This is a genomic window from Streptococcus moroccensis (assembly GCF_030812835.1).
GTDB classification, from domain to species: domain Bacteria; phylum Bacillota; class Bacilli; order Lactobacillales; family Streptococcaceae; genus Streptococcus; species Streptococcus moroccensis.
This window is the reverse complement of record NZ_JAUSTM010000001.1, coordinates 112,438-170,108: the sequence shown is the minus strand read 5'-3', so window position 1 is coordinate 170,108 and position 57,671 is coordinate 112,438. Positions and strand designations below refer to the sequence as shown.

General features: G+C 43.5%; 53 protein-coding genes, 1 pseudogene and 1 riboswitch (2 of these 55 only partly in view). Of the genes and pseudogenes, 44 read left to right on the top strand and 10 right to left on the bottom strand.

The features are described from left to right. From J2S23_RS00885 to J2S23_RS00825, 13 genes are all read left to right on the top strand, one after another. Positions 1-65, top strand: the 3' portion of a protein-coding gene (locus J2S23_RS00885; protein WP_307120881.1) for a class I SAM-dependent DNA methyltransferase. It extends 673 nt beyond the left edge of the window; only the last 65 of its 738 coding nucleotides appear in the window; the start codon falls outside the window, past its left edge; it ends in the stop codon at positions 63-65. A gap of 218 nt (positions 66-283) precedes the next feature. Continuing rightward, the gene (locus tag J2S23_RS00880; RefSeq protein ID WP_307120905.1) at positions 284-538 is read left to right on the top strand and encodes a type II toxin-antitoxin system Phd/YefM family antitoxin; all 255 of its coding nucleotides are present in this window, start codon (positions 284-286) and stop codon (positions 536-538) included. Between the two features lie 3 nt (positions 539-541). Next, positions 542-796, top strand: coding sequence for a Txe/YoeB family addiction module toxin (locus tag J2S23_RS00875; protein ID WP_307120880.1), 255 nt, complete (start codon positions 542-544; stop codon positions 794-796). A 330-nt stretch (positions 797-1,126) separates the two neighbouring features. Then, positions 1,127-3,067: a YeeR family protein gene (locus J2S23_RS00870; RefSeq protein WP_307120879.1), complete on the top strand. Its 1,941-nt coding sequence runs from the start codon at positions 1,127-1,129 to the stop codon at positions 3,065-3,067. Between the two features lie 38 nt (positions 3,068-3,105). Beyond that, complete coding sequence (locus tag J2S23_RS00865; protein WP_307120878.1) at positions 3,106-4,200, top strand: nucleotidyltransferase; 1,095 nt, start codon at positions 3,106-3,108, stop codon at positions 4,198-4,200. Positions 4,201-4,363: 163 nt separating this feature from the next. Beyond that, positions 4,364-5,293, top strand: coding sequence for an aldo/keto reductase (locus tag J2S23_RS00860; RefSeq protein WP_307120877.1), 930 nt, complete (start codon positions 4,364-4,366; stop codon positions 5,291-5,293). Between the two features lie 218 nt (positions 5,294-5,511). After that, positions 5,512-6,774 carry an NRAMP family divalent metal transporter gene (locus J2S23_RS00855; protein ID WP_307120876.1) on the top strand — a complete coding sequence of 421 codons (1,263 nt, stop codon included), beginning with the start codon at positions 5,512-5,514 and terminating at the stop codon, positions 6,772-6,774. A 241-nt stretch (positions 6,775-7,015) separates the two neighbouring features. Further along, positions 7,016-7,390 (top strand): hypothetical protein, encoded by a 375-nt coding sequence (locus J2S23_RS00850; RefSeq protein WP_307120875.1) that lies wholly within the window; start codon positions 7,016-7,018, stop codon positions 7,388-7,390. Between the two features lie 404 nt (positions 7,391-7,794). Further along, complete coding sequence (locus J2S23_RS00845) at positions 7,795-9,894, top strand: AAA family ATPase (RefSeq protein ID WP_307120874.1); 2,100 nt, start codon at positions 7,795-7,797, stop codon at positions 9,892-9,894. A gap of 237 nt (positions 9,895-10,131) precedes the next feature. After that, complete coding sequence (locus J2S23_RS00840; protein ID WP_307120873.1) at positions 10,132-10,908, top strand: dihydroorotate dehydrogenase electron transfer subunit; 777 nt, start codon at positions 10,132-10,134, stop codon at positions 10,906-10,908. Positions 10,909-10,917: 9 nt separating this feature from the next. Beyond that, on the top strand, positions 10,918-11,859 hold the full coding sequence (locus J2S23_RS00835; protein WP_307120872.1) for a dihydroorotate dehydrogenase: 942 nt from the start codon (positions 10,918-10,920) through the stop codon (positions 11,857-11,859). Positions 11,860-11,957: 98 nt separating this feature from the next. Then, a complete protein-coding gene (locus J2S23_RS00830; protein WP_307120871.1) occupies positions 11,958-12,497 on the top strand; it encodes a hypothetical protein in 540 nt (179 codons plus the stop codon). Between the two features lie 210 nt (positions 12,498-12,707). Then, complete coding sequence (locus tag J2S23_RS00825; protein ID WP_307120870.1) at positions 12,708-13,424, top strand: YebC/PmpR family DNA-binding transcriptional regulator; 717 nt, start codon at positions 12,708-12,710, stop codon at positions 13,422-13,424. Between the two features lie 209 nt (positions 13,425-13,633). Here J2S23_RS00825 and J2S23_RS00820 read toward each other — a convergent pair whose 3' ends face one another. The 3 genes from J2S23_RS00820 to J2S23_RS00810 form a co-directional block, all read right to left on the bottom strand. Then, complete coding sequence (locus J2S23_RS00820; protein ID WP_307120869.1) at positions 13,634-14,470, bottom strand: sugar ABC transporter permease; 837 nt, start codon at positions 14,468-14,470, stop codon at positions 13,634-13,636. Next, on the bottom strand, positions 14,470-15,834 hold the full coding sequence (locus tag J2S23_RS00815; RefSeq protein ID WP_307120868.1) for a carbohydrate ABC transporter permease: 1,365 nt from the start codon (positions 15,832-15,834) through the stop codon (positions 14,470-14,472). Before J2S23_RS00815 ends, J2S23_RS00820 begins: the two co-directional genes overlap by 1 nt. Positions 15,835-16,002: 168 nt before the next feature. Beyond that, positions 16,003-17,262 (bottom strand): extracellular solute-binding protein, encoded by a 1,260-nt coding sequence (locus J2S23_RS00810; RefSeq protein ID WP_307120867.1) that lies wholly within the window; start codon positions 17,260-17,262, stop codon positions 16,003-16,005. A 303-nt stretch (positions 17,263-17,565) separates the two neighbouring features. Here J2S23_RS00810 and J2S23_RS00805 point away from each other — a divergent pair, with 303 nt between their 5' ends. The 7 genes from J2S23_RS00805 (at position 17,566) to J2S23_RS00775 (ending at position 25,612) form a co-directional block, all read left to right on the top strand. Beyond that, a complete protein-coding gene (locus J2S23_RS00805; protein WP_307120866.1) occupies positions 17,566-18,588 on the top strand; it encodes a LacI family DNA-binding transcriptional regulator in 1,023 nt (340 codons plus the stop codon). A gap of 170 nt (positions 18,589-18,758) precedes the next feature. After that, on the top strand, positions 18,759-20,303 hold the full coding sequence (gene malQ, locus J2S23_RS00800; protein WP_307120865.1) for a 4-alpha-glucanotransferase: 1,545 nt from the start codon (positions 18,759-18,761) through the stop codon (positions 20,301-20,303). Between the two features lie 225 nt (positions 20,304-20,528). Further along, on the top strand, positions 20,529-21,383 hold the full coding sequence (locus tag J2S23_RS00795) for an amino acid ABC transporter substrate-binding protein (RefSeq protein ID WP_307120864.1): 855 nt from the start codon (positions 20,529-20,531) through the stop codon (positions 21,381-21,383). 137 nt (positions 21,384-21,520) lie between these two features. Further along, complete coding sequence (locus J2S23_RS00790) at positions 21,521-22,408, top strand: MetQ/NlpA family ABC transporter substrate-binding protein (RefSeq protein WP_307120863.1); 888 nt, start codon at positions 21,521-21,523, stop codon at positions 22,406-22,408. An 84-nt stretch (positions 22,409-22,492) separates the two neighbouring features. Continuing rightward, positions 22,493-23,863, top strand: a complete 1,371-nt coding sequence (locus J2S23_RS00785; RefSeq protein ID WP_307120862.1) for a M20/M25/M40 family metallo-hydrolase — start codon at positions 22,493-22,495, stop codon at positions 23,861-23,863. Continuing rightward, a complete protein-coding gene (locus J2S23_RS00780) occupies positions 23,856-24,923 on the top strand; it encodes a methionine ABC transporter ATP-binding protein (protein WP_307120861.1) in 1,068 nt (355 codons plus the stop codon). The genes J2S23_RS00785 and J2S23_RS00780 overlap by 8 nt, the downstream gene beginning before the upstream one ends. Next, positions 24,920-25,612: a methionine ABC transporter permease gene (locus J2S23_RS00775; RefSeq protein ID WP_307120860.1), complete on the top strand. Its 693-nt coding sequence runs from the start codon at positions 24,920-24,922 to the stop codon at positions 25,610-25,612. The genes J2S23_RS00780 and J2S23_RS00775 overlap by 4 nt, the downstream gene beginning before the upstream one ends. Positions 25,613-25,794: 182 nt before the next feature. Here the strand turns inward: J2S23_RS00775 and J2S23_RS00770 are convergent, their stop codons facing one another. The 3 genes from J2S23_RS00770 to J2S23_RS00760 all read right to left on the bottom strand — a co-directional run bounded on the left by J2S23_RS00770 (position 25,795) and on the right by J2S23_RS00760 (position 28,062). Further along, on the bottom strand, positions 25,795-26,235 hold the full coding sequence (locus J2S23_RS00770) for a hypothetical protein (RefSeq protein ID WP_307120859.1): 441 nt from the start codon (positions 26,233-26,235) through the stop codon (positions 25,795-25,797). Continuing rightward, positions 26,210-27,145, bottom strand: a complete 936-nt coding sequence (locus J2S23_RS00765) for a phosphodiester glycosidase family protein (protein WP_307120858.1) — start codon at positions 27,143-27,145, stop codon at positions 26,210-26,212. Before J2S23_RS00765 ends, J2S23_RS00770 begins: the two co-directional genes overlap by 26 nt. 248 nt (positions 27,146-27,393) lie before the next feature. Then, positions 27,394-28,062: a trimeric intracellular cation channel family protein gene (locus tag J2S23_RS00760; protein WP_307120857.1), complete on the bottom strand. Its 669-nt coding sequence runs from the start codon at positions 28,060-28,062 to the stop codon at positions 27,394-27,396. 393 nt (positions 28,063-28,455) lie between these two features. On the opposite strand from J2S23_RS00760, the gene J2S23_RS00755 reads away from it, so the two are divergent. From J2S23_RS00755 to mnmM, 11 genes and pseudogenes are all read left to right on the top strand, one after another. Continuing rightward, positions 28,456-29,424, top strand: coding sequence for a thiamine pyrophosphate-dependent dehydrogenase E1 component subunit alpha (locus J2S23_RS00755; protein WP_307120856.1), 969 nt, complete (start codon positions 28,456-28,458; stop codon positions 29,422-29,424). A 204-nt stretch (positions 29,425-29,628) separates the two neighbouring features. After that, positions 29,629-30,624, top strand: coding sequence for an alpha-ketoacid dehydrogenase subunit beta (locus tag J2S23_RS00750; RefSeq protein WP_307120855.1), 996 nt, complete (start codon positions 29,629-29,631; stop codon positions 30,622-30,624). 93 nt (positions 30,625-30,717) lie between these two features. Then, the gene (locus tag J2S23_RS00745; protein WP_307120854.1) at positions 30,718-32,118 is read left to right on the top strand and encodes a dihydrolipoamide acetyltransferase; all 1,401 of its coding nucleotides are present in this window, start codon (positions 30,718-30,720) and stop codon (positions 32,116-32,118) included. Positions 32,119-32,205: 87 nt separating this feature from the next. Then, positions 32,206-32,538, top strand: a pseudogene (locus tag J2S23_RS11350) (biotin/lipoyl-containing protein); the annotation flags it as partial. 57 nt (positions 32,539-32,595) lie between these two features. Further along, positions 32,596-33,969, top strand: coding sequence for a dihydrolipoyl dehydrogenase (gene lpdA / locus J2S23_RS00740; RefSeq protein ID WP_442477955.1), 1,374 nt, complete (start codon positions 32,596-32,598; stop codon positions 33,967-33,969). Positions 33,970-34,194: 225 nt separating this feature from the next. Then, the gene (gene lplA / locus J2S23_RS00735) at positions 34,195-35,184 is read left to right on the top strand and encodes a lipoate--protein ligase (protein ID WP_307120852.1); all 990 of its coding nucleotides are present in this window, start codon (positions 34,195-34,197) and stop codon (positions 35,182-35,184) included. A gap of 76 nt (positions 35,185-35,260) precedes the next feature. After that, positions 35,261-35,394, top strand: a riboswitch (FMN riboswitch). Between the two features lie 145 nt (positions 35,395-35,539). Beyond that, positions 35,540-36,103, top strand: a complete 564-nt coding sequence (locus tag J2S23_RS00730) for an ECF transporter S component (RefSeq protein WP_307120851.1) — start codon at positions 35,540-35,542, stop codon at positions 36,101-36,103. Beyond that, positions 36,093-36,752, top strand: a complete 660-nt coding sequence (locus J2S23_RS00725; RefSeq protein ID WP_307120850.1) for a phosphatase PAP2 family protein — start codon at positions 36,093-36,095, stop codon at positions 36,750-36,752. Before J2S23_RS00730 ends, J2S23_RS00725 begins: the two co-directional genes overlap by 11 nt. Before the next feature lie 11 nt (positions 36,753-36,763). Further along, positions 36,764-37,195 (top strand): GNAT family N-acetyltransferase, encoded by a 432-nt coding sequence (locus J2S23_RS00720; RefSeq protein ID WP_307120849.1) that lies wholly within the window; start codon positions 36,764-36,766, stop codon positions 37,193-37,195. A gap of 173 nt (positions 37,196-37,368) precedes the next feature. Continuing rightward, positions 37,369-37,818, top strand: coding sequence for a deoxycytidylate deaminase (locus J2S23_RS00715; protein WP_307120848.1), 450 nt, complete (start codon positions 37,369-37,371; stop codon positions 37,816-37,818). Between the two features lie 2 nt (positions 37,819-37,820). Then, positions 37,821-38,366, top strand: coding sequence for a tRNA 5-(aminomethyl)-2-thiouridylate-methyltransferase MnmM (gene mnmM, locus J2S23_RS00710; RefSeq protein ID WP_307120847.1), 546 nt, complete (start codon positions 37,821-37,823; stop codon positions 38,364-38,366). 520 nt (positions 38,367-38,886) lie between these two features. On the opposite strand, the gene J2S23_RS00705 is transcribed toward mnmM, so the two are convergent. Then, complete coding sequence (locus J2S23_RS00705) at positions 38,887-40,101, bottom strand: L-lactate MFS transporter (protein ID WP_307120846.1); 1,215 nt, start codon at positions 40,099-40,101, stop codon at positions 38,887-38,889. 280 nt (positions 40,102-40,381) lie between these two features. On the opposite strand from J2S23_RS00705, the gene J2S23_RS00700 reads away from it, so the two are divergent. Then, positions 40,382-40,993 (top strand): NADPH-dependent FMN reductase, encoded by a 612-nt coding sequence (locus J2S23_RS00700; protein ID WP_307120845.1) that lies wholly within the window; start codon positions 40,382-40,384, stop codon positions 40,991-40,993. Positions 40,994-41,005: 12 nt separating this feature from the next. Continuing rightward, entirely contained in the window at positions 41,006-43,420 is a 2,415-nt protein-coding gene (locus J2S23_RS00695; protein ID WP_307120844.1) for an FAD-dependent oxidoreductase, read from the top strand. A gap of 58 nt (positions 43,421-43,478) precedes the next feature. Here the strand turns inward: J2S23_RS00695 and J2S23_RS00690 are convergent, their stop codons facing one another. After that, complete coding sequence (locus J2S23_RS00690; RefSeq protein WP_307120843.1) at positions 43,479-44,267, bottom strand: ABC transporter ATP-binding protein; 789 nt, start codon at positions 44,265-44,267, stop codon at positions 43,479-43,481. A 140-nt stretch (positions 44,268-44,407) separates the two neighbouring features. On the opposite strand from J2S23_RS00690, the gene J2S23_RS00685 reads away from it, so the two are divergent. The 3 genes from J2S23_RS00685 to pflA all read left to right on the top strand — a co-directional run bounded on the left by J2S23_RS00685 (position 44,408) and on the right by pflA (position 47,161). Continuing rightward, positions 44,408-45,739 carry a hemolysin family protein gene (locus J2S23_RS00685; protein WP_307120842.1) on the top strand — a complete coding sequence of 444 codons (1,332 nt, stop codon included), beginning with the start codon at positions 44,408-44,410 and terminating at the stop codon, positions 45,737-45,739. A gap of 199 nt (positions 45,740-45,938) precedes the next feature. Further along, positions 45,939-46,139, top strand: a complete 201-nt coding sequence (locus tag J2S23_RS00680; protein WP_307120841.1) for a cold-shock protein — start codon at positions 45,939-45,941, stop codon at positions 46,137-46,139. Positions 46,140-46,366: 227 nt separating this feature from the next. Then, positions 46,367-47,161 carry a pyruvate formate-lyase-activating protein gene (pflA, locus tag J2S23_RS00675; protein WP_307120840.1) on the top strand — a complete coding sequence of 265 codons (795 nt, stop codon included), beginning with the start codon at positions 46,367-46,369 and terminating at the stop codon, positions 47,159-47,161. 391 nt (positions 47,162-47,552) lie between these two features. Here pflA and J2S23_RS00670 read toward each other — a convergent pair whose 3' ends face one another. After that, entirely contained in the window at positions 47,553-49,250 is a 1,698-nt protein-coding gene (locus J2S23_RS00670; protein WP_307120839.1) for a M3 family oligoendopeptidase, read from the bottom strand. Positions 49,251-49,425: 175 nt separating this feature from the next. Here J2S23_RS00670 and J2S23_RS00665 point away from each other — a divergent pair, with 175 nt between their 5' ends. Beyond that, entirely contained in the window at positions 49,426-50,361 is a 936-nt protein-coding gene (locus J2S23_RS00665) for a manganese-dependent inorganic pyrophosphatase (RefSeq protein WP_307120838.1), read from the top strand. Between the two features lie 70 nt (positions 50,362-50,431). Here J2S23_RS00665 and J2S23_RS00660 read toward each other — a convergent pair whose 3' ends face one another. Then, positions 50,432-51,616, bottom strand: a complete 1,185-nt coding sequence (locus J2S23_RS00660; protein ID WP_307120837.1) for a DUF2974 domain-containing protein — start codon at positions 51,614-51,616, stop codon at positions 50,432-50,434. Between the two features lie 92 nt (positions 51,617-51,708). Between J2S23_RS00660 and J2S23_RS00655 the strand changes: the two genes are divergently transcribed. The 7 genes from J2S23_RS00655 to J2S23_RS00625 form a co-directional block, all read left to right on the top strand. Then, a complete protein-coding gene (locus tag J2S23_RS00655; protein ID WP_307120836.1) occupies positions 51,709-52,398 on the top strand; it encodes a response regulator transcription factor in 690 nt (229 codons plus the stop codon). Between the two features lies 1 nt (position 52,399). Then, on the top strand, positions 52,400-53,371 hold the full coding sequence (locus J2S23_RS00650; RefSeq protein WP_307120835.1) for a sensor histidine kinase: 972 nt from the start codon (positions 52,400-52,402) through the stop codon (positions 53,369-53,371). Positions 53,372-53,501: 130 nt separating this feature from the next. Next, positions 53,502-54,257: an ABC transporter ATP-binding protein gene (locus J2S23_RS00645; protein ID WP_307120834.1), complete on the top strand. Its 756-nt coding sequence runs from the start codon at positions 53,502-53,504 to the stop codon at positions 54,255-54,257. A gap of 1 nt (position 54,258) precedes the next feature. Continuing rightward, entirely contained in the window at positions 54,259-56,274 is a 2,016-nt protein-coding gene (locus J2S23_RS00640) for an ABC transporter permease (protein WP_307120833.1), read from the top strand. 308 nt (positions 56,275-56,582) lie between these two features. Continuing rightward, on the top strand, positions 56,583-57,095 hold the full coding sequence (locus tag J2S23_RS00635; RefSeq protein WP_307120832.1) for a DUF2798 domain-containing protein: 513 nt from the start codon (positions 56,583-56,585) through the stop codon (positions 57,093-57,095). A 310-nt stretch (positions 57,096-57,405) separates the two neighbouring features. Further along, the gene (locus J2S23_RS00630) at positions 57,406-57,576 is read left to right on the top strand and encodes a hypothetical protein (protein ID WP_307120831.1); all 171 of its coding nucleotides are present in this window, start codon (positions 57,406-57,408) and stop codon (positions 57,574-57,576) included. Then, positions 57,566-57,671: the start of a DUF2829 domain-containing protein gene (locus J2S23_RS00625; RefSeq protein ID WP_307120830.1), read on the top strand. The gene runs 131 nt beyond the window's last position; only the first 106 of its 237 coding nucleotides appear in the window; it begins with the start codon at positions 57,566-57,568; its stop codon lies off the right edge, out of view. Before J2S23_RS00630 ends, J2S23_RS00625 begins: the two co-directional genes overlap by 11 nt.

Sequence of the window (57,671 nt, the reverse complement as noted above, 5' to 3'; positions counted from 1 at the left end):
CCGACTTTGAAGACAAAGCGCCGACTGACAAGAGTGCCAGATGGTTCTTTGTGGCGAGGAAGTAAAAAAAAGTGATAAATCAGACCTTAGCCCCACTCAAGCGAGTGGGCTTTTTTGTAAACGCGAATACTAATTCTTAAAAATATAGAATCGTTTCGAGGATTTAACCATTGTGGAGATCATTTTACGAATAAGGAGTTGAAGGATAAGTAGTTGTACAAGTTCTTGACAATTTCTTGTCTTTTGCTATACTTAAGGAAATGAGGTAAAGTGAGGTATGGTGATGGAAGCAGTCGGTTATTCAACTTTTCGCAATCATCTCAAGGATTATATGAAAAAGGTCAATGATGAGTTTGAACCTTTGGTTGTCGTCAATAAAAATCCTGATGAAGATATTGTGGTGGTTTCAAAAAGTGAGTGGGATAGTTTGCAAGAAACCCTTAGAATCGCACAAAATAAGGAGCTATCTGATAAGGTTTTACGCGGTATGCAAGACGTCAAACAAGGGCTGACGCAAGTACGCACCATTGAGGACTAACCCATGCTACTGACCTTTACAAATGCTGCTTGGCAGGATTACACCTACTGGCAAAGTCAGGATAAAAAGACTTTGAAACGGATCAACAACATTATTAAAGATATCCAGCGTGATCCCTTTAAGGGAATTGGCAAACCGGAACCGCTCAAATACCAGTTTCAGGGGGCTTGGTCACGACGCATTGATGCGGAAAACCGTATCATATACATGGTGGATGAAGATCGCATTGCTTTTCTCTCCTTTAAGGACCACTATTAAAGTGAGTAAACTCTCCAGGAACTAATCAGTTATCAGAGCTCAGTACGATAAAACGTGCTGAGTTTTTTTGCTAGGCCTCCTATCCTTCCGTTAATGGCAAAGTATTGTTCCGATAATCGGTGTATCGTTCCGATGGTTTTTTTTGGAGCTCGTGGAAAAGAGGCTGGGCAAAAACTCAGAATTTACTCTTTTTGGTAAAAATTGAAGAACACAAAATGGCTTAGAATCAACGTTTTTTATGACGTTATTCTAAGCCATTTACTATTTCTGAGACTTTTTGCCCAGCCCCTTTTTGTGGTATAATTAAAAATAATATATCAGGAGAAAAAGATGTTTAAATTGATAATTGCTATTTTAATTATAGTAAGTGTTTTGTATTTTGGTAATATAATCCATAGAATCAGATTTTTTAAGTGGTATATGAATAATAAAGAATTACATGATTATAATCAGGATAAAATACGTGATATTTTGAATCAATTAGCCAATTCATTTGATTATTCAGGTTCAAAAATACCTTATGGTAGAGCTAAATGGTTTGTGGAGGGAGAGAAAGATTTTATTAAGACTTATGGTGATGATGAACTAGAGTTTTTTGGATATAGTCCTGTGAGAAGTAAAATTGAAGAAGAGTTTTTAGAATATGGTCTACTTTTAACTCAAAATGGAATTTATTATAAAGAACAAATTGATACCCAGAATAAAGATAAAAACAATAGACATATATCTATTTCCAAATATTTTCCTTTTGATGGTTTATGGCGAATTGATATTAGCCAATCTGAGATTAATTTTTATTATCCACATCGTATAGAAAAGATTCCGTTTCAGTTTAAAAATAGTCAGCAAATAAATTTAATGGTAAATTTAAATGATCTAATAAATACTGGCTATACAGCGGATTTGTATGGACATTATATTGAAAAAAAGGTTAATCAAACTTTCCATAAACAATTTAAAATTACGCCTTTTGAAGATGGGGTTAATTTCGGTAGTATTGTAGGAATGAACTTGAACTTGGGACAACATTTAAGGGATATTCAATTTAATCCTATTGCAAATGCAAGAATGGCGCATGGATATGCAGCAGAATATAGTAATGATATCAATGATAAGATTAAATATCCTTTTAAGGACGTTCAACAAATTGGTCAAAATAATCAGAAAAATGGTGCTGATAGGATAGTTGGAATTCAAAAAATTCAAACGAAATATCATTCTAAAGCTCGAAGTACAGTTAATTCTGCATTTGAGCCTAAAGAAAAGGGAGGAACATATCGATACCCGAATATGCAATTAGAGGTTCCTAAAGAACAATACAATGAATCCATTCAGATTATGAAGGAAAAAATTAGAGATGGTAAGGTTCCGGGACACCATAATCCAGAAGATGCATATAAAATAATTAGAAAAGGTAATGTTACATACAATGAAGCTAAATTAATTGCAAAGGGCGGTAATGTTACTTCATTAAAGTATGATGCGCTTGATGGAGCTATACAATCTCTACCCGCTGCAGGAATTAGTTTTGTAATAGTTTTTGCAGGAGCGAAATGGTCGGGTAGTACAACGAAGGAAGCTGCTACTTTAGCAATCAGGGCAGGTTTGAAGACAATGACAGTTGGCACAATTATTTATGCTACATCACAACAAATAGGAAAAATTGCGACTGTCTATATTGCGAATATTACTGGTAAAAAAGTAGCAGCAAATTTAGTAGCTCAAAGATTTGCTGGAATCATCTCGTTTGGAATTGTAATTGGCCCTGATTTATTTGATGCACTGCGTGGAAGGATTTCAAGTCAACAGTTATTAAAAAACACTTTAATTGCGGGTGGTGGCATAGCAGGTGGGATAGCAGGTGGTGCTATTGCAGGAGCAACATTTGGTCCTGTCGGAACAATAGTTGGTGCAGTTGCTGGCGGAACATTAGCCACCATTGGATCGAAATCAATTTTAGACAACTTTTTTGAGGATGACAGGGTTGAAATGTTCGCTATTTTAAAAGAAGAATTCATAGATGTTGTGATGTCTATGAGTATCACTGATGAAGAATTTGAATTGATTCAAGACAGTGTTTTTGATAAAAAACTTAACGAAAAATTAAAAGATATGTTCCAGAAGAATCAATCAAAAAATAATAGAACTTATACAAGAGAAAAAGTAATCGAAAAAGAAATTGAAAGAATTATTGCTGAACGAACTAAAGTGACTGAGTATGATATTCTTGAAGCTGTAGAAATTGCAGAAAAAGAATTTGCTGTTTTATAATGTATAGTCACTTAATTAATCACAGAAAGGAACCACACATGACCATCACGGGTATTATTGCGGAGTTTAATCCCTTTCACCATGGGCACAAGCACTTGCTGGCTCAGACTGATGGGCTCAAGATTGTGGCCATGAGTGGCAACTTTGTCCAGCGGGGGGAGCCTGCCATCATCGACAAGTGGACCCGGGCCCAGATGGCCTTGGCGCACGGAGCTGACCTGGTGGTGGAGCTTCCCTTTCTGGTCTCGGTGCAGGCGGCGGACTATTTCGCGAACGGTGCGGTGGCCATTTTGGAGAGGCTGGGCATCGACACCCTCAGCTTCGGAACGGAGGAGATGCTGGATTACCAGCAGTTAGCGGACGTTTATGGGGAAAAAGCAGAGCAGATGAGCCAGTTTCTACTGACGCTCCCAGATTCCCTGTCCTATCCTCAGAAGACCCAGCGCATGTGGGAGGAGTTTACGGGGATTGCCTTTTCAGGAGAGACCCCCAACCACATTCTGGGGTTAGCCTACGCCAAGGCTTGCGCGGGGGAAGAGATTCGACTCCAGCCCATCCCGCGCATTGGCGCAGGCTTTCATTCTGAGGAGAAGGTAGCTATTGCGTCAGCGACAGCCATTCGCAAGCACGCTGCGGATGAGGCTTTCCTTCAGTCGGCTATGCCTGATGCGGAGCTCTTTTTGTCAGAGAGTCCGGTCAGCTGGGACAACTACTTTGACCTGCTTCGCTACCAGATTCTGACTAACCTCGACTTGACAACGATCTATCAGGTCAATGAGGAGCTGGCTGTTCGGATCCGCTCTGCTATTGCTAAGAGCAACACGGTGGACGAGCTGGTGGACATGGTGGCGACCAAGCGCTATACCAAGGCCCGTGTGCGGAGAGTCCTGACCTACATCCTGGTCAATGCCAGAGAGACAAGTCTGCCTGAGGGAATCCATGTGCTGGGCTTTACGGAGAGAGGGCAGGCCCACCTGGCCCGTATCAAGGGGCAAGCCCAGCTCATCTCCAAGATTGGCAAGGAACCCTGGGACAGCCTGACCCAGCAGGCCGATCAGGTCTACCAACTGGGCCACCCCGCTATCAAGGAGCAGACCTTTGGGCGCGTGCCGGTGAGGCAACTAGAGAGTTAGTGAGTAAGGTACCGCCGAGAGGTGGTGCTTTTTTGTAGTGGGTTCAATTGCTTTCCGCAGCGCTGTGGAAAAAACATAGTTGTATCCGCTATCAAAAATCAGCATCCTATGAGGACATGTGCTATAATGGCAGTGTGATATCAAAGAATAAAGGAGAACAATCATGAAAACCTTGTCGATTGTCAACGGTCCTGAAAAGGTATCGGCCTTGGTGCAGGGCTGTATGCGGATGACCGATCTCTCTAATGAGGCGGCGGCTGAGGTGATTAAGGCGGCCTTTGACGCTGGCATTACCTTCTTTGACCATGCGACCTGTTACGGGGAAGATGGGGCGGCAGAGCGTCGTTTCGGAGAAGCCTTTAAGCTGACTGGTCTGAAACGTGAGGATATCTTCTTACAGTCTAAATGTGGTCTACGCTTTGAACGCAATGAGTTTGACTGGACCAAGGAAAATATCTTGACTAGTGTCGAGGAAAGCTTAGAACGCCTCCAAACGGATTACCTTGATTCCCTTTTGCTTCATCGTCCTGACTTGATTTTTGAACCAGAAGAAGTAGCAGCTGCTTTTGACGAGTTGGAGCAATCTGGAAAAGTTCGTCATTTCGGTGTCAGCAATGTGATGCCGTACCAGCTAGAACTCTTGAAGAAACATGTCAAGCAACCGTTGATCTTTAACCAATTGCAACTGTCTATCGAGCAATCTCAGTTGATTGACCAAGGGCTTTATATGAACAACCTACAAACAGAGCGTTCTATTAATCGTGATGGCTCTACCCTAGACTATTGCCGCTTGCACGATATTACGATTCAGGCTTGGTCGCCATTGCAACATGGCTTCTTCCAAGGGACTTTTGTGGATAACCCTGATTTTCCTGAACTGAATGAAGCCTTGGACAAATTTGCCAAGCGCGAGGGTGTGACCAAGGCAGCTATAGCCCTAGCCTGGATTTTACGCCACCCTGCTAAAATGCAAGTCATCATCGGTAGTATGAATCCTAAACACATCAAGGAAGCTGCGGACGCTAGTAAGGTGACCCTGTCTCACCATGATTGGTATGAGCTTTACCTCGCTTCTGGGAAATTCCTTCCATAATCATCAAACGATTAATCAACAACTGCAATCGCTTAGCGATAGCGGTTGTTTTTTCTTGCAAACGGGCCTATTTAGGCATGGAAAGTATCGGCAATTTCATGAAAAAACAATGAAAATACAAAAAATAAAGTAAAATCTATTGCATTCTTCTTCAGGGAGTTGTATAATATTCTTCGAATTCAGAAAAATCTGAAAATTTAAGGAGTTTAAATTATTTCATGGAAGCACAATCACAACCCTCAACCTCCAATTGGAAAAGTAAGTTTCAGGCTTTAGGCCCTGGTATTCTCATGGCCTCAGCAGCAGTCGGTGGGTCTCATATCGTCTCCTCAACTCAGGCAGGAGCTATCTACGGTTGGCAGTTAGCCATTCTCATCCTGCTGATCAATGTCTTCAAGTACCCTTTTTTCCGTTTTGGGTCTCAGTACACGGCTGAAAATGGGAAGAACTTGATAGAAGGCTATGCCGAAAAAGGCAAGATTTATTTGTTGGTCTATTTCGCCCTCAATGTTTTCTCTGCTGTAGTCAATACTGCTGGGGTCGGCATGATCTGTGCAGCCATTGTATCTAATATTTTTCCAAACGCCTTTGGCTTAAATGCTGCGCAGTGGACCGCCATTTTGATTGTTATCATTTGGGGTATGTTGCTGATTGGTGGCTACCGCTTTTTGGACCGCTTGTCCAAGTGGATCATGACAGCCTTGACCATCACAACGGTGGCGGCGGTTGTCTTTGCCCTCTTTCAACACCGCGAATATGCACCTGATTTTGTAGCCACATCGCCGTGGCAGTTAACTGCCTTGCCTTTTCTGGTGTCCCTGATGGGCTGGATGCCAGCACCGATTGAGATTTCAACCATCAACTCACTCTGGTCAGTCGAGAAACGCAAAACAGTGAATTTTAATGAAGAAGATGCCCTTTTTGACTTTAACGTCGGCTACATCGGTACGGCTGTTCTGGCCTTTATTTTCCTAGCTCTAGGAGCCTTGATTCAGTATGGAAATGGCGAAGCCGTTGAGGGAGCTTCTGCTGCCTACATCGCGCAGTTTGTCCAAATGTATGCGACAGCACTGGGAGCTTGGGCGAAACCTTTGATTACGTTTATCGCCTTTCTCTGTATGTTTGGAACGGTCATCACGGTTATCGATGGATATTCGCGGGCCAACAATGAAGTCCTCCGTATCCTCATGGGAAGACCGTATGCTTCTCCAAGGTCCCTTGCTATTTGGATGACATTGACCTCTGGCCTTGGAATCTTTATTGCCTTTGCCTTTGCTGGAAACGTCGCAACCATGTTGCGTTTTGCCATGATCGGGTCTTTTATCACGACACCGTTCTTTGCCTACCTTAACTATAGCTTGGTTAACAATGAAAACCACCAAGTCAAAGGCTGGCTCAAGTACCTGTCCTGGGCAGGTCTCGTTTATCTTTTTGGCTTTGCCATCTTCTTTGTCTTCGTTTGGTTGACAGGTAAGATTTAGGATAAGCCCTGAGCGAGACAGCATAGCTTTTACAATTGTTAAAAACCGCAGAATTCTTGCGGTTTTTCTAGTGTCAGAATAGGAAGCGCATTGTCTTATCTCTGTCAAAGGAGTATAATAAAACTATAAAACTGATGAGGCCAGTGTGCTGACCGTTCAACTGTTTTAAAAGCATCTGAGAACTGTTGCAGTTGCTACAACACATGTCCAAAGCCCCCAATATCTGAAAAAGGAGTTTACCATGAAACAGATTGAAAACTACCAAGCAGAGAAATACCAAACCAGCCATTACCAAGAAGTAGAAGCTGGCATCTATCAGACCAGCGATCAGGACGGGGACCAGATTTATGTAACGTCCCTATCCTTTGTTCAGGAACCTGAGCTGGGTGAGGGAAGTGGTGAATTGATATCCCAATACCCTCTGGAAGACCTTTTGGATGAATTTTACTGCCATATCAACGATTTTTATGAGGAAGAAAACAAGTCAGACCCTGAGAAAAATGTTCTGGAATTTGCCAGTCCTGATTTAGAAGACGTCCAAAAACTGCGGTCCATTATTGGCAAGCACGTCTACAATGTCGAAGAAGATGACATGGTCAGGTTAGTGATTGAGTAACTATCAAGAGGCAAGAGGGCCTCTTTTTTCTTAAGCAGAAAGGTCAAAAAAAGTCAGACAAAGGTATTGACCTTTACTGACCAATGGTGTATAATAGAGTCATGAAGTTGAGCAGCAGTGGTCTGGTTGGCTTCACAATTGCAAGAACCATGCGGTTCTTAGGCACTTTCTTTTCCAAGGAGGTTAAGGAAATGGACAGACACGCTTGCTACTGACGGCTTTTATTTTTAGAACAAAGGTCAAAGTTGGTCAAATCAATCCCAAAAGGATATATTTTGAGACAGCACACTTCTATCTGGTCAAAGTGGCCCTTTCTTTTTGAAATAAAGGTCAGTTTTGGTCAAAAACACACGTAACAAACAATACACACGAATAACAAAAGACTATTTAAACGAGGTAAAGACATGAATAACAACTATTTTAACAACAATATGGACGATTTGTTCAATCAATTGATGGGCAATATGGGTGGCTTTAACAGCGAGACCCGTCGCTATCGCATCAATGGCCGCGAGGTGACACCTGAGGAATTCCAACACTTCCGTCAGACAGGTCAGTTACCAGGCGTGCAAACGACTGAGGACGGCAGAACGCCTGTTCAAGAGACTGGCGCTAACCTCAAGCAAGATGGCATCTTAGCCAAACTTGGCCGTAACCTGACCGAAGAAGCCCGTCAAGGCAAGCTCGACCCTGTCATTGGCCGCAACAAGGAGATCCAAGATACGGCTGAAATTTTGGCCCGTCGGATCAAGAACAATCCGGTCTTAGTCGGAGATGCCGGTGTCGGCAAGACAGCTGTCGTGGAAGGCTTGGCTCAGGCTATCATCCATGGTGATGTTCCTGCTGCCATCAAGAACAAGGAGCTTATCTCTATTGATATCTCTGGACTTGAAGCTGGCACACAGTACCGTGGCTCCTTTGAGGAAAACATTCAAAACCTGGTGCAGGAAGTTAAGGATGCTGGCAATATTATTCTCTTCTTTGATGAGATTCACCAAATCTTAGGCGCTGGCTCTACAGGAGGCGATTCTGGCTCTAAGGGCTTGGCGGATATCTTAAAACCAGCCCTCTCCCGTGGCGAGTTGACTGTGGTTGGAGCGACTACTCAAGACGAGTACCGCAACACCATTTTGAAAAACGCAGCTCTGGCTCGTCGCTTCAATGAAGTCAAGGTCAATGCCCCATCCGCTGAGGACACTTATGAAATCCTTAAAGGTATCAAACCCCTCTATGAAGCCCACCACAATGTGAGCTTGCCGGATGATGTCTTAAAGGCAGCTGTGGACTACTCGATCCAGTACATTCCTCAGCGGTCCTTGCCAGATAAGGCTATCGACCTGATCGATGTGACCGCAGCTCATTTGGCAGCCCAGCACCCTGTGACCGATGTCAAGGCATTAGAAGCTGAGATGACCGCAGCTCGTGACCGTCAGCAAGCCGCAGCTGACAAGGAAGACTTTGAAACAGCCCTCAAGGAAAAGATGACCATTGATGAGCTTCAGTCTAAGATTGGTAACCACACCGAGAGCCAAAAGGTAGTGGCAAGCGTGAATGACATCGCAGAATCGGTGGAACGTTTGACCGGTATCCCAGTCTCTCAGATGGGCTCGTCTGATATTGAACGCCTCAAGGGCATGGCCCATCGCTTGGAAAGCAAGGTCATTGGCCAGGATCAAGCCGTTGAAGCGGTAGCTAAGGCCATTCGCCGGAACCGAGCTGGCTTTGACGATGGGCGTCGCCCAATCGGCTCCTTCCTCTTTGTCGGTCCAACCGGTGTCGGCAAGACCGAGCTGGCTAAGCAACTAGCCCTTGACATGTTCGGGTCCAAGGATGCCATTATCCGCCTAGATATGTCTGAGTATAGCGACCGTACTGCAGTGTCTAAGCTGATCGGGACAACCGCTGGCTATGTGGGCTACGATGACAACTCCAACACCTTGACTGAGCGTGTTCGCCGCAACCCTTACGCCATCGTGCTCTTAGACGAGATCGAAAAGGCTGACCCACAAGTCATCACCTTGCTCTTGCAAGTTTTGGATGATGGGCGCTTGACCGATGGTCAGGGCAATACCGTCAACTTCAAAAACACGGTGATTATCGCGACATCAAACGCCGGCTTTGGCTACGATAGCCCAGCTGACAATGACCAACCGATCATGGACCGTATCGCACCATACTTCCGTCCAGAGTTCCTCAACCGTTTCAACGGGGTGATTGCCTTCAACGCTCTTGCTAAGGAAGACCTTGGGGCCATCGTGGATCTCATGATTGCTGAGGTCAACCAAACCTTGGCCAAAAAAGATATCGACCTAACCTTGACCGATGACGCTAAAGCGCATTTGATTGAGCAAGGCTATGATGAAGTCATGGGTGTGCGCCCGCTCCGACGCGTCGTCGAGGGCGAAATCCGTGACAAGGTAACTGACTACTACCTAGACCATATCGATGCCAAACACCTCGAAGCCAAGATGGTGGATGGCGAGCTGGTCATTAGTGAGCGCTAAACCATTGTTCCTAATCTCCTAACCCTGTTGCCAAGAGCAGCAGGGTTTTCCTTTGGCAAACTTTTGACAAGCTAGGTTTTTTGAGCTATAATAATACAAATTTAAACCCTTTAACTGAGTCCAGAGAGGCTTGCAAGGTCACAAGAGAGAAAGTGGTAGCATGAGCTACCTGATTTTTGTGCACTCTTGCCCTACTGGCGAGAGTGTTTTTTGCGCAGTTGCTAGAAAGAGGCGAACATGATTTTAAAAGAAGACATGGCCATTGTCAGTCAGGTGGAGATTGCACCACGGATTTTTAGATTGGTCCTAGAGGGTCAGATGGTTGAGGAGATGGCGATTGGCCAGTTTCTCCATATTCGTGTGCCTGATCCCAGCAAGCTCTTGCGTCGGCCGATCTCCATTTGTGAAATCGACAAGGATAGGCGTCAAGTGACCTTGGTCTACCGGATCGAGGGAGCTGGGACAGACATCATCTCCCAGCTTGAGCCAGGCAGTCAGCTAGACTGTATGGGCCCACAGGGCAATGGCTTTGACATCTCAGGTCTTGAGCCAGGCCAGACCGCCCTCCTGATCGGTGGCGGGATTGGGGTGCCACCGCTGATTGAGACAGCCAAGCAGCTGGCCCAAAAAGGCGTTAAAGTGACGGCTGTGCTTGGTTTTGCGACCCAAGATGCGGTTATCTTAGAAGATGAGATGGCTCGCTACGCAGAAGCGGTCTATGTCACGACAGACGATGGTTCCTACGGGACCAAGGGGTATGTGTCGACCATCGTGGACCAGCTCGAGGTCTACCCGGATGCGGTTTATTCCTGTGGTGCACCAGGCATGATTCGCTATGTGGACCAGACCTTTGAAAATCATCCCCAGGCCTTCTTGTCCTTAGAATCACGGATGGCCTGTGGCATGGGGGCTTGCTATGCCTGCGTGGTCCATCCCAAAGGGGAGGACCAGACCAAGAGCCAGCGGGTCTGTGAAGAAGGGCCAGTCTTTGCGACTGGTAGCCTTGTCTTATAGGAGGTGATTATGTCTGATCAACGTTTACGGGTCTCCCTACCAGGGCTTGACTTGAAAAATCCGATTATCCCAGCTTCTGGCTGTTTTGGCTTTGGCCAGGAGTACGCCAAGTATTATGACCTCAACCAGCTTGGTTCTATCATGATTAAGGCGACGACCTTGGCCCCGCGCTTTGGCAACCCGACCCCCAGGGTGGCAGAGACCCCTTCTGGCATGCTCAATGCCATTGGCCTTCAAAACCCTGGACTAGATGCCGTCCTGGCTGAGAAACTCCCTTGGCTAGCCCAGCACTTTCCTGACTTGCCCATCATTGCCAATGTCGCTGGCTTTTCTAACGACGAGTATGCCAAGGTCTCGGCTGGCATTTCCAAGGCCCCGAACGTCAAGGCCATCGAACTCAACATCTCCTGTCCCAATGTCGACCACGGGAATGCAGGTCTTCTGATCGGCCAGGTGCCAGAGCTTGCTTATGAGGCCGTGAAGGCCAGTGTCAGCCACTCAGAGGTTCCTGTCTATGTCAAGCTGACACCGAGTGTAGCTGACATCACCACAGTAGCCAAGGCCGTCGAAGACGCCGGTGCCACAGGGTTGACCATGATCAATACCTTGGTTGGGATGCGGTTTGACCTGGCTACTCATAAGCCCATCATCGCTAATGGCACAGGTGGGATGAGCGGGCCTGCTGTCTTTCCAGTCGCTCTCAAGCTGATTCACCAAGTGGCTCAGACCACCAAGTTGCCCATCATTGGCATGGGTGGCGTGGATTCGGCTCAGGCTGCTCTGGAGATGATGATTGCGGGTGCATCAGCTATTGGCGTCGGAACGGCGAACTTCACGGATCCCTTTGCCTGCCCAACGATCATCAAGGACCTGCCAGAGGTCATGGACAAGTACGGGATTAGCAGTTTAGAGGAGTTGCGCGCAGATGTCCGCTTGCGCCTCCAAGGCTAATCTTAGGCTAGTCATAGATTGCGTCTGCTCATGGAAAGCGGTATAATAAAGATAGGTCTAAACTGACTTTTACGACTAGCCCAATTGAGGAGGATAGGATGACTTTTGAATATTATTACCGCAAGTCTGCTTTAGGCTTTCAACTCTTTTTTGGCTTTTTCTTTATAGGAGCGGTCTTCTTTGGATTTTTTAGGATGGCTTCTCTGAGTGGGTTTACCAGAATGGGACCCATGGCCAGAACGCCACATATAAGTCCTTTTGGCCTGTTGTTTTTCATTGTTCCTTTGATGTTAATGCTTGCGGGATTAAAGATTTTTGTTCCCTCACTCTTGAAATTAGTAGTGAGAAAACCGGTGATCAGTGGAGACGGTCATGGCATGCAAGTTCTTGGGAAATGGTCTAAGTCCTATTATTTTCAGTGGCAAGAAATTGACTATGTCAGGTATGAACAACGCATTCGAAGGACCAATTTTCATGAGGGTAATGGGCCGACCTACAATCAGAGCCAGTGGCTAATTGTCAAACCCAAAGATGGACAGGCTGTAGAAGTTGAAATCGGCCAATTAACTGGTACGATTGATGATATCACTAGCGACATTAGGAAATTAGCCCCTCAGATCCCTATTATGGGGCTGTAAGGTAAAGTGAAGAAATCCTTCTCGACCCTCTCAGGCGAGATGTCTTTTAGGTCATAAAAGGTTATGGTGTGATTGTTTATTGGTGACAGGAGTTGTTGCAAAAGTAGTCATTTCGCCATTTACGAATGGGCCTCAAAGTGGTATAATGAGTAGGTTAAAAGGCTAGTTTTAAAAGAACGACGCCAATAGGAAAGAAATAAGGAGAATCCCATGGGACGTAAGTGGGCAAACATTGTTGCCAAGAAAACCGCTAAAGACGGTGCTAACTCGAAAGTTTACGCCAAGTTTGGTGTTGAGATTTATGTAGCTGCTAAAAAGGGTGATCCAGACCCAGAAACCAACGGTGCCCTTCGCTTTGTTATCGATCGGGCTAAGCAGGCGCAAGTGCCTAAGCACATCATCGATAAGGCGATCGATAAGGCCAAGGGGAATACGGATGAAACCTTTACAGAGGGACGTTACGAAGGTTTTGGACCAAATGGCTCTATGATTATCGTCGATACCTTGACCAACAATGTCAACCGTACAGCGGCTAATGTCCGTGCTGCTTTTGGGAAAAACGGTGGGAACATGGGTGCGTCAGGTTCGGTATCTTACTTGTTTGACAACAAAGGTGTGATCGTCTTTGCTGGCGATGATGCCGACAGCATCTTTGAGCTCTTGCTTGAAGCGGATGTGGAAGTGGACGATGTGGAAGCAGAAGAGGGTAACATCCATGTCTACACAGCTCCAACTGACCTCCACAAAGCTGTTGAGGCCCTCCGTGAGAGTGGTGTGGAAGAGTTCCAAGTAACTGAGCTTGAGATGATTTCCCAATCTGAGGTTGAACTTGATGGTGATGACCTTGCGACGTTTGAAAAACTCTACGATGCCTTAGATGACGACGAGGACGTTCAAAAAATCTACACCAATGTAGACGGGTTCTAATTAAAAAAAATAAACCAGTTAGGAGCAACTTTCCTAGCTGGTTTTGTGCTTTATTGGAAAATGACTTTAAGTTGTTTTCTGGATTATTATGAATCGTTGGGCGTGCGGTTCTTAGCCATTGTCTAATATCACAAGGATGGTCCTCTCTTTCCTTCTCAAATCTCTAAGAGATTCAAAAAACCAGGCCAAGGGACTGGTTTTTAAAGGGACTATTTAACAGATCCACCGGTAATGCCTTCCACATAGTATTTTTGCATATACATAAAGAGAAGGGTGATAGGAATAGCGATAAGAACAGAACCAGCCGCGAAAGACTTGAACCATTCATTGATGGTATCCCGTTCAATCATATTGAACAGACCTATGGCTACGGTGTACTTGCTAGTGGCGTCTCCTAAGATGACTCGTGCAAAGATAAAGTCAATCCATGGGCCAATGAAGGCTGTTAAAGCAGTATATACAATAATTGGTTTGGATAGAGGTAAGGTAATTTTAAAGAAAATATCCTTGCGGGTAGCGCCATCTATCATTGCTGATTCATCTAAGGAGTATGGGATAGTATCGAAAAATCCTTTAACAATATAAAAACCTAAAGCAGCACCTGCTGAATAAACAAGAACAAGGGCAAACAGGGTTTGTGTCAAGTTCAAGGCCTTTAAGATAAAGTAAATGGCAATCATAGACATAAAACCTGGAAACATATTAAGGACTAAGGCCAGTTTGAGGTAACCATTGCGGTATTTGAAATTAATACGACTAAGGACATAAGCGACTGCTACAGTAATAAAGGTTGAAATAATTGTCGTTGCAATAGCAACAATCGTTGTGTTCATAAACCATTGGGCGAAGGGGAAGGAACTATTGGTAAACAGCTTAGTATAGTTGGCTAGAGTGAAGGTTTTAGGAATAAAATAATTCACATAAGCTGTTCCCTCACCTCTGAAGGATGTCAGAATGACCCATGCAATGGGAAAAAGCCAAATGATTGATAAGACAATCAGGATAGCATAAACAATAGCGAGAGTTAATTTTTTCTTTGATTTCATTATTTCGCCGCTCCTTGTTTGTAAGAATTTGTCCGTGTGTATGCTAAGAGACTAAAGATTGCTGAGATAGCAAAAATCAAGATACCAATAACTGATGCTAGGTTATAGTCTGCAGCAGAAACGGTTAATTTGTAAAGCCAGGTGACCAAAAGATCGGTCGACCCTGCCTGATAATAGGTAGAGTTTGTAGGGCCACCACCTGTCAAAAGGAAAATAACATTAAAGTTATTAATATTTCCAATAAACTGTTGGATGAGGTTTGGAGTCATAATCAGAAGAATCTGTGGGAAAGTAATGGATTTAAAAATCTGGAATTTATTAGCACCATCAATTTCAGCTGCTTCTAATTGTTCTTTTGGCAAGTTCATAATAATTGACGTTGCTACTAACATGGTGAAAGGAATACCAACCCACATATTAACAAAAATAATAGAGAATTTAGCCCAGGTTGGATCCGACAAGAACGGTAATGGGTTATTAAGTAGGCCAATATTCATTAAGAGAGAGTTGAGTGGACCAGCGTCGTTTAGCAAGTTTCGCATAATCAAAAGGGAGATAAATTGCGGTACTGCGATTGTAATGACAAAAATAGTCCGCCACATCTTCTTAAACTTTAACCCCTTGGTGTTAATAAGGAGAGCTAGGAGTATCCCAAAGAAGAAGTTGGTTGCTGTTGCGGCAACAGCCCAAATGAGAGTCCAAGAAAGGACTGGGAAGAAGGTGCCAGCCATGCGGCCTGTAAAGACATTACCAAAGTTTGCTAATCCAACCCAATCAAAAAGATGTTTGGGAGGGAGGTGGTTATGATCATAGCTGGTAAAAGCTAGACTAATCATATAAACGAGAGGTAATATTGTAAAAAGAAGCACTCCAATCATAGGAATTGACATCAAGGTCATATGGAAACGGCCATCAGTCAAACTACGAAAATCATCCATAAATGTCGGGATTTTCATACCATTTTTTTTGAGGACGTACATGTTTCGAGCGCTTTTCAAATTACACCAATAAATATAGGCAAATACAAGACAAAAAATGATGGATGCTAAGCCAAAAATGAGCATCAACATGGAGTTATCACCCTTTGTAGCAACCTGAATTTTAATACCATTAACAACTTTTTCAGTCATTCCTTGGGTTTCTGTTCCCAAAGTTATCAACCCTCTAACTCCCGGAACTACCTGTGTTATGAATGCAATGATGAAAAGGATCTCGGAAATTAAGAAGAGGAATCCTTTAATGAATTGTTTATTGAGCAGGTTGGCTGCTCCCATAATAAGCCAGGATAATTTAATATCCCATCCTCCTTTTTGAAAGGATTCCGGTACGGTTACTTCTTCAAAGTAAACAGTATTGTTATCCATAATAACCTCCGTAAATGAAATGTAATGATCAGGCTTAAAGGCATCAGCAGTGATGTCTTTAAGCTTGAACTTTACGCGTTTTTTAAATCTAAAAAAGTGGGAGTGGGTGTCAAGGCAGAAGATTCGCCTCGCCCATCCACTCCCAACGATTTGATGTCTTATGAGGGCTTATTTACCTGCAACATCCTGGTCGAATTGTTGGAGTCTAGCCAGATAGTCTGCTGATGAAATCTTACCGTTATAAACATCAGCAAGTAGAGCTTGAGCCTCTGTCCAGAAGAAAGTCATTTCGCTTAGTTTTGGCATAACAACTGTGTAATCAGTTGAAGAGGTCATGGTTGTTACTGCTTGTGCCAATTGATTAGATGTAACAGCATCAGACATTTGAATGTCTTTATTGGAAGGAACGATACTGCGTGTTTCAAATTGGTTAGCTTGGCTTTCAGCGCTTGTGAGATGAGCTGCTAAAGCGTAAGCTGCTGCAATACGGTCGACATTATCTCCTGCAGGAGCTTGGTTAACAGCATAAAGTTTGACACCCATAAAGGCTTTTTGTTGAACCTCTTTATCACCAATTTTAATAGTAGGGTATGCTGCTACGCCAACTTTGTCTTCTCCGAGAGCTTCAACTGCAGCAGGGTAATCCCAAGGACCAGATTCAAAGGCAGCAACTTTTCCTGAGCCGAATTCAGAAATCACATTACTTGGATCAAGGTTAACAAAGCCAGAGTTATTATTTTGGTCTGCAATCCATTGCAGAACAGACACACCAGCTTCGTTACCCCAGTTAGTTCCAGCAGGGTCTTCACCGTCTTCTCCAAAGAGGGTGTTGCCGACAGAAAGCATCAATGGTCCTGTTGCGTAAGCATTCATTTCTTTAAAAGTAGCACCGAAAGTTGCTTTTGTAGTTATGGTTTCGTATGATTTAACATCTTCCTCAGATAGAAGATCTTTGTTGTATATTAAAACTTGTGATTCAACACCAAATGGGAAGGCATAGGTTTTTCCTTGGTATTGAGCACCAGCTACAGCATTCTCAACATTATTTTCAGCAACTTCTGTAGCATATTGCTCTGGAATTTCTTGAATAACACCTGATTCAATTAATTGTCCGAGTTGGTCATGTGGGAGAGAAAAGACATCAGCAGCGCTTTCAGGGTCTTTCTTTACATTTTCTTGAGCTTTAGAGTCATTTGACTCAATAATCTCAACGGAAACGCCCTCGTTAGCTTCCTCAAAGGCTTTTACTGTCTCTGTATAAGAAGATTTTGCATCAGTTGGTACCCAAAGCTTAAGTTTGACATCGCCACTAGCACTGGATGAGCTCGCTTCGCTAGAATCTGAAGATCCCCCATTACCACAAGCTGCAAGTGTTGCAACAGAGACAAGCGCTAAACCGCTCATCGCAAATTTAGACCATTTTTTCATGTTTGATTTCCTCCTACGAAATTCAAGTTAAATTTTATAACTCTATTATGCAACCGTTTTCCGTAATTGTCAAGTCTTTTTAGGTAAAAAAATAAAAAAAGTTCAATAATTCTTCAAAAAAGGCTAGAAATCAGGTTTTTTAAGCTATAAAAATCAAATAGTTTAACAATTGAACCACTCTTCTTTGAAAAACAGAATGCAACAGGTTGCATTAAATTCTTGCAATGCTCCGAAAGATGGTGTAAAATCACAATAGATGACCTGCATCCTTATGATGCAGGAGAGTGAGAATGAGGTGATGATATGGTAACGATTCGAGATGTCGCGGAAAGAGCTGGTGTCAATCCATCAACGGTCAGTAGAGCCTTAAAAGACAGCTCTGCCATTTCCAAAAAAACAAAAGAAAAAGTTAAAAAAGCTATGGACGAGCTAGGCTATGTTCCTAACTTGGCTGCTAAAATGCTTGCTAGTGGGTATACCCATTCTATCGGGGTCGTATTTCCTCCGATGACAACGCGGGATACCAAGAGTCAGCCCTTCCATATGGAAATCCTAACGGAGATTAACCATACAGCCAAGGCTAATGGCTACACCATTTCCATTGCAACGGGCGATACCACAGAGGACCTTAAAAACCAGATTCACCACATGTATAGGGAACGGAGAGTAGATGGTTTTATTCTCTTGTATTCTTATAAAGATGACCCTGTTCAAGCTCATCTTTTAGCCAATCACATTCCCTTTGTTATGATAGGGACACCTGTCCAGTACGAGAATGAAACGACCTATGTTGATAACGATAATAAGCTAATGGCTAAAACAGCTGTGCAATATCTTCAGGAAAAGGGCCATGATCGCATTCTTTTTGTAACGGATAATCTGGATGGTGAAGTCCAAAAGGATCGCTACAGTGGCTATCAGTCGGGGATTGAAATGCTGGGCTTAGAAACTCACGAGGCTTTGATCTTTGACCGCAACCAGCCTGAAACGGTAGACCAGTTGGTTCAAACTATCGCAGATTATAAGGCTTCAGCTTTGGTGGTTATTGATGATATGCTGTCGTTACGTGTTAGCCAACTCTTGTCCTTTTACCAGTTGAAAGTTCCAGATGATATTTCCATCATATCTTTCAACAACTCTGCTTATGCTAAGATTATCCACCCGTATTTAACGACCTTTGATGTCAATATTGCAGCCCTAGGTCGCACGGCTTTTACACGGATTTTTGAAAAAGTTCAGGACAAGATAGATGAAAATGCTAAGGTCATCGTTCCCTTTACACTCAAGGAGCGCGAGAGTGTCCTTGAACGAAAGGACATGAACTAAACGGACCAGATCACATCTTGAAGGTTAGGGATTCATTTGAAGAAATAGGACAGAACGCTTGGAATGAGAGCGGTTCTGTCTTTTTTTGATTAAAAGTCTTGCCATTTCCATAAAAGTGATTTATAATAAATCGAAACAGTGCAATCGGTTGCGTAACTTGTTGTAACCTGATGATCCCTTTAAAAACTCTAGAAAGGAATGCTCTTATGAAACGTAGTAGTGGTATCTTAATGCCTATTTTTTCCCTACCAAGTCCTTATGGGATTGGTGATTTTGGCCAAGTTGCCTATGATTTTGTCGACTTTCTGGTTGAAACGCAACAAAGCTACTGGCAGATACTTCCCTTAGGAACCTTGAGTTATGGAGAATCCCCTTATCAATCGTATTCTGCTTTTGCAGGCAATCCTTATTTTATTAGCTTGGATTTTCTGCGTGATGAAGGTTTAATAGATGATAAGGATTTTGATGGGCTAGATTTTGGAGCTAATGACCAGGAAGTTGATTATGATATGGTCTATGCTAGTCATGATCAGCTGTTAAGAAAGGCTGTCGACACTTTTAGTGCTAGAGGGTTTAGCGCTGATTATGAGACGTTTATCTTAAACCAAAAAGAGTGGTTGTTAGATTTTGCCGACTATATGGCCATCAAGGATCATTTTGGTGGGGTTTCTTGGTTAGATTGGCCAGATGAAACCATCCGCCAGAGGACGGGGATTGCTATCAGGTATTACCGTCAGTTACTCGCTGATAAATGGACCTACCATCAGGTCACTCAGTATTTCTTTTTTAAACAGTGGCATCAGCTAAAGGCTTATGCTAATCAAAAAGGCATTCAGATTATCGGAGATATGCCTATCTATGTTTCCTCAGACAGCAGTGACATGTGGCGGTCGCCCCAATACTTTAAAACGGACCAGAATGGTCATCCCTCTGTCGTTGCCGGTTACCCGCCGGATCCATTTTCAGAAACCGGGCAACTCTGGGGAAATCCTATATACAACTGGGAGGCGATGGCTAAAGACGATTATGCCTGGTGGAAAGAGCGGATGGGAATGCTCTTTGAACTCTATGATGTCGTGAGGATTGACCATTTTATAGGTTTTAATGCGTTCTGGGAGATACCAGTAGGCGACGAAACAGCAAAGAATGGAAGATGGGTTAAAGGTCCTGGCTATGACCTCTTTGAAAGCCTCAAGGAGCATTTCCGTCACCTGCCCATCATCGCTGAAGACCTGGGGCTGGTTACTGAAGAAGCGAAAGCCCTCCTTGCTGTAACAGGTTTTCCGGGTATGAAAATATTGCAATTTGCCTACGACGCACAAAATGACAGTGACTATTTACCGCACAACTGCCAAAAACAGTCGGTCGTCTACACTGGGACCCATGACCATAATACGATCAAGGGCTGGTATAACGATGAAATCACTGATGAAACACGAGCGTTTTTTGATGCATATAGCCATCGGCAGTCGAGTGAATCAGCCAGTCAAGCGATGATCCGTCAAGCTTGGTCGGCTCCATCTTACCTCGCCATCACACCGATGCAAGATCTACTGGAGTTAGATGGAACAGCTCGTATCAATTCCCCGGGAACCTTGGGTGGGAATTGGAGCTGGAGGATGAAGCCTCATGCCATCACAGATGATCTCATCGCTAGCTTAACAGAACTCACAAGACGCTACAAACGTGAAAGAACTCCTAAGAAAAGGACATAAAGCATTTATAGTGAGAGGTCGGCCACTAGTTTATCTAGCCAGGTTTTGTCCTCCTCTTTTTTTGATTTTTTGGGACATTTTTTAGAGCCAATAAAGAAAACCTATCACCGTGATAAGAATTCTATAAGGTTGAATCGATGGGCAAACATCCAGACTTGTGATAAGATAGACTAGTCATTTAAAACGGCTAGGTGTAAAGATTCCTAGCAAAAGAAGGAGACAAAAATGAAATTGAAAAAACTTTTAACAGTGACAGGATTAGGCCTAGCAGCGACACTTTTGGCTGCATGTAGCTCATCTAATGATTCAACAGCTGATAGCTCAGCATCAAGTGAAGCATCTGCTGAAAAAACAAAAATTTACTTGGGAACAAATGCTTCTCCAAAACCATTTAACTATGAAGACGAAGATGGTAACTTGACGGGTTATGAGTTCGAAGTGGTTAAAGCTGTTTTTGAAGGTCTTGATCAGTATGAATTGGAATATGAAGTAACAGAGTGGTCTTCAGTCTTTGCTGGTCTTGACTCTGACCGTTACCAACTTGCGGTAAATAACATCTCTTATACTGATGAACGTGCTGAAAAGTATCTTTACTCTGTACCAACAGCGTCAAACCCGCTTTCTATGATTGTTCCTAAAAACAGTGACATCACTGGCTTGGATGATATCGGCGGCAAGTCAACAGAAGTTGTTCAAGGAACAACAACTGCGACTCAGTTGGAAAAATACAACGAAGAAAACCCTGATAACACAACAACTATTAATTATACAAGAGATTCGATCCAAGCTATCTTGAACCGTTTGAATGACGAGCAGCACGACTACAAACTCTTTGAAGGAATCGTTGCTCAAACAATCGCGGATGACCAAGGGTTGGATAACTTGAAAGTTATCGATCTTCCAGCAGATACACGTCCTTTGATCTACATCATCTTTGCGGATGGTCAAGAAGAGTTGCGTGACCAAGTCAACGAACGATTGAAAGAATTGGAAGCAGACGGAACATTGGCTGAGCTTTCAGAAAAATTCCTCGGTGGAAACTACGTGCCATCAGCTGATGAATTGGTTGCACCAAACTAATCTTAAGCATATAGTTTAAAACTATACCTATTACTACTTAATAAGTATTTGTCAAGGATTTCAAAATATGGCAAACTAATTAAGTAGTCTTTTTGATAAAGACAGTTATCAAGCATCGCAATATAAGGAGAATCCCTATGACATTAAAAAAATGGTTAAGCGTATCTGGCCTAGCGCTTGCCTCAGCTACTCTTTTAGCAGCATGTGCCCCAGCTTCAAACTCATCAAGCACGTCTAACGCATCAGATTCTGATGCTACAGAAGTTTTGGTTAAAGTTGGTGTTATGACCATGACTGAAGCTGATGAAGACCGTTGGGACAAAATCGAAGACGAGCTCGAAGCAGCGGGTCACAACATCGATATCGAATTTACACAATTTACCGATTACTCACAACCTAACCCAGCAGTTGCTGAAGGTGAAGTGGATATCAATGCTTTCCAACACCACAGCTTCCTCAACAACTGGAACAAAGAAAACAATGGTGACTTGGTTGCCATCTTGGATACATATTTGAGTCCAATCCGTCTCTATTCAGGAACTGAAAATGGCAAGAATAAGTATGCGTCAGTCGATGAGCTTCCTGAAAATGCTACCGTTGCTATTCCCAATGATCCGACGAACGGAAGCCGTGCCCTTTATGTCTTGCAATCTGCTGGATTGATTGAACTAGGTGTTTCTGGTGATACATTTGCGACTGTTGCCGATATTACTGATAATCCTAAAAACATTACCATCACTGAATTGGACGCTAGCCAAACAGCTAATTCATTGATCGATGTGGACGCAGCCATTGTTAACAACTCCTATGCAGTTCCAGCTAACTTGGACTACAAAAATGCGCTTTATGTAGAACAAAAAGATGAAAACTCACAACAATGGGTCAATATCATCGCAGCTCCAAAAGATTGGAAAGACAAAGACAATGCTGAAGCGATTCAAGCGATTCTTGACGCTTACTACACAGACTCTGTGAAGACTTCTATTGAAAAAGAATCTGACGGACTTGACTTGCCAGTTTGGTAATTTGTGTTTGGTAATTTGTATGGAACAGGACGGGGAGCGTGTGGAGACATACGCTCCTTGGTTTATTTCTGGAGGAGAAAAGACATGACCTTAACAGAGAAAGAATTGTTGGAAGCCTTTGAAGCTGATAAGATTGCTCAGCGTTATTTTGATCATTTAAAGACCTTGATTGGTAAAAAGTCCATCTTTGCCCAGCAAATCGGTTTATTAGATGTGGCGACTTATTTAAAGGAGCTTTTTGAAGAGGCTGGTGCAACGGTTACCTTAGATAATCGTTATGCGGCGCCTTTTGTGATGGCTAAATTTTCATCCCCTAAGCCAGATGCGAAGACTTTGATTTTTTACAATCATTATGACACGGTTCCGGCAGATGCTGATCAACCTTGGACAGCTGATCCCTTTACCTTGTCTGTTCGTGAGGGGTATGCCTATGGGCGAGGCGTTGATGATGATAAGGGGCACATCACGGCCCGTCTTTCAGCAATTGTCCGATATCTACAGGAGCATCAAAGCCTGCCGGTCAATATTATCTTTATCATGGAAGGGGCTGAGGAATCGGCGTCTGTTGATTTGGACAAATACTTAGACGACTATCAAGAGGAGCTAAAAGGAGCAGACCTTCTTGTGTGGGAGCAAGGCATTCGCAATAACTTAGGGCAACTGGAGATTTCTGGAGGCAATAAAGGGATTGTGACCTTTAACCTTACCGTGGATTCAGCAGAAGTCGATATTCATTCTTCTTTTGGAGGGGTCATTGACTCGGCTTCTTGGTATCTCCTACAAGCGTTGACGACTCTAAGAGACCGTGATGGGCGCATTCTCGTTCATGGACTGGTGGACAAGGCTAACATCCCGACAGAGCGTGAACTCGCCTTGGTTGAGCAATTTGCCCAGCGTCGCCCTGAAGGGGTTCAAGTAGTTTATGGCCTTAAACTGCCTCTTTTAAAGGCAGAGCGAGAAGATTTTTTAAGGCATCTCTTTTTTGAGCCCTCTATTAACATCCAGGGTATCCAAACGGGTTACCAAGGGCAGGGGGTCAAAACGATTTTACCGTCCAAAGCCAGTGCTAAGATGGAAGTACGCTTGGTGCCGGGATTGACACCGGACGGTGTTTTAGATACAATAAAACAGCATTTGGCTAAAGAGGGCTTTGAAAAAGTTGTGGTCACTAAAACGTTAGGTGAGATGAGTTACCGTAGCGATATGTCAGCACCATCTATTCTCAATTTGATTGCGGTAGCAGAAGCACATGAAGGGAGAGAAGTGGCGGTTTTACCGACATCACCAGGAACAGGTCCCATGCATACAGTTTTTGACGCTCTCGGTGTCCCTATCGCTGGCTTTGGTCTGGGACATGAAAAGAGCCGTGATCACGGAGGGGATGAAAACATTCGTCTCGCGGATTATTACAGCCATATCCAATTAGTAGAAAGATTAATCAACAGTTATGAGTAAAGCAATTATTCAGTTAGATCATATTGATGTAACATTTGAGCAAAAGAAACGCCAGATAGATGCGGTCAAGGATGTCACCATTCATATCAATCAAGGCGATATCTATGGGATTGTCGGTTATTCTGGTGCAGGAAAATCGACTTTGGTGCGTGTCATCAATTTGCTGCAGGTTCCTTCGGCGGGAAAGATTTCTATTGACGGCGATGTTATTTATGATGAGAAAGTCCTCTTAAAGAGTAAGGATTTAAGGGCGAAGCGTCGTGAAATTGGCATGATTTTCCAACATTTTAACCTCATGGCGCAGTCTACTGCTGCTGAAAATGTCGCCTTTGCTTTGAAACACTCTGGCTTATCAAAGGATGAAAAGGCAGCAAAGGTCGCTAATCTTTTAGAACTAGTAGGCTTGTCCGACCGTGCAGACAACTACCCAGCCCAGCTGTCTGGCGGGCAGAAACAGCGGGTGGCCATTGCGCGTGCGCTGGCCAATGACCCTAAGATTCTGATTTCAGATGAAGCGACTTCTGCCCTTGATCCTAAAACGACCAAGCAGATTTTGGCTCTCTTAAAAGAGCTCAATGAGAAGTTGGGATTGACTATTGTTCTGATCACGCATGAAATGCAGATTGTTAAAGACATTGCTAACCGTGTGGCGGTCATGCAAAATGGTCACCTCATTGAAGAAGGTTCGGTTCTCGATATATTCTCAGGTCCTAAACAGGCCTTGACCCAAGATTTCATTAAAACCGCTACTGGGATTGATGAAGCCATGGGTAAAATTGTTCAGCAAGATGCCGTCAAATACCTGCCTCAAGGGAGTCGTTTGGTTCAGCTTAAGTATGCTGGCCAATCGACGGATGAACCAATTTTGAATGACATTTATGCTAAATTCCATGTGAAAGCTAACATTCTCTTTGCTAATATTGAGATTTTAGACGACACACCTGTTGGGGAGATGATTGTGATTTTATCAGCGACAGATGATAAGGTGGACCAAGCGACTCAAGCCTTGCAAGAGGCTGGTGTCAGTGTTGTGGTATTGAAAGAAGGTGGCCATCAATGATAGAATGGATTCAAGAGAACTTGCCCAATGTTATCAAAATGGGCTGGGAAGGACAGGCTGGTTGGGGAACCGCTATTTATGCGACCTTATACATGACCTTTTATTCCTTTATTATCGGAGGGATAATGGGTTTGTTAGGGGGACTGTTCTTAGTGCTGACAGGTCCTCGCGGTGTGATTGCTAATAATTTCTTCTATCAAATTCTAGATAAAATTGTTTCCGTCTTTCGGGCCATTCCATTTATTATCCTCCTTGCCCTCATTTCTCCAGTGACACGGGCCATTGTGGGGACTAGACTTGGAGCGACGGCTGCTATTGTACCACTGTCTTTGGCTGTTTTTCCCTTTTATGCTAGACAGGTTCAGGTTGTCTTAGCAGAATTGGATGGTGGGGTGATTGAAGCGGCGCAAGCTAGTGGTGCTAACCTTTGGGACATCATCTTAGTTTATCTCCGTGAGGGCTTGCCCGACCTGATTCGCGTCTCAACCGTAACGCTGATCTCCCTCATTGGGGAAACGGCCATGGCTGGAGCGATTGGCTCAGGAGGATTAGGAACCGTAGCTGTTTCATACGGTTATAACCTCGGTCGGCAGGATGTCACGATTGTCGCCACAATCCTCATTTTAATTCTGATTTTTAGTGTGCAATTTATTGGGGATTTTCTGACACGGAAAATCAGCCACCGGTAACGATACAAAAAACATCTCTAAGGCGCTCTTAGAGATGTTTTTATGTGGATTTTAGGATTTTGGAAAAGAATTCTTTAAAAACGAGAGTTGGAAATGGAATAGCCATCATTAGGAACATGTATGGTGTAAGGTTAACTTGGGTTGCTCTGGTATTCTTAGATTTCTGTCTATTTTTGAAAATGTTATGCCTTGGAGTGGCGGGCTAATCTGGATGGCTGATTAACATTGTGAGAGGTTTTTTTGGTCTGAGTGAGGCCGGCTAGTAGGCTCATGGCTAAAAAGACTATTGCGGCATACCAGTAAGGCTGTTCCATGCTTGTTGATCGACCAGAAATCTCAATGATTCCCTTAATCAGACAGCCACTTGCAATAATCCCTAGAGTGGAATTAAAAAGAAGTAGGGACAGGCGGTTGGTTAGCCAGGTCATCTGCCAAAGGCTTAGAAAGCAAAGCACCATGCCAGCTAACGGCGCAAGGAACATGAGACGCATGTAAGGGGAAGATTCGCCGTAGCTGAAGTGTTCATAGACAAACGTGAAGACAATGGAAAAGACTGTCAGCCCGAGGTAGGCAAAACCGGCTTTTCGGAAGCTGTGATTAGTAACCGATGTAAACAATATCACTCACCGCCCTTTCTTTGATGGTATTTCCGTTGGTAGTTGGATTGTTAATGATCTGACCATTAAAGTACATGGTCGATGACCCGCCGCCGTCGAGATTATAGGCAGTGGTCACGCCATAGGATTGCATGATCTCAGCCATCTCATAGAGGGTTAAGCCAGTAGATGCATCTGTCCTTCCGTCAGAAACAATGATGATATAGTGGAGGCTGCCGTCCTCTTCCTCGATAATGCCGATGGCCGTCCGAGGGTTGTCAGACATAGCTCTACCGACTTCATCGCTTGAAGAAACAGCTATCTCGCCATTTGAGACCAAGGTTGGACCAAAGGCAAAGGTATTGACGACACCGCTATCGAGCAAGGCTTGAGCAGTGGTATCCTCTTCGTTGAAGGTTTGGAAGCTACCATCTGCATACACAGCCAAATCCTCGTATTCAGAACTTCGAGAGGTATCGCGGTAAATCACGCCGTTTTTAATGACATAGCCCGTCTCATTGGCACCGTAGTAATCACCGTTAACAGCAAAGATGGCATTGTTAGAACTCGCAATAGCTGATGTAGTCTCCGTTATATTAGTTCCAAAGGTGTTTTTAGCGAGTGCTGTTTTAAGATACTCAGCACTGGATAGCTCAATATCGGCCACATAGTAGGTCGTATCTCCATTACTTTCGGTAGTGATGGTAATAGAGATGTTGTCATCTTGATAAGAGCTATCAGTCACCGTTGCTTGACCTGAAGAAGCATCGTTGCTAGTGGTTGTATCAGAACTTGAAGTTGTGGCGTTGGTTTGGGCGACAACGACTTGACTAACGGCTGATGGTATCACAAAGGTTTTGAGCAGAGAATAAGTATTTGCTCCTACAAGAATAGAACTAAATAGGATAGTATAGGCATGTTTTTTAAAAAATGACATAACATCCTCCTCTCTAAAGGTATATGCTTAAAGTCTACCGTCCGTGTCTAAAACGAAGCTGAAAATTTTCTGAAAGAAACCTTAAGTGCTTGTGTTTAAAGATGGTTAGTAGCTAAAATGGATGACGTTTTGAGGACGATGGCGTGAAAAGGCTCTGCTTTACACCAAAAAAGCAGAAAACCGACGTTCTCTGCTAGACGATTGATGAGTCATTTGGACTTGGGCAAACCATAGGAATCGAATTTATATTACTCTCTCAATTGGTTCGGCTTAGGATTAAAACCAGGAAGATTGACCTTGTAGCGAATGACAATGAGTCTAATAACCAAGCAAATGATAAATAAGGCAATGTAAACTGGAATTTCAGGAAGTCTTAAATTGACGACTAGGAGATGGTAGCAGATGCCTGCACCAAAGGCTAAGACAGCATAGATATCTGCCTTGAGTACAATAGGAACTTCGTTGACCAAGAGGTCTCGAATAATTCCTCCTCCAACACCTGTTAGGGTTGCTAGGAGGCCAGAAGTCATCGGATTCATCCCCATCTCAACTCCTTTGCTGGCACCAATCAAGGCAAAGATGACCAACCCGATGGCATCAAAGGTCAGGTTGGTGATGGTTAAAAAGGTATAAAGTTTGTGCGTCCGAGGCTGGTCCACCTTTTGGCGAATGACAAAGGCATACATCAATAGCGAAACGACGATAGATAGGTAAATCGGTTTTGGGTCGACCAAGGCCACTGGAATCTCTGAGAGCATCATATCCCGGAGCATGCCACCACCACAAGCGGTGATGATAGCTAATAAGGTAAAGCCAAACAAATCCAATTGGTGTTTAAAACCTTTTGCAGCACCAGAAACAGCAAAGGCGATGGTCCCCAGATAGTTGCACAGGGTTAAAAAAAGTTCGAAAGTCACGAAAAACCTCACAGGACTGTTGATTGATGAACATTGTCTCTCTTTTCTAAAAGAATCTCGGTCGAGCGCCTGGCCACTAGATTTGCTGGATAGGATCTCGGGCTAATCTAGGGCTAAGATTGTTTGCTTAGAGAAACAAGATTATTATATCAAAAAAATAAGAAAGGAGGGTAGCCATAGACTTCTAAAAAAGTTTGTGAATAGTAGGATGAAAAAGATGCCCCAATTTTTAGAAAAAAGTGAAATTTGTCACAATTAAAAAATGAAAAAACATTGAAAACAAGGCATTTCTAGAGAATGGCTGGGTATTCTAGGAAAACGGTTCAAATACTTGAACTTTGTGAAAAATTACAATAGAATGAAGAGGTATAAGAATTATCCTTGGAGGAAAAAATGACAACACTTTCTAAAGAAAAACACTTAGACATGTTTCTTAAAATGCAACGTATCCGCGATGTTGATATGACCCTCAACAAATTAGTGCGTCGTAACTTTGTACAAGGGATGACACACTTCTCAGTAGGTGAAGAAGCAGCTGCAGTTGGTGCAATGGCTGAGTTGACTTATGATGATATCATCTTCTTAACACACCGCGGACATGGTCACTGTATCGCAAAGGACATGGACCTTAACAAAATGATGGCTGAGTTGGCTGGTAAAGCGACTGGTGTCTCTAAAGGACGCGGTGGTTCTATGCACTTGGCTGACATTGAAAAAGGAAACTACGGGACTAACGGTATTGTAGGTGGTGGTTTTGCCTTGGCAACTGGTGCCGCTCTTACCCAACAATATACAGGAACAAATAATGTTGTTATTGCTTTTTCAGGTGATGGTGCGACTAACGAAGGGTCTTTCCATGAGTCTGTTAACATGGCAGCTACATGGAAATTACCAGTCATCTTCTTTATTACGAACAACCGTTATGGTATTTCTATGGATATTGCTAAAGCAACCAATACACCATACCTTTACACACGTGCGGAAGCTTACGGCATTCCTGGGCACTATGTTGAAGATGGCAATGATGTGATTGCTGTTTATGAAAAAATGAAGGAAATTGTTGACTACGTTCGTGCTGGCAACGGACCTGCTATCATTGAAGTTCAATCATACCGTTGGTTTGGTCACTCAACTGCAGATGCAGGGGTATATCGTACCAAAGAAGAAGTTGATGAGTGGAAGAAAAAAGATCCTATTAAAAAATACCGTGCTTACTTAACAGAAAACAAGATTGCAACAGATGAAGAACTAGATGCTCTTGTCGATCAAGTTAAAAAAGAAGTTGAAGACGCTGTTGAATTTGCACAAAGTAGCCCAGATCCAGAACTCTCTGTAGCGTTTGAAGACGTTTGGGTGGACTAGGATACCAAGGCGGAAAAAATCCGTATAAAAATAAGAAAGAGACACTGTGGCGTTAGCCACAAGGAGCTTTAGCATTTTTATAGGATTTTAGCCTGAGTTCATTTAGGGTACGAAGGCATATAAAACGCTTTGCAATCACTATCCTATCTCAATCTTTTAACTAAAATTTATTAACTGAAAAATCTTTGAGGAGAAACAATAGAAATGACAGAAACAAAAGTAATGGCCCTTCGTGAAGCGATTAACTTGGCCATGTCAGAAGAAATGCGTAAAGACGACAAAATCTTCTTGATGGGTGAAGACGTTGGTGTCTACGGTGGTGACTTTGGTACTTCTGTAGGCATGCTCGCTGAATTTGGTGAAAAACGTGTCAAAGACACGCCAATCTCAGAAGCTGCGATCGCTGGTGCTGCAGTTGGTGCTGCGATTACAGGGCTTCGTCCAATCGTCGACTTGACCTTTATGGACTTCATCACCATCGCTATGGATGCTATCGTTAATAACGGTGCGAAGAACAACTACATGTTTGGTGGCGGTATTAAGACACCTGTAACCTTCCGTGTGGCATCAGGTTCCGGTATCGGTTCAGCGGCGCAACACTCACAAGCGCTTGAAGCATGGTTGACACATATCCCAGGTATCAAAGTGGTTTCTCCAGGAAATGCTAACGAAGCCAAAGGATTGCTTAAATCATCTATCTTGGATAATAACATTGTCCTCTTTATCGAACCAAAAGCCCAGTATGGTAAAAAAGAAGAAGTGACTCTTGACCCTGATTTCTACATTCCACTTGGTAAAGGGGATATCAAACGTGAAGGGACAGATGTGACTATCGTGTCATACGGTCGTATGCTTGAACGTGCTCTCCAAGCAGCTGATGAGTTAGCTGAAGAGGGCATCAGTGTTGAAGTCGTTGACCCACGTACCCTTATCCCTTTGGATAAAGAATTGATTATCGACTCTGTTAAGAAAACAGGCCGTTTGGTCTTGGTGAACGATGCCTATAAGACAGGTGGTTTCATCGGTGAAATTGCAGCAATGGTATCAGAAAGTGAAGCCTTTGACTACCTTGATGCGCCGATCGTTCGTGTAGCGAGCGAAGATGTACCTGTTCCTTACGCATCTATTCTTGAAAATGCAATCTTGCCAAACGTTGAGAAAATCAAAGCAGCTGTTAAAAAGACTGTCAACAAAGGTTAATCAAGTATAAATTTACTGGTCAGGCATTGCTGTGACCAGTATGGTTTTGTTTGACCCAAAGACTGCAAACCAAGACTAGGAAGGAAACCAAACATGGCTATTGAAATTATTATGCCTAAACTCGGTGTAGACATGCAAGAAGGTGAAATCATCGAGTGGAAAAAACAAGAAGGCGATATGGTCAATGAAGGCGATATTCTTCTTGAAATCATGTCTGATAAGACAAACATGGAGCTTGAAGCAGAAGATTCAGGTATCCTGATTAAAATTCTAAAAGGTGACGGTGAGACCGTTCCTGTTACAGAAGTTATCGGTTATCTCGGTGCTGAAGGCGAAACTGTTGACACCGAAACGGTTGTTGCAGCGGGTTCTCCAGCCGTCAGCGATGCCCCTGTAACGACAACTGAAGACGTTGCTCCAGTAGCAGTACAAGTACCCGTTGCTCCTGCTGCCAAACCACAAGGCGGTGGCAAAGTTCGTGCCACTCCAGCCGCTCGTAAAGCAGCACGTGAGCTTGGTATTGACCTTGGATTGGTGCCAGGGACAGGCGCTCTTGGGCGTGTCCACAAGGACGACGTTGAAAACTTTAAGGGTGCTCAACCGAAAGCAACACCACTGGCTCGTAAGATTGCAGAAGACAATGGTCTTAATCTTGCTAGCTTAGTTGGTACAGGTGTTGGTGGTAAGATCGTCAAAGAAGACGTCCTCGCAGCTATTAAACCTGCTCAAGCTGAGGCGACTGCACCAGCAACGGAAAAAGCAGCTGACAAACCAGCCAAAGAATTACCAGAAGGCGTTGAAATCATCAAGATGAGTGCTATGCGTAAGGCCATCTCGAAAGGAATGACGCATTCCTACTTGACAGCACCAACCTTCACGCTTAACTACGACATTGACATGACTAACCTCATGGCCCTTCGTAAGCAAGTACTTGAACCGATCATGAATAAGACTGGTCTTAAAGTAACCTTTACAGACTTGATTGGTCTTGCGGTAACGCGTACCTTGATGAAGGAAGAGCACCGCTACATGAACGCATCCTTGATCAATGATGCCAATGATATCGAACTTCACAAGTTTGTTAACCTTGGTATCGCAGTTGGTCTTGATGACGGTCTTGTGGTGCCAGTTGTCCACGGAGCAGACAAGATGAGTCTTTCAGACTTTGTTGTTGCTTCAAAAGATGTCATCAAAAAAGCACAATCAGGTAAGCTTAAAGCTGCTGAAATGTCTGGTTCAACCTTCTCCATTACTAACCTTGGAATGTTTGGAACCAAGACTTTCAACCCAATTATTAACCAACCAAACTCGGCTATCTTGGGTGTTGCAGCGACGATCCAAACACCAACAGTTGTTGATGGTGAAATCAAAATCCGTCCAATCATGGCAATGTGCTTGACCATTGACCACCGTATCATCGATGGTATGAATGGTGCGAAGTTCATGGTTGACCTCAAGAACCTCTTGGAAAATCCATTAGAGTTGTTGATTTAAGGTGAAACGTCATTATCTAAGTTGAATCTAGAATAACTAGATTAATTAGACTGATAAACGATAAAAGTTCTGAAAGGAAATACAAAAATGGCTTTTGAAGTAATTATGCCTAAGCTCGGTGTAGACATGCAAGAAGGCGAAATCATCGAGTGGAAAAAACAAGTTGGTGATGTGGTTAACGAAGGGGATATCCTTCTTGAAATCATGTCAGATAAAACAAACATGGAACTTGAAGCAGAAGATTCAGGTGTCCTCTTGAAAATTGTTCGCGAAGCTGGTGAAACCGTTCCTGTAACAGAGGTTATCGGATACATTGGTGCAGAAGGTGAAGTGGTTGAAGAGGCTGCAGCAGCACCTGCGGCTGACGTGGCTAAAGCAGAAGCTGACCTTAAAGCAGCTGGTCTTGAAGTACCAGCTGCGCCAGCAGCACCTGCAGCACAAGCCCCTAAAGCTGATTTAGCAGCAGACGAGTACGACATGATCGTCGTTGGTGGTGGCCCTGCTGGTTACTACGCAGCCATTCGTGGTGCTCAACTTGGTGGAAAGATTGCCATCGTTGAAAAATCTGAATTTGGTGGTACTTGCTTGAACGTCGGCTGTATCCCAACGAAAACTTACCTTAAAAACGCTGAAATCCTTGATGGTTTGAAGATTGCTGCTGGTCGTGGTATCAACCTGGCTTCAACAAACTACACCATCGATATGGATAAAACCGTTGATTTCAAGAACTCAGTTGTTAAGACCCTTACAGGTGGTGTTCAAGGTCTCTTGAAAGCCAATAAAGTAACCATCTTTAACGGACTTGGTCAAGTAAACCCTGATAAGACTGTTACGATTGGTTCAGAAACCATCAAAGGACGTTCAATCGTTCTTGCAACGGGTTCTAAAGTATCTCGTATCAACATTCCGGGTATCGATTCTAAATTTGTCTTGACATCAGACGATATTCTTGACCTTCGTGAAATGCCGAAATCACTCGCCGTTATGGGTGGTGGTGTTGTCGGTGTGGAACTTGGTCTTGTATGGGCTTCCTACGGTGTTGACGTTACTGTTATCGAGATGGCAGACCGTATCATTCCAGGTATGGATCGTGAAATCTCTGTTGAACTTCAAAAAGTGCTTTCTAAGAAAGGCATGAAATTCTTAACATCTGTTGGTGTATCTGAAATTGTTGAAGGAAATAACGAGTTGACCATCAAACTCAACAATGGTGAAGAAGTCGTTGCTGAGCGCGCCCTCTTGTCAATCGGACGTGTACCACAGTTGGCTGGTCTTGAGAACTTGAACCTTGAAATGGATCGCGGTCGTATCAAGGTCAATGCCTACCAAGAAACATCAATCCCAGGTATCTATGCGCCAGGTGATGTCAACGGTACGAAAATGCTTGCTCACGCGGCTTACCGTATGGGTGAAGTTGCAGCTGAAAATGCTATCCAAGGTAACCACCACAAGGCTAAATTGGACTACACACCAGCTGCAGTCTACACACATCCTGAGATTGCTATGGTTGGTTTAACAGAAGAACAAGCTATTGAGCAATACGGAAAAGATGGTATCCTGATTGGACGTAACAGCTTTACAGGTAACGGTCGTGCTATTGCATCTAATGAAGCGCACGGTTTTGTTAAGGTTATTGCGGATGCCAAATACCATGAAATCCTTGGGGTTCACATTATCGGTCCAGTTGCAGCTGAAATGATCAACGAAGCAGCGACCATTATGGAAGCTGAATTAACAGTTGATGATGTAGCAGCATCTATCCACGGACACCCAACATTCTCAGAAGTGATGTACGAAGCCTTCTTGGATGTCCTTGGTGTTGCGATCCACAACCCACCAAAACGTAAATAAGCTTAGATCTTTTATCTGACAGATCAGATAAGAGCTAAATCAAAAACGAGTGCCGAGTGATCAATCCTGACACTCGTTTTATTTTGGTCAAAAATCCACACACTTTTTCTATTTAAAAAATACTTTAAGAATCTCATTGAGGTGGTTTTAAACTGCCCAATTCTAGCTATTTTTGGTATAATAAACATAGCGCTTTCAGCGACATTCATTTTTCAGGAGATGACCATGAAATATATTGTCAATAACTCAAATGACCCTGCTTACAATATCGCTTTGGAGTCCTATGCCTTTCGTGAATTAACGGGAGAAGATGAGATTTTTATCCTCTGGATCAATGAGCCTGCGATCATCATTGGTAAGCACCAAAATGCGATTTCAGAAATCAATAAAGAATACACAGATGCACACGGCATTCATGTGGTCCGCCGTCTGTCTGGTGGTGGAGCTGTTTATCATGACCTTAACAACCTTAATTACACCATCATTTCAAACAAAGCTGATGAAGGTGCTTTCGACTTTAAGACGTTCTCTAAGCCAGTGATCGATACCCTAGCTGGTCTAGGTGTAGAAGCCAACTTTACAGGTCGTAATGACCTTGAAATTGATGGCAAGAAGATTTGTGGGAACGCCCAGGCTTACTACAAAGGTCGCATGATGCACCACGGTTGTCTCCTCTTTGATGTGGATATGACAGTCCTTGGCGATGCGCTCAAAGTCTCTAAGGACAAGATTGAATCTAAAGGGGTGAAGTCTGTTCGTGCTCGTGTCACCAACATCAATAATGAACTGCCAGAAAAAATCACTGTTCAAGAATTTAGCGATGCCATTCTAGAGCAGATGAAAAAAGAATACCCTGATATGACGGAATACGTCCTTTCAGAAGACGAACTCAAGCATATCCAAGAGATTCGTGATACCAAATTTGGTACTTGGGATTGGAATTTTGGAGAAACACCAGAATACACTATCGAGCGTAATGTTCGCTACCCTGCAGGAAAAATCTCAACATTTGCTAAAGTGGAAAAATCAGTTATCGAGTCCATCAAGATATACGGAGACTTCTTTGGAATTGGCGATGTGTCAGATATTGAAAACCTCTTGGTAGGCACGCGCTATGAATACCAAGACGTTCTCGAAAAACTCCAAACCATTGACACGACTCACTATTTCTCTCGCATGACGACAGAAGAAGTCGCAAAAGCGATCGTAGCATAAATCTGAGGCTTCCGTCAGGAAGCCTTTTATCGTGCAACAGAATCCTTGCATATTAATAGCCTTTTTGTTATCATTAAAGAGTCTTCAGGGCAGGGTGTAATTCCCGACCGGCGGTGAGGGCATCAGATACTGGTGCTTAAGTCCGCGAGCGTAAGCTGATGTGGTGAGATTCCACAACCGACAGTATAGTCTGGATGGGAGAAGACGAAGGCAGGAGCCTTTCTTGAAAAAAGTTATCCTAACTCTTTTTTGAGTCTTTTAATGCATTTAAGGTCTCTTTATGGAAAGCTTGATAAGATAAGGGTGTCTTGTTTTCGAAGCTTCTTTCGATTTTTAAAAATTGGAGGAAACTTGAATGACACACACACGTAAAATGGCCTTAGTAGCCATTCTCTCAGCAGTTTCTTTTTTGCTGATGTTTTTCCAACTGCCCCTCATACCGGGAGCAGATTTCTTGCAGATGGATTTTTCCATTTTGCCAGTCTTGATTGGACTTGCTATATTAGATGTCAAATCAGGAATGACGATTTTACTGATTCGCTCGCTCTTGAAGCTCTTGCTCAATAGTAGTGGTGTTTCGACCTATATCGGTCTGCCTATGAATATTTTGGCCATGGGGATCTTTATTCTCAGTTTTGCCCTCATTTGGAAAAAAAAGAAAACACCAAAATCGTTTTGGATGGCAGCCATTGTTGCAACGATTGGGTCAACCTTAGGAATGTTGGTTGCTAACTATATCTACGCTGTTCCTTTGTATGCAGCCTATGCTAACTTTGACATTAAAACCATTTTAGGTCTTGGCAATTACTTATTTGCCATGGTAGTGCCCTTTAATCTTTTGCAAGGCATTATCTTATCCGTTGCTTTCTATGGTCTTTATACCGTCATGAAACCTATTTTAAAACCTTATGAAAAATAAACAAAAATACTTTACACAGGGCTCTTTTGCCCTTTTATTCTTTGTCATACTTGGCTATACAGTCAAGTTTTACCCTGCTTACCTGACTGCCCTTGATGGAGATTTCCAAATTTGGCTTCGGGGAGAGCTTCCTGATGCTCTCAATAGCTTTTATCGCTTAGTTACCTTGCTTGGCAATACCCCTATCATTTTGGCTTATACGGCTTTGATTGCGGCTTTCTTTTATTATGTTCGTAAGTGGCGTGCCGAAGGCATTTTGATGTTGGGCAATATACTTATCATGGGAGTCGCCTCAACGGTGTTGAAAATGGTCTATAATCGCGAACGACCAAGTTTGGAGTACTTGATTGAAGATCCTATTGGGGCTTCCTTTCCGAGCTGGCATGCGGCATCAACTATGATTGTCGCTTTGAGTCTATGCATTATCATGAACCAGCGAGTAAAGACTTCTCAGCTCAGTAAGCGACTGCTGCAAGCTCTAGTCATCCTCCTTGCAGCTACCGTAGGTGTTTCTCGTCTTTACATTGGCGTTCACTACCCTTCAGATGTATTGGCAGGTTGGCTATTAGCGATTGCCATTGCTTCCATTACCTATCCCTTTTACGACCAGAAGCGCTTCGAATGGCGTTTCCAAAGCAAGCAACGATAAGGAGTCATTCCATGTGGACTGTTAAGGACTTTGATGAACTGACGACCAGGGAGTTGCACGCCATCTATGAGCTGCGCGTAGCAGTATTTGTCGTTGAACAAGCCTGTGCCTATCAGGAAGTCGATCAATCAGATTTAACCTATCTGCACGGGATGAATTGGCGCGATGGCGCTCTCGCGAGTTATTTTCGTCTGATTGAGGCCGAGGACGGTGTCCATCTGGGGCGGGTGATTGTATCCCCGAAGTTTCGAAAGCAAGGTCTAGGCCGCGGATTGCTTGAAAAAGCCCTTGATGTGACCAGAAGACTATATCCGGGATTACCCCTTCATGCTCAAGCCCAAGCTCATTTGCAAGATTTCTATGCTAGCTTTGGATTTGAGCCAGTTGGTGACGTTTATCTAGAAGATGGCATCCCTCATATTGACATGACATTACGATTATGATAAAAGTTAAGACCTGCTAGAAATTAGCAGGTTTTTGTGATATGATAAAGGCATTCAATAGACTATTAAAGACAAAAAATCTGAAGAAAGACCTAGCATCTCTTGGATTGATGGATGACTGAAGCAGGTGTTTTTTAGAAAAGTTTTGGTATAGCAGAAAGTGATGGGATTTTATGGAAAGATTAACGTGGCAAGACTACTTTATGGCCAATGCTGATTTGATTTCAAAACGCTCAACATGTGACCGAGCCTATGTGGGTGCCATCCTGGTCCGTGATAAGCGGATTATTGCTACCGGTTATAATGGTGGAGTTTCTCAGACTGAAAATTGCCACGAAGCGGGTCATCAGATGGATGAGGGGCATTGTATTCGTACGGTACATGCGGAGATGAATGCCTTAATCCAGTGTGCCAAGGAAGGGTTGTCCACGGATGGTACGGAACTGTATGTTACCCATTTTCCTTGCATTAACTGCACCAAGGCTTTGCTCCAAGCAGGGATAAAAAAAATCACATACAAGGCTGCCTATCGGCAACACCCTTTTGCACTTGAGTTGATTGCAGCTAAAGGTGTAGAGTTGGTTCAACACGATGTGCCTAAGATTCAACTAGGGGAGGAGTGAAGATGTTAAGACCTCTCCATATGGCCCATGCTTTTTTAGAAGAGATTCTAACAGATCAAGACACCGCCATAGATGCCACGATGGGGAATGGCCATGACACTCTTTTTTTGGCACAACGTGCTGGTCGCGTGGTGGCTTTTGATATTCAGGAACCAGCCCTTGAAGCAACTCAAAAACGATTGAGTGAGGCTGGTCTAACCAATGCGGAACTTTATCTGGAAGGCCACGAGCAGGTTGGCCAGAGAGTTACTCAGGCCAAGGCTGCCATTTTTAACTTAGGTTATCTACCGTCAGCGGATAAGACAGTAATTACAAGACCTAAGACTACCCTGTCAGCCATTGAACAAATCTGCGATTTGCTAGAAGTTGGTGGTCGCATAGCAATTATGATCTACTATGGTCACGAGGGGGGCGCGGTCGAGAAGGACGCTGTTCTTGATTTTGTCAAAAGCCTTCCTCAACAGGCTTTTACAGTAGCGGTCTATAAAACCATTAACCAAATCAACAACCCACCTTTTTTAGTCATGGTGGAAAAACAAAAAGGCTAGAAACTTTTTGAGGATATACTAAAGAGGCTGGGACAAAAGTCCTAGCCTTCTAATCATTTATCATCACTTAAACAAGTCGCAGTGGTTGGGAGTAACACTGACTGACTATGCCAGTTTTAGTGTTACTCCTGCATAGGTCATTAGGTGCTTTAGTACCAATGAGCCACTGCTGAGTGGGCCTCTAAGTCGCCGATTTCATCAGTTTTTAGAGACCTAACAAAAGAGGGAAACGTCGTTTCCACTATTTCCAACCTCAAACAGTCACTTTCTGACTGTTTGAGCTATGCGGAGGTGGGAGTGAGAAGGTCTGGGGATAGACCCTCAGGCCGTAGCTAAAAATGAAAAAGGGAGGGGAAATCGAACCTATTCGGTTACCGATTTTCTGCTACTCCCTTAAATATGGTATGTGCTAATCTTTAATCGGGTACTTTGCGAAAATCACACGGACACTAGGTGATGCGAGAACATCAGTTCTATCTGACTTTAATCAGACTAGTCTCTTTTTGATTGTCGTTTGGTGTTAGGCTGTTCTTTTCTGAACAGCCTTATAAACAAAGATTAAAGCAAGCCCGATTATGGCAAGGACGATAGCCACATAGAAGGCGTTTGAATAATCTCCGCCATTTGCTGTTGCCATTTGAACAGCAACCCGAGGTGCAAAGAAAGCTGCCAAGGAATATCCGGTAAAGACAATCCCATAGTTAACCCCTTGATTAGCTGGTCCATAGTTTTCCATAACAATTGAAGGGAAGACACCCATAACACCGCCAAAACAGATTCCAAGACCAATAATACCAATGGTAAAGCCAAACTGTCCAGGAATAATGGTCAAGGCTAGAAGCGATAGGGCAACCACACCGTAAATAATGGTTAAGGTATTGCTACGTCCGATTTTGTCTGAAACAGACCCCCAGATGAGGCGGCCGCTAGAATTAGCGATGGAGTACAAGCTTACATATAGTGCAGCGGTTGAAGCAGACAGTCCAAACATAGTGGTTCCAATCGGGGAGGCCTGGGAGGCGATCATCAGACCAGAGAAGGCACCAACAAAAAACATAGAGATGATAATGTAAAATAAGGGCGTTTTAAGCATATCTTTCCATGATTTATTAGTGAGGCCAGCGCCAGCTTTTTGAGGAGGTGTCCATCCTTTGGGAATAAAACCAGCTGGAGCAGGTTGGATAAAGTAGCTGGCAATCAGAACAATCACGATATAGGCCAGCCCGATTGTGCGGAAAGCCAACTTAGCATCACCAGCATTGCTTTGAATAAGGTGACTGGCAAGAGGAGACGCTATTACAGCAGCAAATCCCATGCCTCCAGTTAGAATACCGGAAGCTAATCCCCGTTTATCAGGAAAAAGACGTAGGGTATTGGAGAGTGCTCCTGAATAGGCAAAACCTTGTCCTAAACCAGCCATTAAACCGTAAGTTAAATAAAGCATGGCAGGGCTGGTGACATATCCTGTCAAGTAAAAACCGAGGGCAAATAAGATGGCACCAATAGCGATGGTCCATTTAACATAGCCTTTATCGACCAGATACCCTCCTAAAATCATAGGAATAGGACCAATGGCTGAATTGATTGCAAAAGCAAGCATGATTTCTCCCATTGACCAACCAGTTTGAGCAGAAAGTGGCCCTGCAAAAACACTAAAAGCGTAAACAGCTCCTGTACATAAAAGGATTGCTGTGGAGGCGATAATTACACGCCAACGATTGATTGAAGGTGTCATATGAATTCCTTTCTAAAATCCTATTTGTAAAAAATATCACAAGAAAAAGATAACATGGAAATCATTATTTGTCAATAAAGACAAAAAATAGTTTTTTCAAAAAGAAGATTTTGCCTAATGAAAAACTTTGTGAATAAAAAAAATCCTATCATTTTGCCAAAGTTCTTACTATATTTTTGTTTTTATATTGTGAAAAAATAAACTTTTTAACTGTTATCGCTTGCATTTTTTTGATAAAAATTATATATTTTGTGTAAAAGTTAACAAAAAGGAGTTGCTTATGAAATTAGTAGCGATTGTCGGAACAAACTCAGACCGTTCCACTAACCGAAAGTTAGTCCAATTTATGGCTAACCATTTCCAAGAGCATGCCTCTATTGAGGTTTTAGAAATTAAAGATATTCCAGCCTTTAATGAACCTGAAGATAAACAAGCACCTGCTGAAATGGAAACCTTATCAGAAAAAATTCTTGAGGCTGATGGGGTTATTATCTCGACGCCAGAATACAACCACACGATTCCAGCACCTCTAAAAAGTGTGCTGGAATGGATTTCATATACGAGTCGAGCCTTGATCAATAAACCGACAATGGTTGTTGGAGCCTCGTTAGGAACGCTTGGTTCTTCCCGGGCTCAGGCTCATCTTCGTCAAATCCTTGATGCACCAGAACTAAAAGCAAGGGTCATGCCGGGAAATGAATTTTTGCTAGGGCATTCTGAACAGGCTTTTGACGCTAGTGGTCAACTGGTATTTCCCGAAAAGCTGGCTGAGCTAGAAGAAGACTTTACGGAATTTTTAACGTTTGTTGACATGACGAATCAATTGGTAGCTGCTCATGGGTTAAACACTGAAAAAAAACGTCAGTTTTCTTGGGAAGCTGCTGCAGAATAGGGAGGAACAGGCATGAAATTTATTGGAATTGTTGGAACGAATGCAAAGAAATCATATAACCGAGATTTGTTGCATTTTATGGCTAAACACTTTTCATCAAAGGCTGACATTGAAGTCCTAGAGATTAAGGATGTTCCAATGTTTAATGAGACGGATGATCAAACTAATCTTCCTGTAATCCAGGAATTTAACACCAAAATTAGTGAAGCTGATGGTGTTATTATCGCAACACCTGAACACAATCACTCTGTTCCTTCAGCCTTAAACAGCTTGATTGAATGGTTGTCCTTTATGATTCACCCCCTCGATGGGAAGCCAGTCATGATAGTTGGAGCTTCTTATGATGTTCAGGGGTCTTCCCGGGCTCAATTACATCTTCGTCAAATCCTGGATGCGCCTGGCGTTAATGCTACAGTTATGCCAGGCAGTGAATTCTTGTTGGGACGCGCCCATCAGGCATTTGATGAAGAAGGGAATCTGAAAAATGAAGGAACTGTTGATTTCTTGGATTCTTGTTTCTTCCGTTTCTTAAGGTTTGCGAAAATTGCCAATCAATTAAATGAGCCAGAAGAATTAGCTCTAAAGCCTGGGACGTATGAGGTTACAGCAGTCGGTCATAATGGGAAGTTACCTATGTCGGTAACGCTGTCTCAGGACCGTATTGAGAAAATTGATATTGATACCGAAGGGGAATCATCTGGGATTGCGGATATTGTGTTTAGCCGTGTTCCAGCAGAAATTATTGAAGGACAAACGCTTAATGTAGATGCTGTTTCGGGTGCTTCCGTGACCTCAAATGGCGTTCTTGACGGGGTAGCTAGAGCTGTTAAGCAAGCTGGGGGTAACCCGGATATCCTTAGGAAACGATCTAAAGCACCAAGTGCTCTTGATGGTGAAGACAAGTCTTATGAAGTTGATTTAGTCGTCGTTGGTGGGGGAGGCGCCGGATTAGCTGCAGCAGCTCGGGCGCTTCAGCATGGTAAACGTGTGGTTCTTGTTGAAAAATTCCCAGCTTTAGGTGGGAATACTGTCCGTGCTGGAGGACCGATGAATGCGCCAGATCCAGAATGGCAGAAAACCTTTGTAGCTAATGGGGGTGAGGATCACAATCTTCAATCCCTGCATGATACCGATGAAAGTACGATTGATCCAGAATACTTGGATGATTTCCGGGCCTTAAAAGGTCAATTGGAAACCTATCTGAAAGACCCATCGTACTTGTTTGACTCAACCTTGCTTTATCGCATTCAAACCTATCTTGGTGGGAAACGGTATGATCAAAATGGGCAGGAAATTCATGGCGATTACCAATTGGTGAAAGAATTGACCGACAGAGCTTTAGAATCGGTTCGTTGGTTAGAAGATATAGGTGTAAAATTCGTTCGTGATGAAGTAACCATGCCAGTCGGTGCTCTCTGGCGACGCGGGCATAAACCTGTTGTTCCAATGGGCTACGCCTTCATTTCCGTGCTAGAAGACTATGTTCGCAACAATGGTGGTGTGATTTTGACAGATACTCCTGTTAAGGAATTAATCGTTACCGATGGTAAGGTCACAGGAATTGTAGGAACAGGGCGAAATGGGCAAACAATCCGAGTCGAGGGTGCTGCGGTTATCCTTGCTTCAGGAGGTTTTGCGGCGAATATTAAGATGATGCAAGAGTACAATACCTATTGGAGTCATATTGATGACGACATTAAGACATCTAACTCTCCTGCTTTGACTGGAGATGGCATTCGTCTTGGTCAATCTGTCGGTGCGGACTTGGTAGGGATGGGCTTTTCACAAATGATGCCAGTATCCGATCCAAACACAGGAGCACTCTTTTCTGGACTTCAGGTTCCGCCAGCGAACTTTATCATGGTCAATACCGAAGGCAAGCGTTTTGTAGACGAATATGGTAGTCGTGATAAACTAACCCAAGCTGCTATTGATAACGGTGGTCTCTTCTATCTGATTGCAGATGATCGCATCAAAGCTACGGCCTACAATACAAGTCAGGAAAAAATTGATGCTCAAGTTGCTGCGGGAACGCTGCACCGTGCGGATAGTCTGGAAGAATTGGCGACACAAATCGGGATTGTACCTGAGGTCTTAGTAGAAACCATTAGCAATTACAACCGTTATGTCGATGAAGGCTTTGATCCGGAATTTGGTAAAGGGGCCTTTGATTTGAAGGTCGAAGTGGCACCTTTTTACGCAACGCCTCGTAAACCTGCGACTCATCACACCATGGGTGGCCTCAAGATTAATACCAAAGCTCAGGTTCTAACAGCAGATGGTGATATTATCCCAGGTCTCTTTGCTGCAGGAGAGGTAGCTGGTGGAATACATGCGGGTAATCGCTTAGGAGGCAATTCCCTAACAGATATCTTTACTTTTGGTCGCATTGCTGCTGATACAGCCATCGAGCAGTATCTCAATTAAATGAAAACAGGAGCTAGTCTTATGGCCTAGCTCCTGTTTCTTGATGTGTAGCTCTTAGTTAGTCGAGTTTGGGTTGGATGAAGAGACGCTCTTGTCCCAAGGGGTGAAGGGAAACAGGTTGATCGTAAAAGTCGTGTAACTGCTCTATCTGGAAGATAGCTTTTTTAGGTCCCTGTGCGACAATTTTCCCTTCCTTAAGGAGGAGAACATGGCTAAAGGAGCTGGTGATTTCTTCTGCATGGTGTGTGACATAGAGTAGCAGTGGCGCGTGAGGTAGAGTGATGATTTGATTCAACTGGCTCAATAAGGTCTCCCGAGCTAGTAGGTCTAATCCGGAGGTGGCCTCATCCAGAATCAAAAGTTCTGGACTAGCCATCAAGCTTCTGGCAACCAACACAATTTGTTTTTCCCCCTGGGATAAACTCGCATAGTGCCGACCGATTATATGGCCTGCCTTTAATTGCCTTAACATGGCTTTTGCTTCATCAAGCTCAGCTTGGTCGAAAGCTTTATAAAGAATAGAGGATTTGTAATTGCCTGTTAAGACAATTTGTTCAGCTGACATATCATTCGGGAGCCGTTCAGCAATAAAGGAGCTGACAATGCCGATTTTTTGACGAAGTTGGCTCATATCGGTTTTGCCAAAGCGATGTCCTAAAACGGTAACAGTTCCTGAGCTAGGCCAAAATTCCCCTGTTAAGATGCGTAATAGACTGGACTTTCCAGCACCGTTAAGTCCTAGGATGGCCCAATGTTCATCTTGATGGACCTCCCAATTGAGATTTTCTAATAAAACCTTACCCTGTCTGATAAGGTTGACGTCTTTAAATTGAATGAGATTGGTCATTGGATTCCTTTCTTGAAAGGGTATAGTCTTATTGTAGCAAAATTTAGACAATTTGGGTAAGAACTGCCACCTAATTAGACAAAAAAAAGAAAATATGCTATGATATTCTCATTAATTAAACCTTTAAGGAGGATTCTTCCATGGAAGACCCTGGCAGTCAGAGTATCTGGCTACAATTTTTATTACTACTTTTCTTGATTTTGCTTAATGCTTTTTTCTCAGCAACAGAAATGGCCTTGGTATCTCTTAATCGTGGTCGTGTGCAACAAAAAGCAGAAGAAGGTGAGCGCAAGTACGTTCGTCTTTTGAAAGTTTTGGAAAGTCCTGACAAGTTCTTGTCAACCATTCAGGTCGGAATTACCATTATCTCGCTCTTAACAGGGGCTAGCTTTACGGATTCCTTGGCCAACCGATTCGTTATTTGGTTTGGTGGTGGCCAGAGTATGAAAATTGTAGCGCAAGCAGTGGCCTTGGCTCTTTTGACCTACCTGTCGATTGTTTTGGGAGAGCTTTATCCTAAGCGTATCGCTTTAAACCTTAAAGAAAATTTAGCAGTTGTTTCTGCACCGATTATTCTATTTTTAAGTAAACTTGCAGCACCTTTTGTTTGGTTATTGTCGACTTCAACCAACTTACTGAGTCGGATTACACCGATGAAGTTGGATGATGCGGATGAAAATATGACGCGTGATGAGATAGCCTACATGCTGACCAATTCGGAACAAACTCTAGAAGCAGAAGAAATTGAAATGTTGCAAGGAATCTTCTCCTTGGATGAACTAGTGGCGCGTGAAGTAATGGTCCATCGGACGGACACCTTTATGGTGGATATCAATGATGACACCCAAACCATTATCCGAGATATTCTCAAGCAGATTTACTCTCGCGTGCCAGTTTATGATGACGATCGGGATAAAATAATCGGGATTATCCATACGAAGAGTTTGCTGTCAGCAGCTTTTGAAAAGGGCTTTGACCAAATCAATCTACGCAAGCTCCTACAAGAGCCACTCTTTGTTCCTGAAACCATCTATGTAGATGATTTGTTAAAAGAATTCCGTAATAATCAAAAACAGATGGCTATTTTGTTGGATGAGTACGGTGGTGTATCAGGTCTAGTTACTTTAGAAGACTTGCTGGAAGAAATTGTCGGTGAGATTTATGACGAAACCGATCGGTCAGAATTAGAAGTTCGTGAGATTGGTGAGAATACCTACATTGTTGAAGGGACCATGACCCTCAACGACTTCAATGAATTCTTCGATACCGATCTTGAGAGCGAAGATGTCGATACAATCGCTGGTTTTTACCTAACCGGTATGAGTTCGATTCCAGACCAAACGGAAAAAGAAAGTATCGTCGTTGAAAACCATAATAAACATCTTGTTCTGACCAATGACAAAGTCCGAGATGGGCGTATCATCAAGCTTAAATTGGTGATTACAGACTTGGAAGCCGAAGAAGACGATTAAGCATTTTACAACCAAATGAGCCAAAGGTCATTTGGTTTTTAGCTTTTTTTGAGAAGAAGTTGCTTTCTTCGAGGCTTTGCCATTGACTTATTTGGAAAATACTGCTAAAGTAGATGAGTAATGAAATTTCGAGTCAAAGTGTCATCCTGATGTTTTCCTCTATAACGATTTACAAATATAAAAAAAGAGGTAACTCAAAATGGCACAAGGAACTGTAAAATGGTTTAACGCAGAAAAAGGCTTCGGCTTTATCACTCAAGAAGACGGATCAGATGTCTTTGCACACTTCTCAGCAATCCAAACAGATGGTTTTAAAACTTTGGACGAAGGTCAAAAAGTAGCCTTCGATGTTGAAGAAGGACAACGTGGTTTGCAAGCTGTAAACATTACAAAATTGTAATCATAAGAGAGAGGGTGGGACTTTTTGTCTCAGCTTTTTTAGGTTGCAAGCGTTAGTGATGGGATATGGACTTGAGATGAAAGGGGTACTGCTCCTAGAGTTTTAGGAAAGAGACATTTGAGGCTATTAAGCTCTTTCTGTTATAGGAAACATGTTCTTGACTGGTGTTTTAAGGTTGAAAATGCTATAATGAAAGAGATAAAAACGTTTGCAAAGAAGGTGTTGTCATGGAAGAAGTCATAGATTATGGACAAGTCACAGGGCTCGTCCACTCTACAGAAAGTTTTGGATCAGTAGATGGGCCTGGGATTCGCTTTATTGTTTTTATGCAGGGTTGCAAGATGCGTTGTCAATATTGCCATAATCCGGATACCTGGGCGATGAAAAATGACAAGGCCAAGGAAAGAACAGCTTCTGATGTTTTGGCTGAGGCTCTGCGTTACCGTGGTTTCTGGGGAGCTGATGGTGGGATTACCGTTTCAGGTGGTGAAGCAACTTTGCAGATTGATTTTGTGACGGCTCTCTTTACCCTAGCTAAGGAAAAAGGCATTCATACGACTCTTGATACTTGTGCCTTGACCTTTAAGGAAACACCGGAATACTTGGCCAAATATGACAAGTTAATGGCTGTGACTGATCTGGTCCTTTTGGATATCAAGGAAATCAATCCTGATCAGCATAAGGTGGTGACTGGTCATAGCAATGAAACCATTATTGCCTGCGCTAAGTACCTGTCTAAGATTGGAAAACCTGTCTGGATTCGTCACGTGTTAGTCCCTGGTCTAACAGATCGCGATGAAGACTTAAAAGGACTAGGAGATTTCGTCAAAGAAAACTTGACCAACGTTGAGCGCTTTGAAGTGCTACCTTATCACACGATGGGTGAGTTCAAATGGCGGGAACTGGGTATTAAGTACCCACTAGAAGGCGTTAAACCACCTACCAAGGCCCGTGTTCAAAATGCCAAAGAATTGATGAGCACTGAGACTTATACAGAATATCTTGACCGAGTTCGTGGCTAGATGACAAGAGTTCAATAAAAAACCAACCGCTTAGCAGTTGGTTTTTTACTGTAACGGAGGTTGGGACAAAAGTCCTAGCCTTCGAATCATTTATCATCAGTTAAATAAGACGCAGTGGTTGGGAGTAACACTCACTGGCTATGCCAGTTTTAGTGTTACCACTGCACGGCTCATTAGGTGCTTTAGCACCAATGAGCCACTGCTGAATGGAAGGCCTAAACCCTTGCTAGGCAAACATTAGAGGCTATCCTGATCAACTTGTGCGGAGGTGGGAGTGAGAAGGTCTGGGGATAGACCTTCTCAGCCTAAACCTAAAAACTGAAAAAGTGAGGGGAGGTCAATTTGTTTGAAATCATGACTTCTGTCCCACTCCCATTCATCATCGGAGAGTTTATAAGGCTTTATCATCAATGCTGTTGAGGTAGTCTGACGCTGCTTGAACGGTGCTTTCAAGGGCACCTTCTTTAAATGGAGAGTTGAGGTTTGCTAACGCAACCATTTGGAGGAAGGACTTGGTGCCACCGGCCTGACAAATCGCTAAGTAGTCTGACCAGGCTGTCTCATCGTGGTCAACCTGCGTGCGTTTCCAGAACTGGAGGGCGCAGACTTGGGCCAAGGTGTAGTCGATGTAGTAAAACGGTGAGGCGTAGATATGGCCCTGACGGAACCAGAAGATGCCACGGTCTAAATCAGCAGACTCAGAGTAGTCCTTGTAAGGGAGGTACTCTTTTTCCAAACGTCGCCAAGTGGCCTTGCGTTCAGCAGGTGTCATGTCAGGATTTTCATAAACTTCGTGCTGGTAATGGTCGACAAGGACTCCATATGGTAAGAAGTAGAGGGTGCCGGCCAGGTGGCTGAACTTGTATTTGTCAACTTGTGGGCCAAAGAAGCCATCCATCCAAGGCCAGGTGATGAATTCCATGGACATGGAGTGGATTTCACAGGTTTCATAGGTTGGCCAGATAGATTCTGGATTTTCAATCCAGCGGGATTGATAGACCTGGAAGGCATGACCAGCTTCGTGGGTCAGAACATCGATATCAGCACTGGTTCCATTGAAGTTAGAGAAGATGAAGGGACTCTTAAAGTCTGGCAAGTAGGTGCAGTAACCACCAGCGCGTTTGCCTTTTTTAGCAACAAGGTCCAGCAAATCGTGCTCGACCATAAAGTCGATAAATTCCCCTGTTTCAGGCGACAATTCATGGTACATCTTGATGCCATGATTGATGATGAAGTCAGGATCCCCTTGTGGGACCGCATTGCCATCGAGGAACTCGAGGGCTGCGTCATAATGTTTCAAGCTTGGGACCTGAATCCGCTCGGCTTGCCGCTGATAAAGAGACTCCACTAAAGGAACCACATGTTTTTTAATTTCCTCGCGATAGGTCTTAACCATATCGCGATTATAATCAAAGCGGTTCATGTTGTAGTAGCCATACTCGACATAGTCCTTAAAGCCAAGGGTTTTGGCAATTTGGTCACGTGTTTTGACCAGCTGGTCGTAGATGCTGTCAAATTGGTGTTCGTTTTCAACGAAGAAGCCAGTTGTGGTCTCAGAAGCAGCTTTACGCGTCGCGCGGTCAGTCGATTGGGCAAATGGTCCCATTTGGGTGAGGTTATAAACCCCATCTTGGAATGGGATCTCGGCGCTGGCAATTAGTTTTTCGTACTGATTGACCAGGTCGTTTTCCTTTTGAAGGAGCGGGATAATCTCTGGTGAGAAGATTTTGAGCTGATTTTCGGCAGACTTAAAGAAGGTTTCAGGCAGAATTTCAGCGAGCTCTGTGCGGAAAGGACTGTCGACGAGAGCCTTGTAGTAGTTAGTCGCAAGCTCCTGGTAGAGCGGGCCATGTTCGTTCCAATAGTCGGTTTCTGCTTCGTAAAAGCTATCAGTCGTGTCGATTGAGTGGCGGATGCTGCAGAGGGTCATTTGCGTATCAACGCTGGCGCTGAGTTTGTTGACCTCTGAAACGACTGCTTTAGCCTCATCGGCGGTCGCAGCTGTAGCTAAACGGTCCGTTAAACGGGTGTAATCCGCCTTGACACTGTCAAAGTCAGGGCGTGTATAGGTGTAGTCTGAAAATTTCATAGGAATCCCCTTTCATGAATCTTCTCCTATTGTACCTTATTTAGGGTTTCTTGCCAATTCCTAATGGATGGCTTGATTGACTTTACCCCTCTTTTTTGCTAGAATAAGGCCTGTATATTAACAGACGTTAAGGGAAATGCTATCCCTTTTCTGTCGAGAAAAAATGAGGTAAAACATGTCTAAGATTTTAGTTTTTGGTCACCAAAATCCAGATACCGATGCCACAGCATCTTCATACGCTTGGGCGCATTTGGAGCGCGAGGCTTTTGGCCGCGATGCGGAAGCAGTTCTTTTGGGAGAACCAAACGAGGAAACGGCTTTTGCCCTAGCTCACTTTGGTCTTGAAGCGCCGCGTCTTGTGACGTCAGCAAAAGCAGAAGGAGTCTCACAAGTTATCTTAACGGACCACAATGAATTTCAACAGTCGATTGAAGATATTCGTGACTTAGACGTTTTGGCAGTTGTTGACCATCACCGTGTGGCTAATTTTGAGACAGCCAATCCCCTTTACATGCGCTTAGAGCCAGTAGGATCAGCGTCTTCAATCGTGTATAGAGCCTATAAGGAAACTGGAACACCGATTCCTCAAGCGATTGCTGGTCTTTTGCTCTCAGGTTTGGTCTCAGACACGCTCTTGCTCAAGTCGCCTACAACGCATGATAGCGACCATGCTGTGGCATCAGAATTAGCAAGCTTAGCCGGTGTTGACTTAGAAGAGTATGGCTTGGCCCTCTTGAAGGCAGGTACTAACTTGGCTAGTAAATCTGCTGACGAATTAATTGATATCGACGCTAAAACCTTTGCTTTAAATGGCCATGATGTCCGTGTGGCTCAGGTGAACACGGTGGATATCGCAGAAGTTTTAGACCGCCAAGAAGAGATTGAGGCAGCTATTTCTGCAGCTATTGTTGAAAATGGCTATTCTGATTTTGTCCTCATGATTACCGATATTGTCAATTCTAACTCTGAGATTCTTGCCCTTGGTAGCAATATAGACAAGGTTGAAGCAGCCTTCAACTTTAAACTTGAAAACAATCATGCCTTCCTTCCAGGAGCTGTTTCTCGTAAGAAACAAGTGGTACCTCAATTGACAGAAAGCTTTGAAAACTAAGCAGAGAAAAAGCCTCATTCCCCAAGACTAATCGGTCTTAAAGGGAGTGGGCTTTTTTGAGTTTAAGGATTTATCGAGAGGTAAACCGGTTTGAAAACAGGCTGTTTTTATGAAGCTTTGCCTCCAAATCTTTTTTGACTTCGGAAAGGTAGCCAAAGGCTTCTGCTTTTTTGGTGGGAATTCTAGCCTGAATCAAACCATCAACTAATTGCTTGGATAGACGGTCCATTAATTCTTTTTGCTCAATCGGCAATCCCTTTTGATTAGCAAGAAGGGTCTGGAAACGTTGGCGATTTTCTAAATCAAAGGTGCCAATGCGTTCAAATCCAGCATCCAAAAAGAGGCCAAAAAAGGTGTCAAAGAATTCTTTTAAATCTTCTTCGCTGAGCTGGTCAGTCCATTCCTTAATCGCTTGTTTGGTTTGAAGGCTTGAAGCCGTCAGAGCTGGGACCGTTTCGAACTGTTCTCCACGAATCACCCAGCTGAAGGTATCGTGTTGCAGAATGCCTGTGGCCTTGCTTTTGACAATGATGGCATCAGTTGGCATCTCAAGCAACATGCCGATGATAGAATCTTGAGGAACGTAGGTTTGGATCTTCTCAGCTTGAGCCAGAAAACCTTCTGTGTTCAGAATGGTTTGATTTAAACCAGGGCTATCAAAGGTGAGAATGCTCTCAATATTATTTCGGCTTGCTTCATCAATTTGGCTTCCTGCAAAAACAGCCAGATTCCCTCCCTTAGAGTGGCCAGATAAGGAAAACTGACCGGATAAGTGATTAATAACCGTTTGAAGATAAGAAAGGGCAGATTCTTGTGCTGGGATGGTTTTCATATAGGTGAGGTGAAAATCCTCTTTCCACCCAATAATGGTATCGTCAGTCCCTCGAAAGGCAACATGGTAGTGTCGTGGTCGCCATTCAAAGGTGACCGCAGCGAACTGCTTTTGCAAATCAAGATCATATTCATTTCGATAAGCTAGGACTTTGATGTTTTTATACCGTTTTGATTGCGCGACGGCTTTGAGCAAGTTGAGGCGGTTCTGATGGACAATAACAGAGGTTGGTTTGTTCCCATGTTTGGTAAAATAGCGTTCTGTCACTTCAAATAATCTCACCTTGGTGAAATCAGGAGAAACAATATCTTCAAAGGGGAGATAAGATAATTCTGTCAAGACCAGAGCGTCCACTTCATTAGGTTCAAGGTCATAGAAATTCAGATGGGCTGTTTCATGGACGTATTGGATCAGGTTGGACATGGGAGACCTTTCAGAGAGATTTTAGTTCATTATACCATTTTTGATTAAAACCGTTATAATAGAGGTTAGCGAGAGGAGAAAGAGACACTGACATGCACAAGATATTATTAGTCGAAGATGATGTGACCATCAACACCTTGGTCAAGAAAAACTTAGAACAATGGGGCTATGCGGTGACCGATATAGCCGATTTTACCCAAGTTTTGCAGGTCTTTACCCAGACAGAGCCTCATCTGGTTCTGTTGGACTTGACCTTGCCCTTTTTCAATGGCTATTACTGGTGCCAGGAAATCCGCAAGGTGTCGAAGGTTCCGATTGTCTTTTTGTCCTCCCATGATCAGGCGATGGACATTGTCATGGCCATCAATATGGGGGCGGATGACTATGTGACCAAACCTTTTGAAATGACTGTGCTTTTGGCTAAAATCCAAGGGATTTTGAGGCGTTCTTACGAATTTGGTGGTGAGGTGGAAAGCAGCCTTTTGGACTACCAAGGCTTGGTGTTGGACCTCAAGACAACCCAGCTTCATTATCAGGGCCAGACCCTGGACTTGACTAAGAATGAATTTCAAATTTTACAAGTCCTGATGCGGCATGGTCATCAGGTCGTGAGCCGAGAAGACCTAATGCAGGCCTTGTGGCAGAGCGATCTCTTTATCGATGACAATACCCTGACAGTCAATGTGACTAGGCTCCGTAAAAAACTAGGAGATGTGGGATTGGACCAGTTGATTGTGACCAAGAAAGGGCTGGGCTACTGCTTGGCAGCATTGGAGGGCTAAGATGAAGCAATTTTTAACACAGTGGCTGCGGTCTAGACTGGCTTGGTTGGTGTTACTGGGCTTGGTCTTAGGCCTACTTCTTGGGTTTGCACTGGTTTTTGAGAACCTTCAGCCGGTCTTGTTCTATCAGGTATCATTGCTAACTGTTTTTATCTTAATCTGTGGTCTTTGGGACTTGGTCCGTGAATGGCGCAAGTACCAGCAAGGCTTGCAGGAACGAGCGGTGGCAAAAAGTGGGCTCAGCCCTCTTGAGATGGTTTTACAAGACCAGATCGCCAGGCAAAAAGAACAGATCAAGGCTCAGCAGGTCATAGCCAGAAGCAAGCAAGAAGAGACTCTTGATTATTTTACCCTATGGGCTCATCAGATTAAAACGCCTTTGACAGCCAGTCAATTGCTCCTAAAGGAATTACCTGATAGCCAGACCAAAAAAGACTTGTCGCAGGAGCTTTTTCGGGTCGGTCAGTACGCCGATATGGCCATGACCTATCTGCGCTTGGAAAGTTTCCACGAGGATTTGGTCTTGACGGAGGTGGATCTCTATGACTTGGTCAGAGAAGTGGTCAAGAAGTACGCCCTCTTTTTTATCCAACAATCTATCCAGCTGGACTTGCAGCCCTTTGATAAGACAGTGACGACAGACTCAAAGTGGTTAGCCGTGGTCTTGGAACAAATCCTATCAAACGCTGTCAAGTACACCAGAACAGGCACCATTTCTATTTATTTGGAAGATGACAGGTTAATCGTGGCTGATACAGGTATGGGGATTCAACAAAGTGATTTGAATAGAGTTTTTGAGCGTGGATTTTCAGGCTTTAATGGCCGTGTGAGCCAGCAGTCTTCTGGGCTAGGGCTCTATCTGTCTAAGACTATTATGGAAAAGTTGGGACACCAGATTGCATTGACCTCTCAGGTGGGTGAGGGGACGCAAGTGATTTTGCAGTTTCCAAAAGCGACCCTGGCCCAGGATTAACAACCTTACAAACCTGTAAGGTTAACCCCCTCAAATGAAAGGTAAATCTAAGGTAGCAGGCTTTTGATTGCGGTAAACTAGAGACAAATCAGGGAATGTTCCCTAAAATCAAACGAAAAGAGGTTACCTTATGCCACTCTTAGATGTGCAACATATCCAAAAAATCTACAAAACCCGTTTTTCCAGCAATCAGGTGGAAGCCTTAAAAGACATTCATTTCACGGTTGACAAGGGCGAATACGTCGCTATCATGGGGGAATCGGGCTCAGGGAAATCGACCCTGCTCAATATCCTAGCCATGTTGGACACACCAACAGCTGGACAGGTCTTGCTCAACGGCACGGACACCCAGTCGATTAAGGCCAAAGATGCTTCGGCCTTTCGTCGGGAAAAGTTGGGATTTGTGTTCCAGGACTTTAACTTGCTAGACACCCTTTCTGTCAAGGACAACGTGGTCCTGCCCTTGGTTTTATCCCGCCGACCAGTCGGTGAGATGAACAAACGCATGTTAGAAGTCCTCAACCAACTGGGGATTGCTAGTCTTAAGGACAAAATGCCTTATGAGCTGTCTGGTGGACAGAAACAGCGGGTAGCGGTGGCGCGTGCTATCATCAGCAAGCCTGAAATCCTTCTTGCCGATGAACCGACAGGAGCCTTGGATTCCAAGTCCTCAGCAACCCTCTTAGATGTTTTTGAAACCATCAACCAGACAGGTCAGACCATCCTTATGGTAACCCACTCGACCAGTGCAGCCAGCCGAGCTAACCGTGTCCTCTTTATCAAGGACGGTAGACTTTATAATCAAATTTTCCGTGGAGATAAGACGGAACGTCAAATGTTCCAGCAGATTTCAGATACCTTAACCGTTATGGCAGGAGGTGAGTAAGATGTTTGGACTGATTCGTCAACTAGCTGTTAGTAACCTTGTCAAAAACCGGTCGCTTTACTATCCTTTTGCCTTAGCGACTAGTTTAACCGTAGCTATCTTTTATATTTTCGTGTCTCTAGCAATGAATCCAAATTTGAAAGGAATCTATGGAGGCAATACCATTGTTGGGGTCATGGGCCTAGGCCTGTTTATTGTCGGTCTGGCTTCTGTGGCCATCATTACCTATGCCAATAGCTTTGTCATGAAAAATCGAACCAAAGAGCTGGGTCTCTATGAGATTCTTGGGTTAAACAAGGGTCACCTCGTTCAGATGGCAGGTCTGGAACTCTTTATATTTGCTATCATGAGTATTAGTCTTGGTTTGGTCTTAGGCCTGCTTTTAGACCAGCTGATTTATGCTATTCTTCTCAAACTCATGGATTGGGAAGTAGTCTTGGCTTCAACCTTCCAGTGGACGAGCGTGTTTTTGACGGTTGCTGTATTTGCAGGGATTTTCACCCTGACCTTTGTCCTCAATACGGTTAAACTGCTTCGTCTCAATGCCTTAGAGCTCAACCGTGAGAGCAAAAAAGGGGAGAAGAAGGGGCGTTTTCTGGGACTTCAAACCCTGTTTGGCTTGAGTTTGCTTGGTGCAGGTTATTACCTTGCCAACACGGTGAAAGACCCTGTTGCTGCCATAACCATCTTTTTTGGTGCAGTCCTCCTTGTCATGGCTGCAACCTACCTCCTCTTTAATGCGGGGGTTACCGTCTTCCTTCGTTTTTTGAAAAAGCGCGAGGGCTATTACTACCAACCTAAGAACTTTATTTCAACCTCTAACCTCATCTTCCGTATGAAGAAGAACGCCATGGGGCTTGCAACCATTGCTATTTTATCCACCATGGTTTTGGTGACCTTAGCTGGTGGTTCCAGCATCTATATGGGAACAAATGCTTTTATCGGAAAAAGTAATCCTCACGATTTTGCCTTAACAATGGCAAAGCAACCTTCAGATCCAACCCCTCTGGAGGCGTTAGAAAAGACAGCAACTGATTTTGGGCAACAAAAAGGAGTCCAAGTGACTAAGCAAGTTGCCTATCGATATGCATCAGGATCGATTGCTTCGATGGCGGGGAATACAGTAGAGCTCTATAACCTTGAGACGCCTGCCTTACCAGTAGGAGCAGTGTTCCTTGTTGAGACATCAGATTATGAAGCGATGACAGGAGATTCAGTAAGTCTTGCTAGTGATGAAGTGATGATTTTTTCACCAGGGCAAGAGTTGGATGCGAATCAGCCCCTTATATTAGACGGAAAAGCCTTTACAATAGCCACAACACCTGCCAAGGATTTTGTCAAAGGCAATATTGCAGATAATCTAGGTGGTGTATTCACCAAAAACCTTTATCTGGTTGTTTCTAATCTGACGCAAACCTTGGAACAGTTACCGAGCTTTGATCCAAACAGTAATCAATTAACCAGCCTTGGCGAATACTATTATGTTGGCATGGATAGCAGCCTTGATGTGGATGCTCAGTTGGCCTTAGAAGCTCCCTTGAATGACCTTATCGCTGAGCGGTTTAAAGATAATGAAAGTTTTGTTTCAGCTTCTTCAAGAGCGAGAAACCAAAAAGAAATCACCTCTCTCTTTGGCTCCCTCTTCTTTATTGGCATTCTCTTGACTATTATCTTCATGCTGGGAACCGTGCTGGTCATCTACTACAAGCAGGTGTCTGAAGGGTATGAAGACCGAGAAAACTTTGTAATTCTGCAAAAGGTTGGACTTGATGAAAGCCAGACCAGACAGACCATTCGCAAACAAGTTTTGGTGGTCTTTCTCTTGCCACTCATCTGTTCCTTTGTTCACCTTGCTGCAGCATTCAAAATGTTGGACAAGATTTTGCACCTCTTTGTGCCGATGTTGACGAGTCAAATCCTCCAAGTGACCCTAGGGGTATGCGGAGCCTTTCTCCTTGTCTATCTAGCTGTCTTTGCCATCACCTCACGTAGTTACCGCAAGATTGTTAGTCGTTAACAGACCAACTCTCCTCCAAATAAGAATTTGGAGGATTTTGTGTTCCTTTTCCTGTGGAAAAGCGAGCTTATTGAGAGATTTGAAAGATAGTTAACGTTTCCTAATCTAAAAATTTTAACAGTTTTAAAGAATGATTTTGTAAAACGTTTACTTTCTTTTTTTTCGAAAATTCGCTTACGAGGGTTTCTATTTTATGGTAGAATGACTCTTGTTGATTGCTTACAAGTCCTTGACAAGTTGTCATTGGCCCTGTTTTTAGGTCTAAAGTGTAAGTGTGACACAATTTTAACGAAAATGGAGAATTAATAATGCCTAGAAATTTTAAAGAAGCCATGATTTTTACATGTTTAATGTGTGGCATGATGGTTTTTGGTATGAGTATTTGGAATTTGGTGGTTTCCAATCATTTTTCATGGGGAAATGTCCTATCTGGTTACATACCTGGTTTTATCGTCGCTTTTGCTCTAGACACTATCCTAGTAGGCCCCTTGGCAAAAAAAGTTGCTTTTGCAAGTCTATCTAAGATCGAACATCATGACAAACGCTGGGTAAAAATTGTTGCTATCTCAGGTTGTATGGTTCTAGGAATGGTGACGTGCATGTCTCTTTATGGCCTCATTTTTAATATTGGACTTGCAGGGTTTTCATGGCCAATCTATGGTCAGATCTGGTTAACCAACTTTATCGTGGCACTTCCTTTAAATTTCTTGATCGTTGGCCCACTGGCTCGCTTTATTCTTGGCAATCTTCAGAAGCCATTGCCAGGTGAGGATATTGTCGAAGATTTTGATAATGATGAGGAGTTGCCGACAATCATATAAACTCAGAGAGTGGGACTAAGTCATGATTTCGAAGAAATTGACTTCCCCTGCCTTTTGCAGTTTTTAGGATCAGGCTGAGAAGGTCTATCCCAGACCTTCTCACTCACAACCTCTGCGCCAATTACTACTATTAAAAAGAGAAATTTGAGAGACTTTTGCCCCAAGCTCGTCTCTTTAACATCTTAATCGCAGTCTCTTAGATTGGTTATAAGGTCATATTTCCCTGAGAAGCTTGGGGATTTTTTGCTGGCTATCCGTCCCTTACCTTTTTCCTTAAATTTTGGTACAATAAGAAAAAAGGAGTTTTACCATGTCTAATCACTTAACAGTTGGTCTTGTTTTTCTGATGTTTGCTGGTGTTTTGGTCTTTGTGGTGAAACCATGGTTTCTAGGGCTACCGTTTTTTATGAGTGGCTTATACTTTGTGACTAAAGCTCTGACAGACAAAAAAGATAAGGAAAACGAAAACCATGACATTTGAAGAAATTTTACCAGGACTTAAAGCCAAGAAAAAATATGTGCGCACTGGTTGGGGAGGGGCTGAAAACTACGTCCAGCTCTTTGACACGATTGAGG

What these genes read in the sequence shown, in the direction of transcription:
- J2S23_RS00880 (WP_307120905.1), top strand. Translation starts at nt 284, where the DNA reads ATGGAAGCAGTCGGTTATTCAACTTTTCGCAATCATCTCAAGGATTAT.
- J2S23_RS00875 (WP_307120880.1), top strand. Translation starts at nt 542, where the DNA reads ATGCTACTGACCTTTACAAATGCTGCTTGGCAGGATTACACCTACTGG.
- J2S23_RS00870 (WP_307120879.1), top strand. Translation starts at nt 1,127, where the DNA reads ATGTTTAAATTGATAATTGCTATTTTAATTATAGTAAGTGTTTTGTAT.
- J2S23_RS00865 (WP_307120878.1), top strand. Translation starts at nt 3,106, where the DNA reads ATGACCATCACGGGTATTATTGCGGAGTTTAATCCCTTTCACCATGGG.
- J2S23_RS00860 (WP_307120877.1), top strand. Translation starts at nt 4,364, where the DNA reads ATGAAAACCTTGTCGATTGTCAACGGTCCTGAAAAGGTATCGGCCTTG.
- J2S23_RS00855 (WP_307120876.1), top strand. Translation starts at nt 5,512, where the DNA reads ATGGAAGCACAATCACAACCCTCAACCTCCAATTGGAAAAGTAAGTTT.
- J2S23_RS00850 (WP_307120875.1), top strand. Translation starts at nt 7,016, where the DNA reads ATGAAACAGATTGAAAACTACCAAGCAGAGAAATACCAAACCAGCCAT.
- J2S23_RS00845 (WP_307120874.1), top strand. Translation starts at nt 7,795, where the DNA reads ATGAATAACAACTATTTTAACAACAATATGGACGATTTGTTCAATCAA.
- J2S23_RS00840 (WP_307120873.1), top strand. Translation starts at nt 10,132, where the DNA reads ATGATTTTAAAAGAAGACATGGCCATTGTCAGTCAGGTGGAGATTGCA.
- J2S23_RS00835 (WP_307120872.1), top strand. Translation starts at nt 10,918, where the DNA reads ATGTCTGATCAACGTTTACGGGTCTCCCTACCAGGGCTTGACTTGAAA.
- J2S23_RS00830 (WP_307120871.1), top strand. Translation starts at nt 11,958, where the DNA reads ATGACTTTTGAATATTATTACCGCAAGTCTGCTTTAGGCTTTCAACTC.
- J2S23_RS00825 (WP_307120870.1), top strand. Translation starts at nt 12,708, where the DNA reads ATGGGACGTAAGTGGGCAAACATTGTTGCCAAGAAAACCGCTAAAGAC.
- J2S23_RS00820 (WP_307120869.1), bottom strand. Translation starts at nt 14,470, where the DNA reads ATGAAATCAAAGAAAAAATTAACTCTCGCTATTGTTTATGCTATCCTG.
- J2S23_RS00815 (WP_307120868.1), bottom strand. Translation starts at nt 15,834, where the DNA reads ATGGATAACAATACTGTTTACTTTGAAGAAGTAACCGTACCGGAATCC.
- J2S23_RS00810 (WP_307120867.1), bottom strand. Translation starts at nt 17,262, where the DNA reads ATGAAAAAATGGTCTAAATTTGCGATGAGCGGTTTAGCGCTTGTCTCT.
- J2S23_RS00805 (WP_307120866.1), top strand. Translation starts at nt 17,566, where the DNA reads ATGGTAACGATTCGAGATGTCGCGGAAAGAGCTGGTGTCAATCCATCA.
- malQ (WP_307120865.1), top strand. Translation starts at nt 18,759, where the DNA reads ATGATCCCTTTAAAAACTCTAGAAAGGAATGCTCTTATGAAACGTAGT.
- J2S23_RS00795 (WP_307120864.1), top strand. Translation starts at nt 20,529, where the DNA reads ATGAAATTGAAAAAACTTTTAACAGTGACAGGATTAGGCCTAGCAGCG.
- J2S23_RS00790 (WP_307120863.1), top strand. Translation starts at nt 21,521, where the DNA reads ATGACATTAAAAAAATGGTTAAGCGTATCTGGCCTAGCGCTTGCCTCA.
- J2S23_RS00785 (WP_307120862.1), top strand. Translation starts at nt 22,493, where the DNA reads ATGACCTTAACAGAGAAAGAATTGTTGGAAGCCTTTGAAGCTGATAAG.
- J2S23_RS00780 (WP_307120861.1), top strand. Translation starts at nt 23,856, where the DNA reads ATGAGTAAAGCAATTATTCAGTTAGATCATATTGATGTAACATTTGAG.
- J2S23_RS00775 (WP_307120860.1), top strand. Translation starts at nt 24,920, where the DNA reads ATGATAGAATGGATTCAAGAGAACTTGCCCAATGTTATCAAAATGGGC.
- J2S23_RS00765 (WP_307120858.1), bottom strand. Translation starts at nt 27,145, where the DNA reads ATGTCATTTTTTAAAAAACATGCCTATACTATCCTATTTAGTTCTATT.
- J2S23_RS00755 (WP_307120856.1), top strand. Translation starts at nt 28,456, where the DNA reads ATGACAACACTTTCTAAAGAAAAACACTTAGACATGTTTCTTAAAATG.
- J2S23_RS00750 (WP_307120855.1), top strand. Translation starts at nt 29,629, where the DNA reads ATGACAGAAACAAAAGTAATGGCCCTTCGTGAAGCGATTAACTTGGCC.
- J2S23_RS00745 (WP_307120854.1), top strand. Translation starts at nt 30,718, where the DNA reads ATGGCTATTGAAATTATTATGCCTAAACTCGGTGTAGACATGCAAGAA.
- lpdA (WP_442477955.1), top strand. Translation starts at nt 32,596, where the DNA reads ATGATCGTCGTTGGTGGTGGCCCTGCTGGTTACTACGCAGCCATTCGT.
- lplA (WP_307120852.1), top strand. Translation starts at nt 34,195, where the DNA reads ATGAAATATATTGTCAATAACTCAAATGACCCTGCTTACAATATCGCT.
- J2S23_RS00730 (WP_307120851.1), top strand. Translation starts at nt 35,540, where the DNA reads ATGACACACACACGTAAAATGGCCTTAGTAGCCATTCTCTCAGCAGTT.
- J2S23_RS00725 (WP_307120850.1), top strand. Translation starts at nt 36,093, where the DNA reads ATGAAAAATAAACAAAAATACTTTACACAGGGCTCTTTTGCCCTTTTA.
- J2S23_RS00720 (WP_307120849.1), top strand. Translation starts at nt 36,764, where the DNA reads ATGTGGACTGTTAAGGACTTTGATGAACTGACGACCAGGGAGTTGCAC.
- J2S23_RS00715 (WP_307120848.1), top strand. Translation starts at nt 37,369, where the DNA reads ATGGAAAGATTAACGTGGCAAGACTACTTTATGGCCAATGCTGATTTG.
- mnmM (WP_307120847.1), top strand. Translation starts at nt 37,821, where the DNA reads ATGTTAAGACCTCTCCATATGGCCCATGCTTTTTTAGAAGAGATTCTA.
- J2S23_RS00705 (WP_307120846.1), bottom strand. Translation starts at nt 40,101, where the DNA reads ATGACACCTTCAATCAATCGTTGGCGTGTAATTATCGCCTCCACAGCA.
- J2S23_RS00700 (WP_307120845.1), top strand. Translation starts at nt 40,382, where the DNA reads ATGAAATTAGTAGCGATTGTCGGAACAAACTCAGACCGTTCCACTAAC.
- J2S23_RS00695 (WP_307120844.1), top strand. Translation starts at nt 41,006, where the DNA reads ATGAAATTTATTGGAATTGTTGGAACGAATGCAAAGAAATCATATAAC.
- J2S23_RS00690 (WP_307120843.1), bottom strand. Translation starts at nt 44,267, where the DNA reads ATGACCAATCTCATTCAATTTAAAGACGTCAACCTTATCAGACAGGGT.
- J2S23_RS00685 (WP_307120842.1), top strand. Translation starts at nt 44,408, where the DNA reads ATGGAAGACCCTGGCAGTCAGAGTATCTGGCTACAATTTTTATTACTA.
- J2S23_RS00680 (WP_307120841.1), top strand. Translation starts at nt 45,939, where the DNA reads ATGGCACAAGGAACTGTAAAATGGTTTAACGCAGAAAAAGGCTTCGGC.
- pflA (WP_307120840.1), top strand. Translation starts at nt 46,367, where the DNA reads ATGGAAGAAGTCATAGATTATGGACAAGTCACAGGGCTCGTCCACTCT.
- J2S23_RS00670 (WP_307120839.1), bottom strand. Translation starts at nt 49,250, where the DNA reads ATGAAATTTTCAGACTACACCTATACACGCCCTGACTTTGACAGTGTC.
- J2S23_RS00665 (WP_307120838.1), top strand. Translation starts at nt 49,426, where the DNA reads ATGTCTAAGATTTTAGTTTTTGGTCACCAAAATCCAGATACCGATGCC.
- J2S23_RS00660 (WP_307120837.1), bottom strand. Translation starts at nt 51,616, where the DNA reads ATGTCCAACCTGATCCAATACGTCCATGAAACAGCCCATCTGAATTTC.
- J2S23_RS00655 (WP_307120836.1), top strand. Translation starts at nt 51,709, where the DNA reads ATGCACAAGATATTATTAGTCGAAGATGATGTGACCATCAACACCTTG.
- J2S23_RS00650 (WP_307120835.1), top strand. Translation starts at nt 52,400, where the DNA reads ATGAAGCAATTTTTAACACAGTGGCTGCGGTCTAGACTGGCTTGGTTG.
- J2S23_RS00645 (WP_307120834.1), top strand. Translation starts at nt 53,502, where the DNA reads ATGCCACTCTTAGATGTGCAACATATCCAAAAAATCTACAAAACCCGT.
- J2S23_RS00640 (WP_307120833.1), top strand. Translation starts at nt 54,259, where the DNA reads ATGTTTGGACTGATTCGTCAACTAGCTGTTAGTAACCTTGTCAAAAAC.
- J2S23_RS00635 (WP_307120832.1), top strand. Translation starts at nt 56,583, where the DNA reads ATGCCTAGAAATTTTAAAGAAGCCATGATTTTTACATGTTTAATGTGT.
- J2S23_RS00630 (WP_307120831.1), top strand. Translation starts at nt 57,406, where the DNA reads ATGTCTAATCACTTAACAGTTGGTCTTGTTTTTCTGATGTTTGCTGGT.